The sequence below is a fragment of the Bacillus massiliglaciei genome, assembly GCF_900098925.1.
Classification (GTDB): domain Bacteria; phylum Bacillota; class Bacilli; order Bacillales; family DSM-1321; genus Peribacillus; species Peribacillus massiliglaciei.
Window position 1 is genome coordinate 448,969 of sequence record NZ_LT622360.1, and the last position, 57,671, is coordinate 506,639.

Consider the following 57,671-nt stretch of genomic DNA (forward strand, 5'->3'; position numbering starts at 1 on the left):
TGACCAGGTGCTTAAGACAGACCGCCCGTTTATTCAGTTTAAAAGCGATTCCAATTATTATCAGGAAATCCAGGATTGGTGGCATCGCCAATTCCAGACGACACCCAAAAATACGATAGTTGTCGATCAGATTGAGACATGCAAACAAATGGTTTTCAATGGCATAGGATATGCTATTTTGCCGGCAATCACTTTGCACGACAAAGATACAAATATTTTTAAAATTCCGTTAATGGATGAACAGAATCATTCAATTGAAAGAGATACATGGCTGTGCGGTTATGAATCAGCGTTTCAATTAAAACAGGTGAAGGCGTTCGAGGAAGTAGTCACAGAATATATTCTGGATCAAGGGATGCAGCAGCTTTAGTGCAATAATATGGTAATCCATTAAAAAAATTTATGTTACGGCTTGTGTTACAGGAAGTAGTTTGATAAATTTAGAACGTGCAACGTACATATCAAGGAGGTTCTACTATGAAACAAATGGATGCTAATGAAATTATTTCTTTTATCGCGAATAGTAAGAAATCAACACCTGTAAAGGTTTATATTAAAGGGGATTTAGAAGGAATCGATTTTGGTTCTGATTCAAAGACTTTTATTACCGGCAATACAGGCGTAATTTTCGGTGAGTGGGCTGATATTCAAACAGCGATTGAGGCAGCAGGCAGCAAGGTTGAGGACTTCGTGGTTGAAAGCGACCGCCGAAATTCTGCGATTCCATTGCTGGACACTAAAGGGATCAAAGCGCGTATCGAGCCTGGCGCAACAATCCGTGACCAAGTGGAAATTGGCGAGAATGCAGTCATCATGATGGGTGCGACGATTAACATTGGGTCTGTGATCGGTGAGGGTTCAATGATCGATATGAACGCAACTCTTGGCGGGCGCGCAACAGTCGGAAAAAATTCACATATTGGTGCGGGGTCTGTTCTTGCAGGAGTCATTGAGCCGCCTTCAGCTAAGCCTGTAGTTGTAGAAGATGATGTGCTGATCGGTGCGAATGTAGTTGTTCTTGAAGGTGTTACAATCGGAAAAGGATCTGTTGTCGGGGCCGGTGCAGTTGTAACAAAAGACATCCCGCCATACTCAGTGGCTACAGGGATTCCTGCCCGTGTTATTAAGCAAATTGATGAAAAAACAAAATCTAAAACAGAAATCATGCAAGAACTTCGTCAGCTTTAATGAACTGAGGCAGATCCTTAATACATCTTGAATAGTTTTGGTACAAGGCGTGGATGTCCAATCCACGCCTTGTGTAATAGGAGGTTATTTGTACATGTCTTCAATGAGTCCGTTTGTAGCCATTCGAAGAGAGCTCCATCAGATACCGGAGATTGGGTTCAAAGAATTTAAAACACAGGAATACTTATTGAACTATCTTAAAGGGTTAAATAGCGAACACATGGAAATTAAAACGTGGAGAACAGGCATTTTTGTGAAAATAGCCGGAAAGAATCCGCGCAGAATAATTGGATACCGGGCCGATATAGACGGTTTGCCGATTACAGAGGAGACAGGATTTGAATTTGCTTCCAGGCATGAAGGTTACATGCATGCGTGCGGACATGACTTCCATATGAGTATTGCGCTTGGTGTTTTAACATATTTTGCTCAAAACCCTTGTGACGACGATCTGCTGTTCATTTTCCAGCCTGCTGAAGAAGGACCGGGGGGAGCGGAGCCAATGCTTCAATCAGATATTATGAAGCAATGGATGCCTGACATGATCTTAGCTCTTCATATAGCTCCTGAATATCCGGCAGGGACTGTGGCCTTAAATGAGGGGCTTCTATTTGCGAATACATCTGAGCTTTTTATAGATCTGAAAGGCAAGGGCGGACACGCTGCCTATCCGCATGAAACAAATGATATGGTCATTGCGGCATGCTCACTGGTCAATCAGCTCCAGACAGTTGTAGCAAGAAATGTTAATCCGCTGGATTCGGCAGTTATTACAATTGGAAAAATCACAGGCGGAACGGTTCAAAATATCATTGCTGAAAATGCCCGTTTAGAAGGGACCATAAGGACTTTAAGCGCACAGTCCATGGCAAAGGTTAAATCAAGGATAGAAGCCCTTGTGAAGGGCGTTGAGACGGGTTATGAATGTCAGGCTCATATTGATTATGGGGCCATGTACTATCAAGTGGAAAATGACCGTGAATTGGCTGAAGAATTCATAGAGTATACGGAAAACTCATCACTCATGAATTTTCAGAGATGTTCTGAAGCAATGACCGGCGAAGATTTTGGTTATATGCTAAAAGAAATACCAGGTGTCATGTTCTGGCTGGGTGTGTCATCTGAATACGGGCTGCACCATTCCAAATTGAACCCTCAAGAAGAGGCGATTGATAAAGCAATCCGGCATCTTGTTGGCTATCTGCAGTTTAAAGGAAACCAGAACTGATGGAAGAGTGAGGATATAAAAAACTTGGTGTTTACTGCCATCTAAAGCAAAACTATAATAATGGTAGTTATATATACATTGGAAGCTTTGAAGTTGCCATTCTGGTAATTTGTTGGAGGTGTTTTTATGAAGAAACAATATGCAGTGATTGGGTTAGGACGGTTTGGGGGCAGTATTGTCCGCGCACTCGCAGAGGAAGACATGGAAGTCCTTGCTATTGATATGGATGAGGAAAGAGTGAATGAATTTGCTAAGATTGCCTCACACTCTGTAGTAGGAAATACAACAGATGAAAATGTTCTTAAAAGCATTGGAATTAGGAACTTTGATCATGTAATTGTAGCCATTGGAGAAAATATCCAGGCGAGTATCCTAACGACTTTGATATTGAAAGAGCAGGGAGTTCAAAATGTCACCGTTAAGGCTCAAAATGATTATCATGAGAGAGTTTTATTAAAAATTGGCGCTGATTATGTAGTCCATCCCGAAAGAGATATGGGAAGAAGAATTGCCCACAATATTTCATCAAATAATATTTTAGATTACCTTGAATTATCAGATGAACACTCAATTGTTGAAATTGTTGCAAGTGAAAAATTAAACGGGAACTCGATATTTGACCTGGATATCAGGGCTAAGTACGGATTAAATATTGTAGCGATTAAAAGGGGGACGAGCATTAACGTCTCACCGCAGGCAGATGATTTCATACGAACTGGGGATATATTAATTGTGATTGGCGCAGATACAGATATTAATCGATTTGAAAAGAAAATATTTCAATAAAAAAACGGGCATCTGCCCGTTTCAGGCTGTAGACAAACTCGTGAAAATCGAGTTTATCTACAGCCTTTTTTATATTAAAATGGAGGTAACAAATTTACTTGAGGTGACCAATATGCTTTCCAAATATTCTTCTACTCAAAGAAATCAAATTGAAATGATTGCGCTGGATGAACTTGTTCCTGCGAACCATTTGGTTCGCAAACTAGAAAAAGCGATCGATTTTTCATTTATTTATTCGTTAGTAGAGGATATGTATTCAGATGTAGGTCGTCCAAGTATTGACCCGGTAATTCTTATTAAAATGACATTTATTCAGTACATATTTGGTATCCGCTCCATGCGCAAAACGATTGAAGAAATCCAGACCAATATGGCTTATCGATGGTTTTTAGGATTCGGATTTCATGATAAAATCCCCCATTTTTCTACCTTCGGTAAAAACTACGAACGCAGATTCAAAGATACGGATTTGTTTGAACAGATTTTCTATCATATTATAAGCGAAGCTGCTAAGAAGAAGTTAATCAGTGCCGAACATATTTTTATTGACTCTACACACGTTAAAGCTAGTGCGAATAAACGAAAGTTTCAAAAGAAAGTTGTCCGTAAAGAAACAAAAGCATATGAACAACGTCTTCAAGAAGAAATCAATCAGGACCGAGAGGACCATGATAAGAATCCCTTCCCTCCAGATAAATTCGAAAAAAATGAAACGAAAGAAATCAAAGAAAGTACGACAGATCCTGAGAGTGGATATTATGTAAAAGATGAAAGAACGAAGCAGTTTGCTTATTCTTTTCACGCTGCTTCAGATAGGAATGGATTTGTATTAGGGACCATCGTAACTCCTGGTAATACGCATGATAGTCAGATACTTGAGCCTTTGGTTGAGAAAGTAATGGAAGAAGTTGGGAAGCCTGAAGCTGTTGCTGCTGATGCAGCCTATAAGACACCAGTAATTACAAATTATCTAATAGAAAATGACATCACGCCCGTTTTACCTTATACACGTCCGCGTACAAAAGAGGGATATTTTCGGAAACATGACTATGTTTACGATGAGTACCATGATTGCTATTTATGCCCGCAGGGCAATGTGTTGAACTACTCAACGACTACTAAGGAGGGGTATCGTCAGTATAAGTCTGATCCTAAAATATGTAAAGATTGTCCAGTGATCATGAATTGTACCCAAAGTAAGAACCACCAAAAGCTCATTCAGAGACACATATGGGAAGGGTACGTAGAAGAAGCAGATCATCTCCGACACCATCAAACCATAAAAGATATCTATGCCAAACGTAAAGAAACCATTGAGCGAGTCTTTGCGGATGCAAAAGAAAAGCATGGCATGCGTTGGACAACGTTAAGAGGTCTAAAAAAATTGTCCATGCAGGCGTTGCTTACTTTTGGTGCCATGAATTTAAAGAAGATGGCAAATTGGACTTGGGTCAATCCTCAAACCGGCTAATTATGGGGCTCGATGAGCCCTCAAAATTAAAAATACAACGATTAAATAGGAAAAATAACAGAAAGGCCTTCGGAAGGGATTCCTTCCGAAGGCCTTTTGTCGACAATCTGAAACGGGCATCTGCCCGTTTTTTTTTAGCATTTATCAGACTTCCATGATGATAGGAAGAATCATCGGGCGTCTTTTTGTTTTTTCATAAAGGAAAGGTGCTAATGTGTCTGTAATCTCATTTTTGATTTCTGACCATTGAGTCGTCTTACGCTCCATGACTTTATTTAAATGCTTAGTAATGAGAGATTGAGCATCATTGATTAAATCGCCGGATTCACGCATATATACAAATCCGCGAGAGATAATATCAGGTCCGGCAGCAATCTTGAATTCCTTCATATTAATGCTCACTACGACAACAACAAGTCCTTCCTCAGAAAGGATGCGGCGGTCGCGCAATACGATATTGCCTATGTCGCCGATTCCGCTTCCGTCGATGTAGACATTTCCAGAAGGAATCTTTCCGGAAACTTGGGCTGTATTTTCACTCAAAGCCAGTACATCTCCATTGTCCATAATGAAGCAGTTCTCTTCAGGGACTCCGCAGTCGATTGCATGTTGGGCATGAATCTTCTGCATCCGGTATTCACCATGAATCGGCATGAAAAATTTAGGTTTAATGAGACGAAGCATCAGTTTCTGTTCTTGCTGTCCGCCATGTCCTGATGTATGAATATCATTTAATGGACCGGAAATCACATCAGCTCCGGCGCGATACAATTGATTGATGGTTCTGGATACGCTGATTGTATTGCCTGGGATAGGGGATGAAGAAAAAACAACCGTATCTCCCGGGTTTATTTGGATTTGTCTGTGAGTGCCGTTAGCAATCCGTGAAAGAGCTGCCATAGGTTCGCCCTGACTTCCCGTACACAGGATGGTTACCTTGTTGGCAGGGAGTCTGTTCAGCTGCTGAGCATCGATAAATGTGTCCTTGGGAGCAACAATATAGCCTAAGTCCTGACCGATTGATATAGCTGCATCCATACTCCTTCCGAAAACAGCAATTTTCCTGCCATTGGCAACGGCAGCTTCTACAACTTGCTGAAGGCGATGGATATTTGACGCGAAGGTCGCGAAAATAATCCGTCCATCTACTTTGCGGAAGATATCTTGAATACTGTCACCTACGCGGCGTTCTGACATAGTGAAATTTTGGACTTCACTGTTTGTGCTGTCTGAAAGCAGGCAGAGAACGCCTTCTTTCCCGATTTCAGCCATTTTTGTCAGGTTAGCTGGTTCACCGACAGGCGTGAAGTCGAATTTAAAGTCACCTGTATGGACAACTTGGCCTGGAGGTGTCTTAACAACAATCCCGTAAGAATCGGGAATGCTGTGGGTCGTACGGAAGAAGTAAACAGACGTCTTACGGAATTTAATAACATCCTCTTCCTGAATTTCAACTAATCGGGTTTGGCGCAGCAGTCCATGTTCTTCAAGTTTGTTGCGCAGCAGTCCTAAGGCTAATTTTCCGCCATAGACAGGGATGTTTACTTTCCTTAACAAATAAGGGATTCCGCCAATATGGTCTTCATGTCCGTGAGTGATGAAAAGACCTTTGATTTTGTCCACATTTTTTTCTAAATAAGTGTAATCAGGTATAACATAATCAATCCCCAGAAGTTCGTCCTCTGGAAATTTAATCCCAGCGTCAATAAGGATGATTTCATCCTGGAATTGAACTGCGTATGTGTTTTTCCCGATTTCGCCTAATCCGCCCAATGCGAAAACGGCCGTTTGGTCATTTTTAACAAATTTCATATATTATCCTAACTCCAATACTTTATAATCTTCATTTAATTTTTCGTATTCTAGATACGCTCCGCTTACTTCAACTACCGATTCAACATTAAAAGATTTTGATTTTAATTTCTCCCTGACGTCACGAACGGATGTACCTTCTATAAACATCGATTTCGTATTTTCTCTAATCGGTACCTCTATTGCACTTACTTGATAGTATACCTTATAAATCATTTTTATCTCTCCTCACTTTTGATAGTGCTTTTTTCATTATATATAAAAAAAACATTTTTTTCATGTTTTACAACATCTTACAAATCGAGTTATGAGTGCCTTGCGAAGCAGCCTGACGGGGCTATCTGTCACCCGAAAAATCTCATTTTTAATCGTGGCTGCCAGAATAGCTGCTGTTCCTAAAGAACCGTCAAGGTAAATCCCGGTTTCATGTAGTTTTAAAAACGATAAAACAGGAATTTGGGGACTTATGTATGCAGATCGTGCTGGAATCTCTCTTTGCACTTTACAACATGGAAGAAGCCCTTCGCAAGTTTTTGAAGGGCAGAATGAAAAATATCGCGGATATATGGCTTACTTATAGACCGTCGGCTGGATTATGCCTCTTATGCGATAGTTTTTTTTCTTAACAGATCATTCCATTGTTTAAGCAGCTTTTTCCGCAGCTTTTTCAACATGATGATCACACTCCCTTACTATTATTGTATAGGAATATTAAATAAAGTAAATAAGTCTTTCTCCCACTTCGCAGCTTTTTTCAAAAATAGGTTCTTATTCCGCAAAATCTCCTCTATATGATAATCTTCCCATCAATATTGAGATATTGTGTGTTTGTTTTTCCCAGCCGTACTGAGACTTGACTTATTTCCTAGACAATTATTAAATGAGGGCATATGTAAATGTACAGGAAGAAAGGAAAGTGACTGCCCAATGGATAAAAAGATCGTCTTCTTTGATATTGATGGAACATTATTAGATCACGAAAAAAAGCTGCCGGATTCTACGAAAACAGCCATTCAAGAATTAAAAGAGAATGGGGTTTTTGTAGCCATTGCAACCGGAAGAGCCCCTTTTATGTTTGAACCGCTTCGCAAAGAACTGGGAATCGATACATATGTTAGCTTTAATGGACAATATGTTGTTTTTGAAAATGAAGTCATTTATCAGAATCCGATGGATTCAAACCAATTGCAAAAAATTAAAGAAGATGCATCAAAAACTGATGAAACTCCAATTGTTTTCATGAATGAGAAGACGATGAAATCAAGTGTGGACCATAGCCGTAGAATCGCAGAAGCACTGGGGAGCCTTAAGTTTCCCCACCCGGAATCTGATCACCGCTTCCATGAAACCCACCAAATATACCAAGCACTTCTATTTTGTACAAAGGAAGAAGAGGAGCGGTTTTTAGATAAGTATGAGAAATTCCAATTTATCCGCTGGCATGAATTTTCTACGGATGTTTTGCCAAAAGGAGGTTCTAAGGCGGAAGGAATTAAGAAAGTCATGGAGAGAATTGGCTTTGATATCGAAGATGTTTATGCTTTTGGAGATGGATTGAACGATATCGAAATGCTGAAGGAGGTTGGTCACGGTGTTGCTATGGGCAATGCCCACCAAGCTGTAAAGGACATAGCCGATTATGTCACGAAGGACGTAGCAGAAGATGGCATCCTTCATGGTTTAAAAGAGTTCGGACTTCTCTAATCCAGAAGGTCAAAGCCCCTCCGCAAAAAGCAGGAGGGGCTTTGACTATTATCGTTCAATCATGAAAGCATCTTTCGGCTGAAAAAAAGGATCTTGTTTGTTAATCCGATCATAAAAAAGAATTCCGTTTAAATGGTCAATCTCATGCTGGAAACAAATGCTTGCGAGACCCTTCAGCCTGATTTTTTCTATTGAGCCGTCTAGGTTAGTGCCCGAAACAGTAATTTCCGCATGCCGTGGGACATATCCTTCGATAGGCCTGTCTACTGACAGACAGCCTTCCCCGACTGATAAAAAGGATTTTTCTTCTGAATGTTCGATGATTTTAGGATTAAAAAGTGCGTAACTGCATACTCCGCCGTCTTTTTCTTTCAAATGAACGACTATCATTCTTTTCGAAAAGCCGATTTGGGGCGCAGCGAGTCCTATGCCGGGTCTGATCCCGAATGCTTTGGAAATTTCCGGGTCCTGGCTGCACTGAATATATTCCATCATACTTTGTAAAATGCTCCTGTCTTCTTCAGAAGGGGGCATCTTTACTTCTTTAGCAGTTTTTCTTAGAAGCGGGTTATCTTCTTTAATAATTTCCCATACTTTTAGCATCTTCAGCACCTCGAGCTTCTGGCGGCCATATTCACTTGTCTATTATATGTCTTATTTTATCAAATCCATATTTAAATAACCAGAAGCCGGGCTCCTGGCTTTATAAAAAAGGGGCCGGTACGCCCCTTGTCATAATCGAATTCTATATGGTATCTAAGATTTGAGGTAAACAGGGATAAAACGGAGAAAAATAGGGTAAAGAAAATTAGCTCTGCGGCTGCCTTGGTTTTTGATATGCTAGTAAAGCGAAGGGAGCGGAATTACCAGCAAAGACAAGCCCCGACAATAATCAATAAAATGAACAGAACAATGATCAGCGCAAAGCCGCAGCCAAAGCCGCCTGTTTGCCCTCCGCCATAACCATATCCATAAGCGGGTGCCGTGGCAACGGGATAACAAGAAGTAGGTGCCGTGGCAACAGGGTAACAGCAAGCATCTTCAAAACCGCCGTGATACATATGCAATACCTCCATTATTTTTTTGTTTCTGCCCTTTCAGGCTCTTATAGCCTATGCGCAAGAGGGCGATAGGTGTAGGCAGCGGCCCAGTTTAAGACAATCTAAAAAAAGATAGGCGGCCGGATAGAGAGCGGATTCTCTGACGAGCCGTTAAAAAGTAATTTTTTATAGGGGGAATTTTTTTGTTAAACGCTGTCAGGATTACCAGTCTATTTATTGTGTGTCTCATCTTTTTAAGCGGCTGTATGTTTGGGGCGTCACCGGAAGAAAAAATAGCAAAAACAATCAATAAGACGGCCGAAATTGAAACCGACTTGAATGCACAGCAAAAGGAACTGGCTGAATTTGAAGAAGAAGAAAATAAATATTATGAAAAAATAGTAAAAATGGGGATGAAGGAATTTGATGAAATAAAAAAAGTTTCGGATCAAGCCCTTGAAAATATTGATGACAGGGAAAAGAAAATCCAGGAAGAGCAAGATATTATGAATGACTCCAAAAAAGAGTTTGAAAAAGTCGGAGACCAAATTGAAAAAATAAAAGATGAGAAAATAAAAGACAAAGCAGAGACCATGCAGAAAGACATGCAGGAAAGATATCAGCTCCACCAAGAGCTTCAAAAAGCATATATAAAAGGACTGGAAGCAGACCGTAAATTATATGAGATATTCAAAAAGGAAAATTTAAAAATGGATGAGCTTAGAAAACAGGTGGATGCAAGCAATGAAATTTATAAAAAGATAAAGGGAAAAAATGATCAATTCAATAAAAAAACAGAAAGTTATAATAAAGGCAAAACAGAATTCTTTAAAGCCGCATCTATTGAGGAGAAGGGAAAAAAGAACGAATAAAAAATTAAACCGGATTCAGCACTGTCCACTCAAAGTGCTGGATCCGGTTTTTTTCTGTGCGGCGGATATAATCAATGGGTGTGTGTTATAAAACAGAAAGAATGCGAACTGGCAGGTATTGCGTCCCCTAATAAAATCTTCCAAAGAAAATATTTCAGTATTGAGCGTGCTCATAGTAATACAGGAAGAACATATGTAATGTAACAGTTTTGAAATCTGATTAAAGGAATTTTTAAAAATCTTAAGCATTTCTATCAAACGCTGTTGATGAATAAGTGTTTGACTTGTGTGAGTTTTTTCTTGTAAACTGAAATCAAGTTACATATTTGTATCATAATATTTGATTTTATTTATAATACAGGGTAAGGTAGTAAGTGGATTCAAACAATGGGGTTTGAAGGTTTTAAGGGATGGGAAAAATAGATTGATAAAAACCTGGACAAACTAAAAAGATGAAGATTTCTTTGATAATTTAAAGTAAACCTTTTATGGAAGGATGGTTAAGCATGGCTCAAAAAACCAAGCAGGCCAAGTTGGATATGACAAAACAACTGCAGACAGTAGAAGAACAATTCCAAGTATTTCAAATTCTTAATGAAGAGGGCAAGGTTGTGAATGAGGCGGCTATGCCTGAGATAACAGATGACCAGCTTCAGGAATTGATGAAGAGAATGGTATATACCCGAATTCTTGATCAGCGTTCCATTTCGCTTAACAGACAGGGACGTCTAGGTTTCTATGCACCGACAGCGGGACAGGAAGCTTCACAGATTGCTTCTCATTTTGCCTTGGAAAAGGAGGATTTTATTTTACCAGGCTACAGGGACGTTCCGCAGCTAATTTGGCACGGCTTGCCGCTTTCTAAAGCATTCCTTTTCTCACGCGGCCATTTCAAAGGAAACCAGATCCCTGAAGGGGTAAATATTCTTTCTCCTCAAATCATTATCGGCGCTCAGTACGTTCAGGCAGCAGGAGTTGCTTTAGGTATGAAAAAACGCGGTAAAAAGTCAGTTGCTATCACTTATACAGGTGACGGCGGTACTTCACAGGGTGACTTCTATGAAGGAATCAACTTTGCCGGTGCATTTAAAGCGCCTGCGATTTTTATCATCCAAAATAACCGCTTTGCTATTTCCACTCCAGTAGCTAAACAGTCTGCTGCAAGGACTTTGGCGCAAAAAGCTGTAGCGGCCGGTATTCCGGGGGTTGTAGTGGATGGAATGGATCCGCTGGCTGTTTATGCGGCGACAAAAGACGCAAGAGAACGGGCAGTTGCAGGCGAGGGTCCTACATTGATTGAAACGCTGACATACCGTTATGGCCCGCATACAATGGCCGGTGATGATCCGACACGTTACAGAACGACTGATTTAGATAATGAATGGGAAAAGAAAGACCCGCTCGTGCGTTTCCGTACATTCTTAGAGGCTAAAGGGCTTTGGAATGAGGAAATGGAAAATGAAACAATCGAAAAGGCGAAAGAAGAAATTAAAGAAGCAATCAAGGCTGCAGATGCTGAACCTAAGCAGAAGGTCACTGACTTGATGTCAATCATGTATGAAGAAATGCCTTTTACTTTAAAAGAACAATACGAAATATATAAAGAGAAGGAGTCGAAGTAAAAATGGCTCAAATGACAATGATACAAGCAATCACGGATGCATTGCGTACAGAATTAAAAAATGACGAGAATGTATTAGTTTTTGGGGAAGACGTTGGTGTAAACGGCGGGGTTTTCCGTGCCACAGAAGGACTTCATAAAGAATTCGGCGAGGACAGAGTGTTTGATACGCCTTTAGCAGAGTCCGGTATTGGCGGTCTTGCAATCGGATTGTCACTTCAGGGATTCAGGCCGGTTCCGGAAATCCAGTTCTTTGGTTTTGTTTTTGAAGTAATGGACTCAATTGCAGGTCAAATGGCGAGAATGCGCTACCGTTCTGGCGGAACGTATAATATGCCCGTTACGGTTCGTTCGCCATTCGGAGGCGGCGTACATACGCCGGAAATGCACTCTGACAGCTTGGAAGGTTTGATGACACAATCACCTGGATTGAAAGTCGTCGTTCCTTCTACACCATATGATGCAAAAGGATTGCTTATTTCATCTATCCGTGACAATGATCCGGTTATCTTCCTTGAGCATTTAAAACTATATCGTGCTTTCCGTGAAGAGGTGCCTGAAGAAGCATATACGATCCCTCTTGGAAAGGCGGATGTGAAGCGTGAAGGCAAAGACCTGTCTATTATCACGTATGGAGCAATGGTACATGAATCATTAAAAGCAGCGGATGAATTAGAGAAACAAGGCTATTCTGCAGAAGTCATCGATTTACGCACCATTCAGCCGCTCGATATTGAGACGATCATCGCTTCTGTTGAAAAGACAGGCAGAGCAATGGTTGTTCAAGAAGCACAGAAACAAGCCGGAATTGCTGCAAATGTGATTGCTGAAATTAACGAACGCGCGATTTTAAGTCTGGATGCTCCTGTTCTTAGGGTGGCGGCAGCAGATACAGTCTATCCTTTCTCTCAAGCAGAGCAGGTTTGGCTTCCTAATTACAAGGATATTATTGAAACAGCATTGAAAGTATTGAAATTCTGATTATCTTTTTCAGACAGGCTGAAAGTCATTAAAACAATTGACCAATTGATAGAAAATTCTAGATAAATGACTTTATTCAAGCCGTTAAGTATGATTTAATATAGGAGGTTGAATTCAGTGGCATTCCAATTTAGACTCCCTGATATCGGTGAGGGTATACGCGAAGGCGAAATAGTAAAATGGTTTGTTAAACCAGGAGATAAAGTTCAGGAAGATGACGTACTTTGCGAAGTGCAAAATGACAAGGCGGTTGTCGAAATTCCTTCCCCGGTTGAAGGAACGGTAGAAGAGGTCCTTGTTGAAGAAGGTACGGTAGCTGTAGTCGGAGATGTCCTAATTGTGTTAGATGCACCTGGTTATGAAAACCTTTCATTTAAGGGTGACCATGGCGAGGAAGCGGATACAAAGGGCGAGGAGAAAACGGAAGCACAAGTTCAATCCACTGCTGAAGCGGGACAGAATGTGAAAAAGGAAGAAGCTCCGAAACAAGAACAAGCAGGTGCAACAGGAGCCGGAACCCAGCCGAAAACGGACGCAGATCCTAACCGCCGCATCATTGCGATGCCGTCAGTCAGGAAATTTGCCCGGGAACAAGGCGTAGACATCAAACAGGTAATAGGTTCTGGAGATAATGGCAGAATCATGAAGAGCGATATTGAAGCGTTCATGAATGGAACTGCAGAATCTCAAGAAACTGAACAAACTGAACAAACAGCTTCTGCCGAACAGCAAAATACTGCTGATCAGAAGCAGCAGACAGCTATCCCGCAAGGTCAGTATCCTGAAACACGCGAGAAAGTCAGCGGCATTAGAAAAGCGATTGCTAAAGCAATGGTCAAATCTAAGCAGACGGCTCCGCATGTTACATTGATGGATGAAGTGGATGTAACACAGCTTGTTGCTCATAGAAAGAAATTTAAAGAAATAGCGGCAGAGAAGGGCATTAAGCTGACATTCCTTCCATATGTCGTAAAGGCGTTAACAAGTGCGCTGCGCGAATACCCAATGCTAAATACATCTCTGGACGATGAAGCAGGAGAACTTATTCATAAACACTATTACAATATCGGTATAGCAGCGGACACTGAAAAAGGCTTGCTTGTTCCTGTCGTGAAGGATGCCGATCGAAAATCAACCTTTGCTATTTCTAATGAGATTAATGAATTGGCGACTAAGGCCAGAGACGGGAAATTGTCACCTGATGAAATGAAGGGGGCTTCATGTACCATAACCAACATTGGTTCTGCTGGTGGACAATGGTTTACACCTGTCATTAACCATCCTGAGGTCGCAATCTTAGGAATAGGCCGTATTGCTGAAAAAGCGATTGTCCGTAACGGAGAAATCGTAGCTGCTCCAGTACTAGCTCTTTCTTTAAGCTTTGATCACCGTGTAATAGACGGAGCTACAGGACAGCATGCATTAAATCACATCAAAAGGTTACTGAACGACCCAGAATTATTGTTAATGGAGGCGTAAAAAATGGTAGTAGGGGATTTTCCGATTGAAACAGATACTTTAGTAATTGGTTCCGGCCCAGGGGGATATGTAGCTGCGATTCGCGCTGCACAGCTTGGACAAAAAGTAACAGTTGTGGAAAAAGGTTCGGTTGGCGGAGTTTGCTTAAATGTTGGATGTATTCCTTCAAAAGCCCTAATTACTGCAGGTCATCGTTTTCATGAGGCACAGCACTCTGATGACATGGGGATTACTGCTGAAAATGTGAAACTTGATTTTTCTAAAGTACAGGAGTTCAAATCATCTGTCGTGAAAAAACTGACAGGCGGTGTGAGCGGTCTTTTAAAAGGAAACAAAGTAGAAGTTGTTTCAGGTGAAGCGTATTTCGTGGATGAGAACAATGTACGTGTTATGACAGAAACTTCTTCTCAAACATATACGTTCAAAAATGCTATTATTGCAACTGGATCATCACCGATTGAATTGCCTACTTTTAAATATTCAAAGCGTGTCATCAATTCAACTGGAGCGCTTTCTCTTGAGGAAGTTCCTTCTTCCATGGTTGTAATCGGCGGCGGAGTTATCGGTGTTGAACTAGGCGGCGCTTATGCAAACATGGGTACAAAATTAACAATCCTTGAAGGATTGGATGATATTCTTTCCGGCGGATATGAGAAACAAATGACCAGCCTTGTTAAGAAAAACCTAAAAGCTAAAGGTGCAGAGATCATTACAAAAGCCAAGGCTAAAGGTGTGGAAGAAACAGAAAATGGTGTTGTTGTAACATATGAAGCAAATGGAAAAGAAGAAAAAGTTGAAGCGGATTACGTTCTTGTAACGGTTGGCCGCCGTCCGAACACAGCTGAAATCGGACTAGAGCAAGTCGGCATTAAAATGACTGAACGCGGTTTAGTGGAGATTGACGCACAATGCCGTACAAATATCAAAAACATTTATGCTATTGGCGATATCGTCGCTGGTCCTCAATTGGCACACAAGGCGTCTTATGAAGCTAAAATTGCTGCAGAAGCCATTGCCGGACATCCATCTGAGATTGATTATCTGGGAATTCCAGCGGTTGTGTTCTCTGAACCTGAGTTAGCGACGGTAGGATATACTGAGAAATCAGCAAAAGACGAAGGTCTGGATATTAAAGCATCTAAGTTTCCATTTGCAGCGAATGGACGTGCCCTTTCATTGAATAATGCTGACGGTTTTATGAAACTGATCACACGTAAAGAAGACGGCTTAGTTATCGGTGCACAAATTGCCGGACCTAATGCTTCAGACATGATCGCTGAACTTGGTCTTGCGATTGAAGCAGGTATGACTGCGGAAGATATTGCTATGACAATTCACGCGCATCCTTCTTTAGGTGAAATTACAATGGAAGCTGCAGAAGTGGCTCTTGGAACACCTATTCACATTATTAAATAATTCAGCATACCCAAAAAAGCACATTATCTCAAGGATAATGTGCTTTTTTTCTTGTGGAATTTTCACTTGGATATATTTAGGTTTTTAACAGCATCATAAGGGATATAGGAAATAAGATAGTCTAAAAAAGCTCAGTATTAAAAGTAATCCAAAAGATTCAAAACAGGAGGTGGAAGGGTGAAGTATATATATTTCTTGTTAATATGCATTGGCCTGTTATTGGCAGGCTGTGCTGCAGAAAAAACGAGTACTGAACATGAAAAGGCAGTAAAGGAAGAAAGTCATACAGAGAAAGACAAAACGGCAGAGAAGCAGCTTGAGGAAGAACCCAAATACCGGATAAATGAGAACAATTGGTCAGTTGAACCTATTGCAGATGCCAATCCAAAAGTAATCCTGCTGACATTTGATGATGCCCCTGATAAATATGCTGTACAAATTGCCAAAACTTTAAAAGAGTTACATGTTAAGGCAATATTCTTTGTTAACGGTCACTTTCTTGAAACTAAAAAAAATCAGGAAATGCTAAAAGAAATTCACCAATTAGGTTTTCCAATCGGCAATCATACATATAACCATGTGAACTTGAAAGAACTGTCTGAAGAGGAACAAAAAAAGGAAATCGTTCAGCTGAATGATCAAGTGGAAGAATTAATCGGCGAACGTCCTAAATTCTTTCGCGCTCCATTTGGAGGCAATACGGACTTCTCCAAGAAAACGGCTAAAGATGAAAAGATGCTCATCATGAACTGGACATATGGGTATGATTGGGAAAAGCAATATCAGAATAAAGAAGCTCTGACAAAAATAATGACAGACAATCCTTATTTGACGAATGGTGCCAACTTATTAATGCATGACAGAAAATGGACAAGTGAAGCAATTGCTGATATTGTAAAACAATTGCAAAAAAAAGGATATACGATAGTGGATCCTTCACTTATTAAGACGCCTTAAAGAAAACAGTCCGAAGCAAAGGATCATATGCTTCTGGCTGTTTTCTTTCTTTTTTATTGAATGGATCTTTCTTCTGTCAATGCTTCTTCTTATCAAGAACACTTGCCAGAATGATTTTAATAAATACAGCATAACTCTTTATAATAGAAGTCTATTTAGTTGAAGTGAAAAAGGTGGAGAGGCTTTTGTATACATCTTATTTCTTTTTTGTAAGATACAAGAAAAAAGGGACTGCGGCTGTTTATTTAAAAACGGTGCAGTCCCTTTATTATGTTAGAGGGGTGAGGGGATATGGTTATTTTGAAGGGGAGTGACTTGACACTTTCTGAGCTGAAACTGGTTCTGTATCAAAAGGCAGCAGTTTCAGCCTCAAAGGATTCATTAATAGGCGTTATGCAAAGCAGAAGAGCAGTAGAGAACATTGTAACGGAAAAAAAGATTGTTTACGGCATTACCACAGGCTTTGGGAAGTTCAGTGATGTTTGGATTGAGTCTGAATATGTCAAGGAGCTTCAATATAATTTGGTTGCTTCTCATGCGTGCGGGACCGGTGGGCCTTTGCCGGAACAGGTTTCAAGAGCAATGCTTCTGCTGCGGGCAAATGCACTTCTCAAGGGTTGTTCCGGTGTCAGACCGGAAGTAATTGAACAGCTGATTACGCTTCTTAATCATGAGGTTCATCCTGTTATTCCAGAACAAGGGTCTCTTGGCGCCAGCGGAGACCTTGCTCCCCTTTCGCATTTAGCTCTCGTTCTTATCGGCCGAGGAGAAGTTTTTTACAAACATCAAAGGATGGAAACTAAGACCGCCTTTTTGGCAGAGGGGATACTTCCAATAGAGCTGGAAGCGAAAGAAGGCCTTGCGTTGATAAATGGAACTCAAGCTATGACAGCTATAGGGGCAGTGGCTTACCTTGAAGCAGAAAAACTTGGGTATTTGGCAGAAATGGCAGCAGCCCTGAGCATTCAAGGTCTGCAGGGAATTACGGATGCTTTTAATGAACAAATTCATCTTGCCAGAGGGTATAAGGAACAGCTGGAGGTAGCTCTCAGAATGAGAAGCTGGCTTGAGGGAAGCAGGCTCACAACGAGACAGGGAGATTTGAGAGTGCAGGATGCTTATTCACTCAGATGTATTCCGCAAGTACTTGGAGCCTCCTGGCAGGTTTTCAATTATGTAAAAGACAAATTGGAAACGGAGTTTAACGCGGCAACCGATAATCCGCTCATTTTTGATGAAGGAAAGACTGTTATCTCAGGAGGGAACTTTCATGGTCAGCCCATTGCCTTTGCTATGGATTTTCTGAAAATAGGTGCAGCTGAACTCGCAAATATTTCAGAGCGAAGAATCGAGCGGATGGTTAATCCGCAATTGAGCGACCTGCCTCCTTTCTTAAGCCCTGAACCTGGACTTCAGTCGGGCGTGATGATACTGCAGTACTGTGCAGCTTCACTTGTCTCAGAAAATAAAACATTGGCTCATCCAGCAAGTGTTGATTCCATTCCTTCTTCAGCTAATCAGGAAGATCATGTAAGCATGGGGACCATTGCAGCCAGGCATGCTTATCAAATTATTCAAAATGTAAAAAAGGTTCTCGCCATAGAGCTCATCGTTGCATTGCAGGCGGCAGAATACCGAGGAGTTCTTGGTCTTTCAAATAAAACGCATTCCATATACAAAGAGTTACGTACCATCATTCCCAGTATTACAAAAGACCGAAGTTTCTCTTGGGATATAGATACATGTGTCAGTTGGGTGGATTCCTGTTCAGCAGAAAAATTCATGCCTTTATAAAGGAGGATAACAGAAAGATGAGAAAAATGCCTGAATATAAAGGAGAAAAACTCCATGCGAAGGGATGGGTGCAGGAAGCCGCTATCCGTATGCTTTTAAATAATCTGGATGCAGAGGTAGCAGAAAACAGAATTTGAACAACGGCTGAAGGGTGATACCTATATGGAAATTATGAAAAAAGGAGGAGGAATTTACCAAACAGCCAAAATGGTGAAAGAAGCGTCTCCGGAAGAATTATTCAGTCTGGGGTACAGCCGGCTGAATGAATTTTTGCTTCAGGGAGTGACGACGATTGAGGCAAAAAGCGGTTATGGCCTTGACTGGGAAACGGAAAAAAAACAACTAGAAACAGTCAGGCGCCTCAATGAAGATCACTGTATCGATATTGTTTCCACGTTCATGGGAGCTCATGCGATTCCTGAACACTATAAACAAATCCCTGATCTCTATGTAGATCTCATTATAAATGAAATGATTCCTATAGTCTCAAAGGAGAAACTTGCTGAATTTAATGACGTATTTTGTGAAAAAGGCGTATTCACGCCAGAGCAGGCACAGCGGATACTGACAGCAGGGAAGAAATGGGGGCTTTCCGCAAAAATTCATGCAGATGAAATCGAGTCCTGCCAGGGGGCTGAACTGGCTGCTGAAGTTGGAGCCATATCAGCAGACCATCTGCTTAAAGCTTCTGAAGAAGGAATGAAAAGGATGGCAGAAGCAGGAGTTGTTGCTGTTTTGCTCCCCGACACTGCCTATTTCTTAAAGAAAGACTTTGCCAATGCCCGCAAAATGCTTTATTTAGGGGTGCCTGTAGCTTTGGCTACTGATTTTAATCCGGGATCCTCCCCTACGGTTTCTCTCTCTTTTATCATGAATCTTGCCTGCATGAAAATGAACATGACTGCGATGGAAGCCTCGGCGGCAGCAACTATCAATGCCGCACATGCGATAAACAGAGGAAAAGAAATTGGAAGTATCGAAAAAGGAAAAAAGGCTGACCTTGTCATCCATCGGGTCGATCGGTTAATTAAACTGCATTATTATTATGGCATGAATCATACTGGGACTGTTATTAAGGAAGGAAAAATTGTAGTCGATGAGGGGAAGGTTATTCACTAAATCTGTTTTGCTCAGCGGCTAATTGTGATCATAGTAAAAAACGGTTTCGCACTACTCCTGCGGAAACCGTTTTTTCATTTCTTTTAGAGATTCAGCAAACTTTCAGCCGCTGCTTTATTATAAGAAGAAGGCGGCCAGGCACTTAAATCAAAAGGATAATCAGAACCTGCCACAATTCTATCTTTTCCTACAGATTCAGTGAGATATCGTAAAGCATTTTCGTTCCAAAGTACATTATCGTACCAGAATTTCCTAAGGTAATAGGATGGATGCTCATTTAGAGATACTGATATATTTGACCAGCTTTGAAAACCTTTATTCAGTCTGCCAATTTGATAGGGCAAGAAACCGCCTCCATGTGCAAGCAGAATTTTAACATGCGGAAAGCGGTCTAAAAGGCCGCTTAATAATATATCTGCGGCGCAGATTGTCGTTTCCCACGGAACACCAATCAGATTCGGGAGCATCCTCCTTTTTAGGCGTGAATCCTCTGCCAGCAGAGGATGAATAAATATAATGGCCCCTTGGTTATTTGCCTCTTCCCACAAAGGTATGAAAACATCGTCAGTAAGCATATTTGAAACTGTTCCTGGCCCAATTATTACGCCTTTCAGCCCTAACTTCATACATCGCACAAGTTCTTCTGCAGCTTGAATAGAATCATTCAACGGAACTGTTCCTAAAGCCATTAATCTATCAGGGTAGGTTTTAATTAACCTGGCTAAACTCATGTTATATAAAGAAGCTAATTCTGATGTAATACTTATTTCTGATCCATAAAGAAAGAGCTGCGGAATAGGGGAAAGAAGGGATTTTGTTACTTTTGCCTGTTCTTGTTCTTCTAAATAAAGACCGATATTTAGAAATGAATCTTTCAGTTCGAAGCTCCATTTCTGGTTGATAAGGAGAAATTCAGTATCGCGGTCAGGCTTTGATTCCCTTACAGCATCTACATTTTTTTTATTTTGTTCGAGCCATTCCATAACTTCTTCAGGTATAAAATGTGTATGAAAGTCAATCATAATCTCTCTCCTTTATTATCGTTTCCAGTATCCCAAGGATTCTGATATTTCCAACGCAGTTTTTTTCACTTTACGTATTAGATATTCGTTTGAAGGGTTCATTCTATGTACAGGTCCTACTACACTGAGTGCGTATACAACTTTGCCAGTATAATCTTTAATCGGAGCAGCGAGAGAGCAGACACCAACTCTGAGTTCTTCTTTACTTACACTGTATCCTTGCTCTTTTACCGATTGAAGAAATTCTTTGAAAGGTTTTTGAGAGGTAACAGTCTTTGGAGTATAGGCCTCAAGTCCTTTATCAATATAAGAATCTATGAAATCCTGTGACTGGTGCGCTAAGAGGATCTTACCAGAACTTGTACAGTGCAAAGGGTTCCGCCTTCCGATATGGGATAAGATTTGAACAGGCTGTTTACAGTCAATACGGTTAAGGTAAACAATGTTATCATCTTCTAAAACTGCAATGTGAGCGGTTTCATTTATCTCGTTTACTAACTCTTTTAATATAAGAGCTGATTCCCTTGTCACCTCTAAATGGGAGGTGATGATGGTATTTAAATTAAGGATCGACAGCCCTAGTCTGTACCTTTGGGTTTCAGAATCTTTTGTTACGAAGCCTTCACTAGCTAACGTTGCCAATAATCGGCTGACAGTACTTTTCCCCAGCTTAAGATCTTTTGCCAGTTCTGTAACCTTTTTCTCCGGATTATCAATGGAGAAGCTTTGTAGGACCCGTAAAGCATTTTTGACAGAAGAAAGTAAATAAGCATCCTGGGACTCGATTTTCATAAAAGATTCACTCCTTTCATGTTGTCGCTTATAAAAGAACAACATTCTTTTATGGTATACCGAAAAGTGTAACATGGAAAAAAATAAGAGAGAAGAAAAATTAAAAAAATTCAGATTTTTATTTTTGTGTTCCATATAAAGGAACGGAGGTGTTGTATAAGGGAGATTCATATTTTACGATGTTTTTGAAAAGAAAAATCCCCAGACTAGGAGGAATTATTATGACATCGCAAACAGTATTAGAAAAAACAGTTAAAGCTTTTGATTGCAAGCATTTTATAAACGGTCAGTACCTGCCTTCCGATAATGGGAAAAGTTTTAATAATATTAACCCAGCTACAAAAGAAGTTCTTGGTACAGTCGCTGAGGGCGGTAAAGCGGAGATAAATCTCGCTGTCAGTGCTGCAAGAAGGGCACTGAACGGACCGTGGAAGAGAATGACCTCAGATGAGAGGATAAAAGTAATCAGAAGGATTGGCGATATCATTTTGGAAAGGCAGGAGGAATTAGCCCGTCTTGAATCACTTGATACAGGTAAGCCGCTTTCTTTATCCAATTCATTGGATATTCCCCGTTCTGCTTTTAATTTCCATTTCTTCGCTGATTATTTAAGAGGCATTGGAACAGAGGCATATCAAACAGATAATTTGGCCATTAACTATGCAGTCCGCAGGCCAGTAGGAGTAATTGGTCTTATCAATCCTTGGAATTTACCATTATTGCTATTAACATGGAAGCTTGCCCCGTGCTTGGCAGCAGGAAATACAGCCGTTATTAAGCCTGCTGAACTGACGCCAATGACGGCTACACTCCTTGGAGAAATCTGTAAGGAGGCTGGAGTGCCGGATGGCGTTGTTAATATAGTTCACGGTTTCGGACCGGACTCTGCTGGTTCAGCTTTATCTGAGCACACAGATGTAGATGCGATATCTTTTACAGGAGAAACGACCACAGGAAAGGTAATTATGAAAGCGGCATCATCTACACTGAAAAAACTTTCCTATGAATTAGGCGGTAAAAATCCAAACATTATTTTTGATGATGCAGATTTAGATGAAGTAATTGAAACGACGATTAAGTCGAGTTTTGCCAACCAAGGACAGGTTTGTATGTGCGGATCACGTATTTATGTTGAACGGTCAGTTTATGATGAATTCTTGCAAAAATTTGCAGCCAAAACAGAGCAGCTGGTTGTAGGAGATCCATTTGATCCAAATACAAATGTAGGCTCACTTGTATCTGAGGAACATTTTGAACGGGTTAAAAGTTATATCGATTTGGCTGTGGAAGAAGGCGGCACTATTTTGACAGGAGGCAAAACACCAGAAGGGCTGGAAGGAGGTTATTTTCTGGAACCCACAATTATTACTGGACTTGACAGGTCTTGCAGGGTTGTCCGCGAAGAGATTTTTGGACCGGTAGTTACCGTAATTCCATTTGATCAGGAGGAAGAGGTAATTGCCCAGGCTAATGATACGGATTATGGCTTAAGTGCATCTATCTGGACAAACGATCTCCGTCGGGCGCATAGGGTTGCTGGTGAAATTGAAGCCGGGATCATTTGGGTTAATTCATGGTTCCTTCGTGATTTAAGGACACCATTTGGAGGAATGAAACAAAGCGGGATCGGAAGAGAGGGCGGAGCCCATAGCTTTGAGTTCTACAGTGAATTATCTAATATCTGCATAAAACTTTAAGGAGGATGACTATGGAAACAGCTGCTATTCAAATTGAAAAAATGGCCGAGCATCTTCAAGAAGCAGAAGCCAAAGGTCAAGGGACGGTCCCCTTGACTGAGCTTCACCCTGATCTTACTCCTGAAGATGCCTACCAGGTTCAATTGCTTACTATTCAAAAAAAGACTTCTGCAGGTCAAACAATAACTGGTAAAAAAATTGGATTAACTTCAGCTGCAATGCAGGAAATGCTTGGTGTCAGCCAGCCTGACTACGGCCATCTGCTAGATAGTATGGTCATTGAAAATGGGGGCGTTATCAAACAAAAACAAGTTATACAGCCAAAAATAGAGGCTGAAATAGCTTTTGTTTTAAAAAACGATTTATACGGACCTGGCGTAACTGCTTTGGATGTAATGACTGCAACTGACTATATTGTGCCTGCACTCGAAATTGTGGACAGCAGAATAGCCGAGTGGAAGATTACACTGTCCGACACTATAGCAGACAATGCTTCTTCCGGCCTGTATGTACTCGGAGAAAAGAAGACTATTCCAGCAGGACTGGATATCTCGCAAATAGGAATGGCTTTTTATAAAAATGGCGAACTGGTCAATACAGGAGTCGGTGCTGCTGCTTTAGGAAATCCGGCAGCTTGTGTTGCATGGCTGGCCAATAAACTTTCAGGATTCGGGATAGGACTGAAAGCGGGAGAAGTGATATTGTCCGGTGCCTTATCTGCTGCTGTTTCTGGAACAGCCGGGGATGAATTTACAGCAAGGTTTGCACATTTGGGAGAAGTGTCGGTAAGGTTTGATCTATAAAAAGGAGGCGTGGGAACGTGAGCAAAGTAAAGGTGGCTATTTTAGGGTCAGGAAATATCGGTACAGATTTAATGATGAAAATTGAACGCTCAAATGAGCTCGAATTGACAACTATGATTGGAATAGACCCTGAATCTGACGGCTTGCTGCGGGCAAAGGAAAAGGGATATGAAATCGTTTCTAATGGAATTGAAGGATTTTTGGAAGAACCAAGCCGGGCAGATATTGTTTTCGATGCAACTTCTGCCAAAGCTCATGTCCGGCATGCCAAGCTATTAAGAGATGCTGGGAAATTAGTATTGGACTTAACACCTGCAGCTGTAGGAGAACTTGTTGTCCCTTCAGTAAATCTGGAAGAGCATATTAACAAAACCAATATAAATTTAATAACCTGCGGCGGGCAGGCAACGATACCGATTGTTCATGCCGTCAATAGGGTTCTGCCAGTGGAATATGCTGAAATTGTTGCTACGATATCCAGTAAAAGTGCAGGGCCAGGGACACGGGCTAATATAGATGAATTCACTGAAACTACTTCTAAAGGGATTGAAGCGGTGGGCGGTGCCCAAAAAGGAAAAGCGATTATTATTTTAAATCCTGCAGAGCCACCGATTTTAATGAAAGATACCGTTCATATTTTAGCAGCGGAAAGTGTTGGTAAAGAAGATGAGGTTTTAACTTCCATCTATAATATGGTGAAAGAGGTACAGAGTTATGTTCCTGGATATAGGCTGAGAACAGACCCTGTAATAGACGGAAAGAGGATTTCGATATTTATTGAAGTGGAAGGAGCTGGGGATTATCTGCCTAAATATTCCGGTAACCTGGATATTATGACCGCAGCAGCGGTAAAAGTGGCAGAAGTATTTGCTAAAGAAAAATTATCGAAACAAACAGTATAGGAGGGGAAAACATGGAAACTGGGAGAGATGTTTTGTTAACCGAGGTTGCCTTGAGGGACGGCAGTCATGCGATTGCCCATCAATATACAATTGAACAAGTTAAGGCTGTTGCAAAAGGATTGGACGAAGCGGGAGTCCCTTACATTGAAGTGGCCCATGGAGATGGTCTGTCGGGTTCATCTTTACAATATGGTCTCTCTAAAACGGATGAATGGGAATTAATTGAAACTGCTGTTTCAGCCTGCACTAATTCTAAGATAGCGGTATTGCTTCTTCCTGGGATTGGAACAGTGAAAGATCTAAAGAGAGCGGCTGGGTTGGGGGTCAGGATGGCACGTATTGCGACACATGTGACAGAAGCGGATGTTTCGGCCCAGCATATTAATATGGCTAAAGATTTAGGATTAGAAACAGTTGGTTTTTTAATGATGTCCCATATGGCTCCAGTAAGCAAATTAATTGAGCAGGCAAAATTAATGGAGAGTTATGGTGCAGATGTAGTATATGTGGTCGATTCTGCAGGTTCCCTTCTTCCTCATCAAGTGAAAGAAAGAATTGCTGCCTTAAAAGAAAACCTGGGGGTTGAAATTGGATTTCATGCTCATAATAATTTATCACTTGCAATGGCCAATTCTCTGGCTGCTATTGAAAGCGGTGCCACTCGAATTGACGGAAGTATCCGCTGCCTGGGTGCTGGAGCAGGGAATACCCAAACTGAAGTATTGGTGGCGGTTCTTGCCCGGCTTGGAATGAAAACAGGAGTCGATTTATATAAAATGACTGACTTATCCGAGAATGTGATCGCTCCAATCTTACAGGCACCGCAGGAAATCACAAAAGACAGCTTAATGTTAGGATATGCAGGGGTCTATTCGAGTTTTCTGCTCCATGCTCAGAGAACAGCAAAGAAATATCATGTAGATTCAAGAGATATTTTGGTTGAGCTTGGAAAACGCAATGTAGTAGGGGGACAGGAAGATATGATTATAGATGTTGCTGCAGAGATAGCAGAAAAGGCAAATCGGACTGTGGAAGCAAAATAACCAATCCAGTGATATCCTTGATAAGGAGAGTGTTTCAATTGATCGAAACAAAATATAAAGAAACTGCAGAATTTTTGCAGGCAGCGGAAATGGACAAAAAAGAAGTAACGAGAATAACGATGGATCTGCCGGATTTGACAGTTGAGAAAGCCTATCAAATACAGGAGGAGCTAGTTTCGATAAAACTAAAACAGGGTCATCGAATTATTGGTCCCAAAATGGGTTTGACCAGTGAAGCAAAAATGAAACAAATGAATGTAGAAGACCCCATATACGGATATGTATTTGATTATATGGATATTAGCGATGATGGAACAATTTCTCTTAAAGAACTTATCCATCCTAAAGTGGAAGCCGAGATTGCTTTTATTATCGGAAAAGATCTTGAAGGTCCGGGTATTACTGCTCAAGATGTTCTTTCAGCCACTGAGTATGTAATTCCAGCCCTGGAGATTATCGACAGCCGTTATGAAAATTTTCAGTTTACATTGCCGGATGTAATTGCAGACAACGCCTCTTCATCAAGAGTGATCTTTGGGAATCAATTAACAAAGCCTGAAAGACATGAACTTGAACTTGTAGGTGTCACGTTATCCATTAATGGGGAAATAAAAGATTCTGGCGCCGGAGCGGCTGTTTTGGGACACCCTGCAAATTCGGTTGCAATGCTCGCCAATATGCTTTCCAGAAAAGGAAAGAAAGTTTCAGCTGGAGAAATAATTCTTACCGGCGGAGTAACAGGTGCCGTTCTGCTTTCAGAAGGAGATCATATAACAGCCAAATTTGATGGACTTGGAGATATTTCATTTAGGGTAACCGAATAGGGGGATATCATGCCAATTGTAAATATTCAAATACTTGAGGGCAGACCTCAGGAAAAAATTGAGGCTGTTATCAAAAATGTAACCGATGTCATTTCTCAAACATTAGATGCTCCTAAAGAAAATGTAAGAGTTATTGTGACTGAAATTCCTAAAACCCATTGGGGTGCAGGCGGAGTTTCTATGAAGGCAAATGGCAGGTGAAAGTTCAAAATAAAAGGGAGGAAGAAGAAATGACAATTGAGTTAGGAATGCTAGTACCGCATACACCTCGAATGTGCCACGAAGAAAAAGCCCCGGATTTTCAAAAGGAAATTATTCAAGGTATGCACAAAACAAGGTCTGTCATAGAACAAATCAGACCTGATGCAATTGTCATCGTATCTTGCCACTGGCTTTCTAGTTTTCATCATTTTGTTGAAGCTACTCCTGATCATAAAGGTGTTTTAACTGCTTTTGAATGTCCCGAATTGATATCAGATGTCCATTATCATTTTCCAGGGGATACGGAATTAGCACGTGAATTAATAGCTGCGGGGCAGAGTGCCGGTCTGCAAGTAGTGGAAGTCAACGATCCCACTTATAACTGGGATTATGGAACGATTGTACCGTTACGATATCTCATTCCAAACGAAGATATTCCAGTTATTGATCTTTCTGTAACTTGGGCGGCGAATTTAGAAGAAACCTTTAAGTGGGGGAGGGTAATAGGAGAAGTTTTTCAAGAAAGTGAGAAAAAGGTGGTCTTTATCAGTTCAGGCGCCTTAGCGCACAACCTTGTCCGAAACCCTCAAGCGATGCCTACCATTACAGAGCAAGCAATGGACAAACAATTTATAGAATATTTAAACAATAACGAATTAAACAAAGCGTATGAGATGCTCCCTCAGTATTCAAAAAATGCAGGAGTAGAAGCCGGCGGCCGTCACCTTGCAATGCTGCTGGGAGTTCTAAAAGGACAATATAGAAGCAAATACTATGGTTATGGGCAATCATCCGGGAGCGGGAATGTTGTCATGACATTTAAGCCTGTACATTCGCCATTACCATCAAAAACACTGGCGTGATTGCTTTAATTATCAACAAGCACTTCTTCATGTCCGAATGGCCGGGGCTTTTTGGAATTTCCAAAAATCGCGGCCATTTTATAGCTTAATAGCTGTACTTTTTTTAACTGTTTCAGAAATGCTGAATGTGCAACTAAAAGGTCTCTGTTATCCAAATTTGATCATTAAACAAATTAGGGAACTTCAAGGCTTTTATATCGGAGATGAAAGCAGGCGTTGTTTCCTGGAAAGAGAGATCGAAATAACGTTCTTTACAACTTATTAAAAAGTTTTCGAAAGAGCACAAAAATTTATAATGATTCCATATAGGAGAATAACGATATTGTAGAAGAAACAAGTGAAACGTAAACTGGGATGAGACACAAGAAAAATATAGAAGTTATTGTATGCGCTTACAATATGTCGCGATAACTTTATAATTGGGAGGGAAAGAATTGAAAAAAATTAATGCGCTTGAAGTTGTGGCTGCCAGTAAATTTAATCGTTTTCATTTGTTTATTTTCCTTTGGTGTTTCTATGCAATTGGTTTCGATGGCTATGAAATCGTTATGTTTGGCGTTGGACTTCCTTGGATGATGGATGAATGGAGTTTAACCTCCATCCAGGTTGGGGCAATGGGCAGTTATTCCTTGATTGGAATGATGCTTGGTGCATTGATATTTGGACCGCTGGCTGATAAATTGGGCCGAAAGAATATACTCGCCATTTGCATGATTTTATTTAGTTTGTTTACACTCGGAGCAGGCTTGGCACCAAATCCTATATTCTTTACAGTAATGCGCTTTATCTCTGGATTAGGGATGGGAGGGCTGATGCCCAATGTTATTTCTTTAATGACTGAATATTCTCCTAAGAGAAATAGGGCAATTATTGTAGCAACCATGTATTGCGGTTATTCTTTGGGAGGTGTAGTCGCGTCATTAGTAGGAATGTATATTATTCCGTCCACGGATTGGAGAGTATTATACTGGATAGGCATCCTTCCGCTTTTAACTTTACCGTTCTTCATGATGAAATTTCCTGAATCTCTTTCCTATTACTTATCAAGAGGGCAAATTGATAACATCACTGATGTACTTAAAAAAGTCGATCCTGACGGTAATTTCAGTAAAACCGATGATTATCAAATTGAAGAAATGAAAGAGTCATCAAAAGGCTTCCCTGTAAAAAAACTTTTTACAAACAAAAGGACTGTCAGCACCCTGGCCATCTGGCTCGCCGTTTTTAGCTGTTTGCTGATGGTATATGGGCTGAATACTTGGCTTCCTAAAATGATGCAGCAATCCGGATATGGGTTAACATCCAGTCTGTCTTTCAATATGACACTGTGTATTGGACAAATCTTTGGCTCAGTTATAGGCGGATACTATGCAGAAAAAATTGGACATCGGCGTGTACTTGTTATTCTCTTTGGAATTGGAATATTCTGTTTTGCCGGATTAAGTTTAACTTCAAATGTTATTCTTCTATATCTGTTAATCTTAATAGGAGGAGCTTGTACTGTAGGAACAATGAATTTAGCAAATCCATATATTTCAGAATATTATCCGCGTGAGGTTCGTGCAACTGGAATGGGATGGGCTCTTGGAATAGGAAGAATCGGAGCCATTCTTGCCCCGACCTTATTTGCCATGGTATTAGCTACTGGCATAGATTCACAAACAGCTTTTGTGTTTTTTGCAATTCCTAGTCTAATCGCTGCTTTAGCTTTGCTTTTAATCCAGGAAAAGCATGCAAGCTTCGATACAGTGGAAGATGTATCCTTAGAAGAGGATAGTGTGCTGCATTCGATACAAAAGGAAGTAATCAAATAGTCTTTTAAACAGGGATCATGGATAACACATGATTCCTGCTTTTTTATAAATATGCTATACTTTTTTTCTTGAATTTATAAATGTGTTATATTATTATTTATATAAAGCGGTTACATTATGAGGAACAAACATATTATATGGAAAAGGAGTGGAATAAATGGGGACTATTATTTGTCAAAGCTGTAATGATACCATTGAGCATTTTGAAGATGAGAAGGTAACTGTTCTGTATTCACACTGCTGCCATCAATGTAACTCAGAAAATCAAAATAACAACTAATTCATACGATAGCAAAGGATGCCTATTTCATACAGGCATCCTTTTTTATGAGTTAATATTCTGATGCAGCTTCTTTTGTGATTTTTGGCCATTGAATGGGAAGCCCAATGTAATTTTCGGCGATGCTTTGGATCCCCGCTTCTGAAGAAGTAAAATAATCTAGTTCTGCCAATTGAATCTTTCTTTCAAATGGTGTATGTGACCGATCTCGATGTAAAAGTGATGTCATAAAGGAGGAAAATCTCTCTGCTTTCCAAACACGCTTAAGGCAAATATCGGTATATTGATTAAGTAAATCTTCATCTTGTTCATAGTAATAAGCAGTAAGTGCTTTAGAGAGCACATGTATATCAGAAATGGCGAGATTCATTCCTTTTGCACCAGTGGGAGGAACGATATGAGCTGAATCTCCAGCAAGAAACAAACGGCCATAATGCATAGGTTCACATACAAAACTTCGCATTTGTACAATATTTTTTTGGAGAATGGGCCCTTCAATCAATTTCCAGCCATCATTAGATTCGACTCTCTTCTGCAGTTCGTTCCAAATCCTTTTATCCGGCCATTCAGAAATATGTTCTTCCGGGTCAACTTGAAGGTACATTCTTTGAATCTGATCCGTTCGTGTACTAATTAGTGCGAAGCCTTGTTCATGACTGGCATAAATAAGCTCTGGAGAAGAAGGCGGTGCTGCTGCGAGTATTCCGAGCCAAGAAAAGGGAAAGACCTTTTCATATTCTTGTCTGATATTTTGGGGGATGGATGGCCGGCTTGGCCCATGAAAACCGTCACAACCTGCAATAAAGTCACAATGGATTTCTGTTGGGGAAGAATCTTCCGATGATTGAAAGCGAATAATTGGTTCAGTAGTTTCCAGTTGATGCAAACTTACATTGTCTGCATTAAAATAGATGGGTCTGCCTGTTTTATATCTAGTCTCAATAAGATCTTTGATTACTTCATGCTGTGGATATACTGTTACATTCTTACAGCCTGTTAAGGCATGAAGATCGATACGATGGCCAACGCCATTAAATCTAAGTTCAATACCTTGGTGAACATGTCCTTCCTTTTTACATCTTTCTCCGACTCCGGCAGCCATCATTAAATCCACTGTCCCTTGTTCAAGAACTCCTGCGCGTATCGTTCCCTCAATTTGATTTCGTGATCTTTTTTCCACGATAATTGATTCAATTCCTTGGAGGTGTAAAAGGTGTGCCAACATTAAGCCTGCCGGACCAGCTCCAATTATCCCTACTTGTGTATGCATTTTTCCCCTCCTAGCAAATAAATTAAGCGCTTACAAAAAAGGCGGTATTATCTTACATCCCTATTATAATCCAAACTTGTTCTGCAAGAAATAACTTGATTCTTTTATATGGAACAAGCGGTCATAAAAAATAAGAACCCGTTCGGATTTTCTGAACGGGTTCTTTTCAGCATTTATTTTATAACACGAAGGAACTTAATTTCCGGATCTTCTGGACCTTGGACGGGCAGGCCGACTTCAAGGTTCTTTTGGATATAGGTGATATTTTCCTCGGTGATTCTTTCTCCCGGTATGAAAATCGGGATACCAGGAGGATAGACCATGATAAATTCTGCGCTGATTCTGCCTGCTGTTTCTTCAATCGGAACGACTTCCGTTTCTGCATAGAACGCTTCTCTTGGTGACAGTGCCAATTCAGGAGCCTCAGGGAGCAGGACAGTAATTTCTTGCTCGGTGTAGCCCTCTTTTTGGAAAAGGTCTGCCAGATCCTGAAGAGCGTGAATTAATATATCTGCCTCTTTCTTTGTATCTCCTGGAGTAATAAGGCAAAGGATATTGTACAGGTCAGAAAGTTCGACTTCAATCGAATATTTCTCACGAAGCCATCTTTCCACGTCGTAACCAGTGATTCCTAATCCTTTAACGGAGATGATTAATTTCGTCGGGTCATAATCGAAAGCTGCTTTAGATCCTAATATTTCTTCACCGACACAATACAGATACGGAATTTCATTAATGGCTTTCCTCATGTAATTGGCAAGACTTATAGCCTGTTCTGCCATTGCATGTCCTTTCATGGCAAGCTGTTTCCTGGCAGTGTCCAGAGAGGCAAGAAGGATATAAGACGTAGAAGTAGTTGTTAGCATACTCAGAATGGATTGTACTCTGTTAACAGAGACAAGGCCTTCTTTGACATTTAAAATTGAGCTCTGCGTCATAGAACCGCCTAGCTTATGGACGCTTGTAGCAGCCATATCAGCACCAGCCTGCATGGCGGACATTGGAAGTTCATCATGAAAATGAATATGAACACCGTGTGCTTCGTCAACCAAAACAGGCATCCTGTAAGAATGAGTGATTTCAACAATTCTTTTGAGGTCGGCAGCAATCCCAAAATAAGTCGGGTTGATGACAAGCAAACCTTTAGCATCAGGATGAAGAGCCAGTGTTTTTTCTACTTGTTCTACAGAAATCCCGTGTGAAATCCCCAGTGTTTTGTCGATTTCTGGATTAATAAAAATGGGAACAGCACCGGAAAAAACAATAGCAGACATAACGGATTTATGAACATTCCTCGGTACGATGATTTTGTCTCCAGGCCCGCAAACCGTCATAACCATCGTCATAATGGCACCGCTTGTACCTTGTACAGAGAAAAATGTATGGTCAGCTCCGAATGCCTCAGCAGCCAAATCCTGTGCCTGTTTAATGATACCTTTCGGCTGATGAAGATCATCTAATGGAGCAATATTGATCAAGTCAATGGATAATGCATTATCGCCAATAAATTGGCGGAATTCAGGATCCATTCCGGTTCCCTTTTTATGGCCGGGAATATGGAATTGGATAGGTGCTTTTTTAGCATGCTCTAGTAAGCCCGTAAATAAGGGAGTTTCATTTTGTGACAATTCTTTTTGGCCCCTTTACTGAATAATAACTTTATAATAAAACAAAGAGAATTATAGCATGTTCTCTATAGTGTTGCCTAGCTGGACTTTACATACTCCGGGAAGGGAGCACTAGTGATTGATGAGGCAAGGAATATTTGCCATAATGACAGAGAGGGATTAGGGATAAGGGGGGAAGGGTTTTGAACTGGAAAACTCGAGTTACGGAACTGTTAGGGATTCAATATCCAATTGTACAGGGCGGCCTGGCCTATTTAGCATATTCTGATCTTGCAGCTGCAGTATCGAACGCTGGAGGCCTGGGTCAGGTGACCGCGATGTCCCTGGAAACACCGGAAAAACTGGTCGATGAAATACGCAGGACAAAGTCTTTGACAGACCGGCCGTTTGGCGTTAATTTTGCGATTGGCCAGCACGGCCGGCCATATGAGCATTTCTTAGAAGCGGCTTTAAATGAAGGGATTGCTGCAGTATCTGTTACTGGAGGAAATCCAGCTCCTTTTCTTGACTTTGTAAAAGGTTATCCTGTAAAAAAACTTGTACTTGTTGCCGCAAAAAGACAGGCCGTCAAAGCAGAAGAGCTAGGGGCTGATGCTGTTATGGTTGTGGGGCAGGAGGGCGGAGGACATTTAGGAAGAGAGGATATAGGAACTTCTGTCCTTGTTCCTCAAGTAGTGGATTCTGTAAAAATACCAGTTATTGCTTCCGGTGGAATCGGTGACGGCCGGGGCCTGATGGCTGCCATGGCCTTGGGAGCAGAAGGTATTGAGATGGGGACAAGATTTATTGCTGTAAGAGAATGTTTAGATGCCCATCCGTTATATAAAGAAGCGCTTGTAAATGGAACGGAAAGTGATACCGTCGTTATTAAGCGATCAATTGGCGCTCCTGCACGCGTGATTCAGAATAGCTGGACGGAGAAGATTTTAGAGATTGAAAAGGAACAGGGCGGGTATGAAAAGATAAAAGATTACATAAGCGGTACAGCCAATCAGCGTTATATTCATCAAGGTGAAATAGATAATGGTTTTGGCTGGGCCGGCCAGGTAATGGGTCTCATTCATGATATACCGTCTGCTTCGGAACTATTCAGCAAGATTATAGGAGAGGCGGAGGAAATCAGGAGAAAATGGGCAGACTGAAAGTATAAGACCTGTAGAAAAGAGGGGCTGTAATGGAATATCAATATCCAATGGACTTTGAGTGGTCAACTGAAGAAATTGTAGATGTCATTCATTTTTTTGAAGCTGTTGAAAAAGCATACGAAAGCAAAATACAAAAAGAAGAACTAATGAAAGCTTATAGGAGATTTAAAGAAATTGTCCCCGGCAAAGCAGATGAAAAAAATTATACAGATGAATTTCAGAAGAGTAGCGGCTATTCAGCCTATCAGGTTATCAAAGCTGCCAAGAATGCAGAAGACGGTGCCTGGATCCAGCTGAAAAAATAACAACAAGAAAATTCGGATAATTGGGTTGACAAAAGTTCAAAAGAGGATTAGTATAACAAGTAAGATTTTAATGAATAAAGGCATTGACGAAGAAAAGTAACTTTATGCTGTTCTCAAGAGAGCCGGTGGGTGGTGCGAACTGGCGGACAAAGTAAAGTGAATGGCCTTCCGAGCTCCAAACCGAAACTTTTAAGGAGTAGGCTTTGGCGAAAAGTCCCATCGTTACAAGGGAAAGGTGTTCAATTTGGATACCGTAAAGTGAGCTGTTTTAGCTAATAAAGGTGGTACCACGGGTTCCTCGTCCTTTGGATGAGGGCCCTTTTTGCGTTTTTTTAATAGGGCCTTATAAAACAAATGCAGCTTTTATCATTTTCAGTGAAGCCTAAATAGAAATGGGGAACAGGTAAGGATCCTTGCAGAAAACGTTCTGTTAGGGTTAGAACAGTAAAGTTTATGAGAAGCTTCTAATAATTGGTAACTGAATATTCAAAATCTTTGATTAAGAGTAGTAGCTTTTTTAGATGCGTGACAGAGAGCTGGGATGGTGGAAACCGGCATGCTATAAAAAGGTGAATGGACTTATGAGTGATTTCTTGAAACAGCAGTAGGGAAATCCGGTGATTCGCCGTTATCTGAATCTTAAAGATTGTTTATCTTTAAGGAAAGTGGGAAAATTCATTTTTCCAAACGAGGTGGCACCGCGGTCAAAATCGTCCTCTGCAGGCAGTTATTATGCATGCAGGGGATTTTTTTATTACCAAAATGGGGGTATAAGCACATGAATCAGACAAAAATGCCGAAGAAAATTCACTTTTCGATAGAAACAATTGAGGGAGATATTCATACACCGATTGCCATATTCCAGAAAATTGCCGGTGAGAAAAAGTTTCTTCTGGAAAGCTCCCATTCTCATCATGATAAAGGACGTTATTCCTATATTGGGAACCATCCATACTTGGAAGTTGCGGCTTATGGATCCGAAATTGTCATTCAGGACCATGTGATTGATACGGCTGAAAGAAAGAATATGAACATTGTAGACTTTCTGAAATCAGAGCTGTGTGTGGAAGTGGATGAATTGCCTGAGAAACTTCCATTCAACGGCGGAGCCATTGGGTACTTTGGATATGATGTCATACGGCAGCATGAAAATATAGGAACGGTCCCTGCTGATGAACTGGGTATGCCGGATGCACATTTCTTATTTTTTAAGCAGCTCTTCGTGTTTGATCATTTAAAGCAAAAAATCCATTTGATCACAGCGGAGGAAAATAAAGAAGAGAGCTTTGCGGAAATGAAAAAATTAGCTGAGAGGCCGCTGATCCATGAAGACCTTGAGTTTGAGCCGCTGAATTATCATTCGAATTTTACGAAGGAAGAATTTGTAGAAATGGTAGAGAAAGCGAAAGAAGCAATCATAGACGGCGAAGTATTCCAAATTGTGCTTTCTCAACGATTCCAGGCAGCGTATAAGGGCGACCCTTTCCAGGCATATCGCCGACTGAGGCTGGCCAATCCATCTCCTTACATGTTTTATATTGAATTCGGTAATGTGACCGTTCTGGGATCTTCACCGGAAAGTTTAATAAGCGTATCGGACGGAGTTGTTCACGTTAATCCGATTGCCGGAACAAGGCCGAGAGGAAAGACAGTGGAGGAGGACTTAGGCTATGAAAAAAGTCTGCTTAAAGATGAAAAGGAATTAGCAGAGCACAGGATGCTGGTGGACCTGGGCCGAAATGATTTAGGAAGAGTGTGTGAAATAGGCTCAATTAAGCTGACGGAAGAAATGAAGATTGAACGATATCAGCATGTTATGCACATTGCCTCTAAAATCAGCGGACAACTGAAAGAAGGGGTAAATGGGTTGGATGCCTTAGCAGTTTGCCTGCCGGCAGGGACAGTATCGGGTGCTCCGAAAATCAGAGCGATGGAATTAATCAATGAACTGGAAAACAGCAAAAGAGGCCTGTATTCCGGTTCCATCGGGTACATTGGTTTTGGCGGCCGGCTTGATATGGCCTTGGCTATCCGCACGATGATCATTAAAGACGGAAAAGCAACCGTGCAGGCGGGAGCAGGAATTGTTTACGATTCTAATCCTGAAAAGGAATATGAAGAAACGCAAAATAAAGCAAAAGCGCTGATGGAGGTTCATAAAAAATGATATTGCTCATCGATAATTATGATTCATTCACCTATAATCTGTATCAATATTTAGGAGAAGTCGAAAAAGATATTCTTGTAAAACGAAATGATGAAATTTCACTGGGAGAAATAGAGAGTCTGAATCCAGATTCTATTATTATTTCACCAGGGCCCGGAAGGCCGGAGAATGCTGGAATCAGTGTAGATATGATTAAACGGTTTTATAAGGAAAAGCCAATTCTCGGTATTTGTCTGGGGCACCAGGCGATAGGTACAGCGTTTGGAGCCGAAGTAGTCGGGGCTCAGAATATTATGCATGGCAAAACCTCTATCGTCAAACATGACGGTTCAGATCTGTTTAAAAATCAGGAAGAAGCTTTTCCTGTGATGCGGTATCATTCACTTGTGATTCAGAAAGGGAGTCTGCCGGAGGAGCTGAAGGCTGCCGCCTATTCTGATGACGATGGTGAAATTATGGCGATACGCCACAGTACATTTCCACTGTATGGCTTGCAGTTTCATCCGGAATCAATCGGAACACTGACAGGAAAAGAATTGCTGCACAGATTTCAAAGAATCGCTTTGGACTTTCACAAAGAACGGATGAAGGAAATTACTCAATAAAATTCAAACATGGAGGAATGAGTTTTGAAGAGATATTTAGAGAAGTTAGCAGAGCGTCGTAATTTGACAGAAGAAGAGATGAGCATAGCGGCAAAGTCCTTGTTTGAAAATGAAATCAATGACAGTGAGATTGCAGCCTTTATGGTTGCATTAAAATCAAAAGGTGAAACAGCAGGAGAAATTGCGGGAATCGTCAACACGATGCGGAGTTTTTCAATGTCTGTTGAAATAGATGGCGATAATGTCATGGATAATTGCGGTACAGGCGGAGATGGTTCCCAAAGTTTTAATATCAGTACAACATCCGCTTTTGTTTTGGCCGGGGGAGGGCTGAAGGTTGCCAAGCATGGTAACCGGAGCATTTCCAGCAAAACTGGGAGTGCGGATGTGCTGGAAACGCTGGGTGTCGATTTGAATATGGACTCTGCTCAAATGGAAAAAGCATTAAATGAGATTGGCATCGCCTTTTTGTTTGCACCGTCTGTCCATCCGAAAATTGCGAGAATCATGAAGGTCAGGAAAGAATTAAAGATCCCGACTGTATTTAACCTGATTGGTCCATTGACGAACCCTGTTGATTTGAAAACGCAGCTTCTTGGAATAAACCGAAGAGATATGCTGCCGCTTTTTGCAGAAGTCTTAAGAAAATTGGGCAGAAAAAGGGCTGTAATCGTAAATGGAGCAGGAGGGATGGATGAAGCCAGTCTCCAAGGAGAAAATTCCCTGGTTCTGCTGAATGAAGGGAACATAACGTCTTTCACACTGACTCCGGAAGAAGCAGGGCTGACTCGATTTGATAACGAGAAAATCAAGGGAGGTAATGCGAAGGAAAATGCGGAAATCCTGCTTAGAATTTTAAAGGGAGAAAAGGGTCCATACAGAGATACGGTATTGCTTAATGCTGGGCTGGGTTTTTTCGCTCATGGGACGGCATCAAGCATTCCTGAAGGCGTAAACTTGGCCAGAAAAAGTATTGACAGCGGTGCAGCATTAAACAAGCTGGAATCTTTAATCACGCTGGGAAATCGGAATAAGGCGGTTTTATAAATGGAAAACATTTTAACTCAAATTATTAATAAGAAGAAAGTGGAAATCGAACATTTAAAAAAGAATAAACTGACGGCGGAATCAGTCAGCAATGGTCCTTCGCTTGTTGAAAAACTGAGAAAGGCCAGCCGCCTGGAGATTATCTCTGAAATAAAAAGGGCTTCCCCGTCAAAAGGAAATATTAATCTTGATGTAAACCCTGTGCAGCAGGCAATGGAATATGAAAGAAATGGGGCTGCTGCGATTTCGGTGCTAACGGATGAGAGTTTTTTTAAAGGGACGTTCAAGGATCTGCATGATGTAAGTGAAGCTGTATCTATTCCAAGGCTTTGCAAGGACTTCATTATTAACGAAGTTCAAATTGATTATGCAAGACATCATGGAGCAACTGTTATTCTTTTGATAGTAGCAGCGCTTCCGGCCAATCGGTTAGAACAGTTGTATCGTTATGCGAAAAGTTTAGGACTTGATGTGTTGACTGAAGTTCACGATGAATTTGAATTGGAAACTGCTTTAACATTAGAGGCTGAACTGATCGGTATAAATAATCGGGATTTGAAAACATTTGAGGTGCATCTTTCAGTAACAGAGAGACTGGCCAAGAATATTGATTTAAGCCGGCATATCCTTGTAAGTGAAAGTGGTATCAAGACGAGAGAAGACGCGATAAGAGTGAAAGAGGCCGGTGCAAAAGCAATTCTTGTCGGTGAAACTTTAATGCGTGCCAATAATGTTTCACAAATGGTCAAAGCGCTGCAGGTAACCTGATGGAGGCGGAAAACATGTTAGTGAAGATATGCGGCATACAAACAGCGGAAGCCGGCCGGTTAGCGGCTGAAGCAGGAGCAGATCTGCTTGGGTTCATTTTTGCTGACAGCAGCAGAAGAATAGAGCCTGAGGATGCTGCCTCGATTATAAACCAACTGCCAGGGGGGACAAAGACAGTAGGCGTCTTTATGAATCAGGAATATGAAGAGGTTATCCGAACTGCTGCTGAGGCAGGCGTTGATTTCATACAGCTTCATGGCTCGGAACCTGAAGAATTTGCGAGGGAGCTGCCTTATCCGGTTATTAAAGCATGGTCCATCCGGACTTTAGAGGATTTAAAAGCCGCTGCCGATTATCCCGCAGAATTTCATCTATTGGATCTGCCAAAAGAAAAACAGGCTGGATCCCGAAAAACACTTGACTGGGTAATCCTGAAAGACTCCGGTCTCCTCCCTGAGAAAATTTTGCTGGCCGGCGGCTTAACTCCGGAAAATGTCGGAAAAGCCATCCAGTCAGTATCCCCGGCCGGAGTGGATGTAGCAAGCGGGGTAGAGACAGAGGGAAAAAAGGATCCAAAAAAAATACGAGATTTCATTAAAATGGCAAAAAAACCAATAAGAGAGGACGAGGCATAATGGGAGTATATACACAGCCTGATCAGAACGGACATTATGGAATATACGGGGGTAAATTCATACCTGAAACATTGGTGGCTGCCATTCAAGAGCTTGAGCAAGTCTATCATGATGCTAAACTGGATCCGGCTTTTCAAACAGAGCTGGATTACTATCTGGAGCAATATGTTGGCAGGGAAACGCCCCTTTATTTTGCCGAAAATCTGACGAAAGCTGCAGGAGGAGCCAAAATATATTTAAAAAGGGAAGATTTAAATCATACGGGCGCACACAAAATTAATAATACAATCGGCCAGGCACTGCTGACGAAAAGAATGGGAAAGAAGAAGGTAATTGCAGAAACTGGAGCGGGTCAGCATGGTGTAGCAACAGCGACAGTCTGTGCCTTGCTGAACTTGGAATGCATCATTTTTATGGGCGCTGAAGATATCAGAAGGCAAAAGCTAAATGTCTTCCGAATGGAATTGCTGGGAGCCAAAGTGGTATCTGTTGAACAGGGAAGCGGAACATTGAAGGATGCAGTGAACGAAGCCTTAAGATTTTGGGTGGCCAACGTTGATGATACTCATTATATTATGGGGTCGGTTTTAGGACCGCATCCTTTCCCGGTGATTGTCCGTGATTTTCAGAGTGTCATAGGTACAGAGACACGAAGGCAAATCCAAGAAGCAGAAGGCGGGCTCCCTGATGCAGTTGTGGCATGTATAGGGGGAGGAAGCAACGCAATGGGGATGTTTTATCCGTTTATTGAAGACGCAGCAGTCCGTCTTTATGGAGTAGAAGCAGCAGGACACGGACTGGATACCGGCCTTCATGCATCTAGTCTTACGAAAGGGAAGCCGGGGGTGCTTCATGGATCATTTATGTACGTTCTGCAAAATGAAGACGGTCAGATACAGGAAGCGCATTCTATTTCTGCCGGTCTTGATTACCCTGGTGTAGGTCCTGAACACAGTTATCTTAAAGATATCAATCGGGTTCAGTATCATTCCGTGACCGATCAGGAAGCTTTGGAGGCTTTAACAATGCTGTGCAGGCAGGAAGGGATCATCCCTGCATTGGAAAGCTCTCACGCTGTAGCTTTTGCTATGAAGCTTGCTAAAGAAATGAGCAAAGATGAGAGCTTGGTTATTTGTCTGTCCGGAAGAGGGGACAAGGATGTAGAAACCGTTCAATCTAAACTAGGAGGAGCAGAACATGGAGAATAACCGAATTGCGCAGGCACTTAGGGCAGAAAAAGAAAGAGGAGAAAAAGCGTTTATCCCGTATATCATGGCCGGTGACGGCGGACTGGAACGGCTGAAAGAAGATTTATTGTTTTTTCAAAAGAATGGGGCAACGGCAATCGAACTTGGAATACCTTTTTCTGACCCCGTTGCAGACGGCCCCGTGATTCAGCTTGCTGGTATAAGGGCATTAGAAGAAGGAGTGACTTTAAATAACATTTTGCTGGAGCTGGAGCGGATATCCTCTGAAGTAACTATTCCGGTGATTTTGATGGGCTATACTAATTCCATTTTAGCCTATGGGATCGAGCGCTTTGCTGAGAATGCTGTAAAGGCTGGCGTAGCCGGGTGTATTATTCCTGATCTGCCTCCTGAAGAGGAAGTGATTTTTAGTCCGATAAAATCCGCCGGGATCACTCTGATCAGATTGATTACGTTGACTTCTTCAGAAGAAAGGGTCAAAGCCATTACAAAAGAGGCGGAAGGATTTATTTATGCTGTTACTGTAAAAGGAATTACAGGTGCCAGAAAAAGCTTTGGGAAAGAGGTCGGCGAATATCTTAAGACAGCCCGTGAATTAAGCCCTGTTCCTGTGCTGGCCGGTTTTGGGATTTCTACGCCAGAGCATGTACGGGAGACAACGGCTTATTGCGACGGCGTGATTGTGGGCAGTAAAATTATTCAATGCCTGCAAGAAGGAAGAAAACAGGAGATTATTGATCTCATTCAATCCGCTAAAATTGCTGTAACAAAATGAACTCAGCAAATAGGACGAGAAGAAAACAGGCTGCCCGTATATTAGACCGGACAGCCTGTTTAATAATAGAAATGATTCGGTTTATCTCAAAGAATACAGGGGTATTAAATGGTCAAATGTATCTTGAATAGTTTTCAAAAATTCCTGTTCAGACATTTTGGTGACCAAATCTCTAGGGAGCTTCACACCGCAAAGAATTTCAGCTTTTTTGACACTTTGCAGTCTTTGGAACAAAGCTTTGAGCTCTTCTTTAGATAGAACTTCATGAGGGATAACTTCTGGTTTGGTATGATCTTTTGACCAAACAAAATGAGATGGAATCTCTTTGTAGAGCCGGTCAAGATTATCTTCCAGTTCCTTTCCAATCTCAGCTTTGTTAGGCGCCTCATAAATTACGGCAAACCAAATGAAAGCATGGGTGCCCCAAAGGCCAATTTGAAAATGCGGAAGCATTTTATATCCGCGGCTGTTTGCTGCAAAAGCAACCCAGGTATCGTTTGGAGGATTGATGGTTCTTCTGGCATGTTTGGCTACATGAGCATGTAGCTCATCACCTGTCTGAATGGACAGTTTTGGAGTGAATTGTTCCGCGAGTCCTTCAAGTTTTGGGCGGATATTTTCTTTCAAGGCTTCCATGCGGGCATCCAGTCCGTCTATTTGGAAAACATCAAAATCTTTTTCTGTAAATTTCAGCATAGTCATTAAATCTCTCCTACAGCATAGTTTGTTTATATTTTAGCACAGGTGGGAAGTAAGTAAAAAATCATCCGTCTACTTACTATGAAATTTTTCTATATAGTCATAAGTATAATTTTGTTGCTATTTATGTTCGAACATCATATGATAGGAGAAACATAAATAAATTCTGAAAATTATGTGAATTAACGAAGGGAGAATGTTAATTATGAAACAAGTCATGAACCAAGCGTTAAAGGCTAAAGAAGTCGAAAAACATCGTGCTGCGGTCTTGAGAATGGAAATGGACTATGAATTAGCAACTCTTTTTGAAGCGATTGGTGAAGATAATGAAAATAAAAAAACACAATGTAAGAAAAAACTTGAAAAAATCCGTGTGGAATTACTTAAATTGAAAGCATTGTAAATGAATGATGTTTTTTAATAAGGGAGATATACAAAAGCATGTATAAGCGGGATGATTTGGAAGCATATAATAAGTAGGCGGACACTTTATGTATCATCACGAAGTGTCCGCCTTTTATTTTTAAACGGAATATGTCAAAATAAAGGTAAATTATTTGTTTATTTGTACCAACTATTTGATTGCTTGTCACAGTAAAGGGCGGGGTTAAACGATGATACCGATAAAGGAAATGGAAAGTTCAGCAAAACAATGGATTAGGGAAGCGGGACAAAGAATTATTGCGTCTTTCACGACTAAGATTAATATTCAGGCAAAATCTAATCCCAATGATCTAGTGACGAATATTGATAAGGAAACTGAAGAATTCTTTATTGGGAAAATCAAAGAAAGATATCCTGGCCACAGGATATTAGGAGAAGAGGGAATGGGGGATGAAGTCAGGGACCTGAAAGGGGTAGTCTGGATCATTGATCCTATTGATGGAACCTTGAATTTTATCCATCAACAAAGGAATTTTGCTATTTCAATCGGTGTTTTTGAAGATGGAATAGGGAAATTTGGCATGGTGTATGATGTTGTGCTGGATGAACTTTATCATGCTGTTAAAGGAGAAGGGGTCTTTCTAAATGATGTGCCACTTTCTAAACTGACGGATGGCAAGCTGGAAGAGTCCATTGTTTCATTGAATGCAAGCTGGGTTACGGAAAACAAAAGGATTGATCACCAAGTGCTTGCCCCTCTCGTCCACGATGTCCGGGGGATGAGATCTTATGGTTCCGCGGCATTAGAACTCGCTTATGTCGCTGCGGGCCGCCTTGATGTCTATATAACCATGCGACTGGCCCCATGGGATTTTGCCGGAGGGGTACTGTTAGTGGAAGAGGCAGGCGGAGAAGTCAGCAATGTGTACGGCGAGGAACTAGATTTTATTGATGGAGGCTCTCTGTTTGTTTCAAGGCCAGGCCTTCATGAAGTGATTCTTAATCGATATATGAACAAATAAAAAAGGCCGCAGACGGCCTTTTTTATTTAAACCAATGAAAATCAAAAAACTTATAGTTTTCCTGATTCCCGCAGTTTTTTCTTTCTCGTAAACCCAAATCCCATTATAAAAATAATTAAAGCGACTGCAGCCAGAGCTCCAATCCAGCTTTTCACAGCAATAAAAACGCCGATTGAGCCGATTGCGATAGTGGCTAAGACAGCCAATAATAGAAAATCCCATTTGATATTCATTATTTTCACCCCTAATAATGCTATTGTACCTAATTTTATTATTTGATTCCAGTATGTTTGTGATATAATATATAAGTTAATGCTAAAGATACGTTTATACAATTTTATATAGGAGTGAATCTTTTGAAATTAAGAGAAAATATTAGAAATATAGCCATTATCGCCCACGTTGACCACGGGAAAACAACATTGGTTGACCAATTATTGAAACAGTCAGGTACCTTCCGTGAAAACGAACATGTGGAAGAGCGTGCTATGGACTCTAACGATATAGAAAGAGAACGCGGTATTACTATTCTTGCGAAAAATACAGCAGTTCAATATCAAGACACACGCATCAACATTCTGGATACTCCTGGACATGCCGATTTCGGCGGTGAAGTAGAGCGAATCATGAAAATGGTTGACGGCGTAGTTTTGGTTGTCGACGCTTATGAGGGCTGCATGCCTCAAACTCGTTTTGTACTAAAAAAAGCGTTGGAACAAAAACTTGCTCCAATTGTAGTAGTAAACAAGATTGATAAAGATTCAGCCCGTCCGGAAGAGGTTGTGGATGAAGTAATTGACCTATTCATTGAATTGGGTGCAGATGATGATCAGCTGGACTTCCCAGTTATTTTCGCTTCAGGTATTGCAGGTACTTCAAGTAAAGATCCAGATCCGGCTAAACAGGAAGAAAACATGGTTCCATTGTTTGAAACTATCATTGAAACAGTACCGGCTCCTGTTGATAACAGTGAAGAATCTCTTCAATTCCAAGTGGCACTGCTTGATTATAATGATTATGTCGGCCGTATTGGTATCGGACGTGTCTTCCGCGGAACTATGAAAGTTGGCCAGCAAGTATCCCTTATGAAACTTGATGGATCGGTTAAACAATTCCGTGTCACAAAAATCTTTGGCTTTATTGGTTTGAAAAAAGTTGAAATCGAAGAAGCGTACCCAGGAGACCTAATTGCTGTTTCCGGTATGGAAGATATCAACGTAGGTGAAACAGTCTGCCCGACAGAACACCAAGAGGCATTGCCGGTCCTTCGTATTGATGAACCAACATTGCAAATGACATTCCTTGTCAACAACAGTCCATTTGCGGGACGTGAAGGTAAGTATGTGACTGCTCGTAAAATCGAAGAACGTCTTCGTCTTCAATTGCAGACAGATGTAAGCTTAAGAGTTGATAATACAGATTCTCCAGATGTTTGGACAGTTTCCGGACGCGGTGAATTGCATCTATCTATTCTTATTGAAAACATGCGCCGTGAAGGATATGAGCTTCAAGTGTCGAAACCTGAAGTTATCGTCCGTGAAATTGACGGGGTACGCTGTGAGCCGGTTGAGCGCGTCCAGATCGATGTGCCTGAAGAACATACTGGAGGCATTATGGAATCAATCGGTGCCCGTAAAGGTGAACTTCTTGATATGATTAATAACGGCAGCGGACAAGTCCGTCTGATCTTTAATGTTCCAGCACGCGGATTAATCGGATATTCTACAGAATTTCTAACTCTTACACGCGGTTATGGTATCATGAACCATTCTTTTGACAGCTATCAGCCAATGCAGTCCGGACAGGTTGGCGGCAGACGTCAAGGTGTTCTTGTATCGATGGAAACAGGAAAAAGCACACAATATGGTATTATGGGAGTAGAGGATCGCGGAGTTATTTTTGTAGAGCCCGGCACTGAAATTTATGAAGGTATGATTGTCGGCGAACATAATCGTGAAAACGATCTGACTGTTAATATTGTTAAAGCAAAACAGATGACAAATATGCGTTCAGCAAACAAAGACCAAACCACATCCATGAAAAAGCCAAGGATTTTATCTTTAGAAGAAGCATTGGAATACTTGAATGACGATGAATATTGCGAAGTTACACCAGAATCTATCCGTTTACGGAAAAAGGTCCTCAACAAGAACGAACGTGAAAAAGCAGCTAAAAAGAAAAAATACGCTGAATCAAATTAATGAGTAACGTCTGAGGAGGAATGAGATTGGGTATCCAAGAGCGACTGTCATTTTTTGCAGCATTATTCAGGGTAGATGAAAATCCAGAAGCGGGAATGTGGTATTTGTATATAACGGTTTTCGTATTATGTATAATCGTATACCAACTAGGTTTTGCTAAAAAACTGCCTTTGCTTAAAAATGTTGTGATTTATGCTGTAATGGCTTTTGGATGCACCTTTCTTTGTTTCTTAGCAGTCTTTTTGCCAATGGCAGAGGCGCTGCTGATAGCAGCCGCCGTTCTCGGCATATACCGGCTTCGGCTTCGGCAATCGAAGAAAGAAGGCCGGGAAGGTATGACTTCAAGACAGCCATAATAATTTACAGGCGATATAGATAAAAAAACCGTACAAATGTACGGTTTTTTTATGTTCAATAGCTATTCTTTTTAAATTACCATTCCTCTTCTTTTGCTGCTGTTCTATACAGTCGGAATTTACCCGTTTCGATTCGGGCCTTCGTTCTTTCTTCGATGCGCTGATGGCATTTTTGACACATATATGTATGGATGGGACGATTGCGAAGTTTTTTTGCTTCAGGGCAATCATCGGCGATTGATTCAATTTCATCACAAATGACACATTTTACTCTCATTTATTAAACCCTCGCTTTCATAATCCATTTTAGTATACCATGTTTGATGACAGCCATGAAGGATGAAAAGCAGTATTAAAATATAGAGCGGTTTTTTACCTTTCTTTGCCTGAAAAGGAGGGCGGTGCGCTGTTTTTCACTCCTCACCATTTTCTAACATATAGGGTATATATACATTGGAGTAAATTTCATGCTTTTTATTTTGTTAAGCTAAACTAACAAAATTTTTAATAGTGTTCAAATGTTCTTCTATCTTTATTTGCAGAAACATATATTTTATCATCAGTCTCGTCCGCTACATAAGCTGCAAGGTGAGGGCTTATGATAGGGCTTTTTCGACAATTAGCAGGCAGGAGGCGTCTTATTGGGCAAAATCTATGTGTTAGATACGAATGTATTATTACAGGACCCATATGCGATATTCCAATTTGAAGAAAATGAAGTAGTCATTCCAGCTGTTGTGTTAGAAGAACTGGATTCGAAAAAAAGGTATATGGACGAAATTGGAAGAAATGCCAGGCAAGTATCCAAGCTGATTGATGGTTTCAGGGAAAAGGGGAAACTATATGAAAAAGTTCCTCTGCATAATGGAGGGACACTGCGGATTGAGCTGAATCACAGATCGTTTCATAAGCTGCAGGAAATTTTTGTGGAAAAGACCAATGATAATCGGATACTTGCCGTTGCTAAAAATTTATCATTAGAAGAAGAAACAAAAGAAGCAGGAAAAACGGTCATTTTAGTCAGCAAGGATACGCTGGTTCGAGTAAAGGCAGATGCAATCGGTTTAGAAGCAGAGGACTTTTTGAATGATCGGGTTGTCGAACTGGACCATATCTATACGGGGTTTAAAGAAGAATTTCTGCCGATTGACAGTCTTAACAAATTTTATTTAAATGGATACATGCCGCTTCAGGACAAGGGCGGAGAAACTGGCCATTATCCTAATCAATTTCTCCTCATGAAGGATGAGCTTGGCGGTTCCTCTTCAGCAGTTGGAATTATTGATCATGAACGTAAAAATGTGAAAAAGCTGAGGTATGATGGGGAGCATGTCTGGGGAATAAAACCGAGAAATGTACAGCAGACAATGGCGCTTGAGGCATTACTTCGAATGGATATCCCTCTGGTTACGCTTATAGGGCAGGCTGGAACGGGGAAAACCCTTCTTGCCCTTGCCGCCGGATTAATGCAGACAGAAGATTTAGGCTTTTATAAAAAGCTGCTGGTGGCAAGGCCGATTGTTCCTGTCGGTAAAGATATTGGCTATTTGCCAGGGGAAAAAGAGGAGAAACTGAGGCCGTGGATGCAGCCGATATTTGATAATTTAGAATATTTATTTAATACGAAAAAGCCCGGTGAATTAGATGCCATTCTTGCCGGTATGAGTTCTATAGAAGTGGAAGCCCTGACATATATCCGCGGAAGAAGCATACCGGATCAATTCATTATCATAGACGAGGCACAGAACCTTACAAAGCATGAAGTGAAGACGATTCTTACACGGGTAGGAGATCGGAGTAAGATTGTTTTAATGGGGGATCCTGAACAAATTGATCATCCATATCTTGATGAATATAATAACGGTCTGACGTATGTTGTAGAGGTTTTTAAACAGGAAAAAATGGCTGCACATGTCAAACTGATCAAGGGAGAGCGGTCTGGTATTGCTCAGCTATCAGCTAAATTGCTTTAAAAAAAACGGCAAGAGAAGTTCTTGCCGTCGTCATTTTACTTAACAGTGAATGAGCGAACATTCGTGATGGGGCTGTCCAAATTTGAACCGTTTCCAAAATAAATATGCATTGGACCGCCTTCCTCAGGTTTCAGCGGTTTTCCGTCTTTTGAGAAACCAATAAAGAAGTTTTCTGCTTCTTCCATTGAAAAAGTGGATTCCTTGCCATCAGCAAGTACAATCACTTCAGAGGTTCCTTTCAAAGGTTCTGCGTTTTTTAAGAAAGGCTTAAAAGGAATCCCAAATGTTCCCGTCATCAATTTAACTTTCTCAAATTTCCGTTCGGTTTTCAGAGTCGGCGGAAGGATCGCCCCTTCAGCAATTTCCTTCTGCCAAAACTTAGCAGCTTTCATTGTATAGTTTTCAAGTTCGTCCTTTTCGTCTGTACGCTTATCGCGAAAATATTCATCAATTTCAACTTTCCTGTCATCAAAAATCCAAACGCCCGGATCGAGAGTGATTGGGTATTGCACTTTGCCGTTGATAAACACGATGGAGGAGTCCACATATAACATTCCCTTCTTTTCTTATTCAGTCTTCATTATAAGCAAACTTAATGGAAAAGTCATATTGAGAAGGTCCCCGAGTTTGGGCAAAAAAGACTATTCTTATTTTGTCCGCTGATCTTCTTGCTTTTTTGCCAAACTAAAGGTAAAATTTATAGATAAGATTTAATCGCTCTGAGCGGGGGGATTTTCATGGCATCTGAAATGCTTGTCAATCATCGTGAAAAAGCTTTTGCTTTATTAAAAGCAGATGCTGACAAGATTCTAAAATTGATAAAAGTACAAATGGATAACTTGACTATGCCTCAATGTCCTCTATATGAAGAGGTTCTGGATACTCAAATGTTCGGCTTATCACGTGAAATAGATTTTGCCGTTCGTTTAGGCCTGGTTGACGAAACAGAAGGAAAATCGCTTTTGGAAACGTTAGAGAGGGAATTATCTGCTCTTCACGAGGCTTCCTTAAGAAAATAAATATCCTGCTAAAAAAAACCCAGACAATATAATTGTTTGGGTTTCAGCCTGTAGACAAACTCGAAATTTCGGGTTTGCCTACAGGCTTTTTTCTTTTAAAATAATAGTAATAGTTTTTGAAATAGTGTTAGTTGATTTTCGTTTCGGCGGACGCTTTCCGCGGGCGTGGCCCAATCCTCCTCGTCGCTTTGCTCCTGCGGGGTATCGGCCTTCACGCTTTTCCCGCAGGAGTCGCCGCCTGCACTACAATCAACTCCTTTCTAAATAAATGTCTGAGGTGAATGGATATGATGACAAAAAATCAAATAAGTGAACGTGATCAAATGGAAATGATTACAATAGAGCAACTTGTACCACAGGATCATTTGGTCAGAAAGCTTGAATCAGCTATTGATTTTTCTTTCATCTATCCACTAGTTGAATCACTGTATTCAACACTAGGTCGACCTAGTGTTGATCCAGTCGTATTAATTAAAATGACATTTGTTCAATATGTATTTGGAATTCGTTCAATGCGTCAAACAATAAGAGAAATTGAAACAAATATGGCGTATCGTTGGTTTTTAGGGTTTGGATTTCATTCAGAAGTACCGCACTTTTCTACCTTCGGTAAAAATTATGAACGTCGTTTCCAAGATACGGATATCTTCGAACAGATTTTCTATCGAATTCTTAAAGAAATTGCAGATAAAGGACTACTAAGTGCTGACCATGTCTTCATCGATTCAACACATGTTAAAGCAAGTGCGAATAAACGTAAATTCGAAAAGAAGATAGTTCGTAAAGAGACTCGGGCATATGAAGCTAAACTTCAAGAAGAATTGAATCAGGATCGAGTTGATCATGGGAAGAAACCTTTCCCATCAGATAAATTTGAAAAAGAAGAAGTTAAGGAGATTAAAGAGAGCACAACAGATCCTGAAAGTGGCTATTATGTAAAAGATGAAAGAACGAAACAGTTTGCTTATTCATTCCATGCGGCTGCGGACCGGTATGGGTTTATACTTGGGGCGGTTGTGACACCTGGAAATGTTCATGATAGTCATATGCTTCAGCCACTTGTTGAAAAGGTTATGGAAAAAGTGAAGAAGCCACTTGCTGTTGCTGCCGATGCTGCTTATAAAACTCCTGCGATTACTAAATTCTTATTTGAACATGAGATTCAACCAGTACTTCCTTATACAAGACCCAAAACGAAAGATGGGTTTTTACGCAAGCACGATTATGTATATGACGAGTACTATGATTGCTACCTATGTCCGGAAGGACAGGTTCTAAAATATTCAACTACCACCAAAGAAGGCAAACGCCAATACAAGTCGAACCCAGTTCAATGTGCCAATTGTCCTTTACTCGCTCAATGTACAAATAGTAAGGAACACAGAAAAATGATTGAACGTCATATTTGGGCGCAGTATGTGGAGGAAGCAGATCATCTTCGTCATCAAAACGATATCAAACAAATATATGCAAGACGCAAAGAAACGATTGAACGTGTCTTTGCGGATGCGAAAGAAAAGCATGGTATGCGATGGACAACCCTTCGAGGGATTAAAAAATTGTCCATGCAGGCGATGCTTACTTTTGCTGCTATGAATTTAAAGAAGCTTGCCAATTGGACATGGCAAGCTTCGGCTATGGTCTAAAATAGAATACTCGAAGAGCATTTTGCTTAAAATCAGACCATAAAATACCTAAGAAAATCTCAAAAAGACAAAAGGCCTTCAGAATGAGACCATTCTGAAGGCCTTTTGTCGACAATCTGAAACCCAGACAATATAATTGTTTGGGTTTTTTTACTTTGCTCAGTTTGAATCGTGCAGTGAAAAATAGAAAGAAAAAAATCATCAATATTTGAATTTTTTTGTTGAATAAAGTAAATTTTCGTATTATTGTTATACTATTATTGAAAATATTTATAATTCATTTTTTAATGATTATTCAAAAAAATAAGGATCAGTAAACGTTGAAATATATGTATAGAGGAAAGCGCTTACTGAAAAATGAGGCGCAGGTAATTATTTAATATATAAGGGTTGCTTTATAGCAGGGCTAAACCATTTATATTAAAATAATAAAATGGTTCAATTTATAACCGTTCAATTGTGTTAGAGAATTAAAAAGCTTAAAAAATAGGCTTTTTTTCTATATATCCATTAAATACATAAAAGTAGGTGTTAAATATGGAGAGACGAATTGAGAAAGTGCTGGCGGCAAACCGAGGAGAAATTGCTATCAGGATTTTCCGGGCATGTACAGAATTAAATATCCAAACAGTGGCGATTTATTCGAAGGAGGATTTCGGATCTTATCACCGCTATAAGGCGGATGAAGCGTATTTAGTCGGAGAAGGGAAAAAACCGATTGATGCCTATTTAGATATTGAAGGAATCATTGAAATTGCAAAAATGAGCGGTGTCGATGCGATTCACCCAGGATATGGTTTTCTTTCTGAAAACATTGAATTTGCAAAGCGTTGTGAAGAAGAAGGGATTATTTTTATAGGCCCTGAAAGCAGGCACCTTGATATGTTCGGGGATAAGGTCAAAGCAAGAACACAGGCTGAGCTTGCTAAAATCCCTGTAATTCCAGGCAGTGACGGGCCTGTTTCAGATGTGAATGAAGTATCAGATTTTGGCCGGAAATATGGCTACCCAATCATCATTAAAGCGTCTCTCGGAGGCGGCGGCCGCGGAATGCGGATTGTGCATGATGAAAATGAAGTTTCTGAAGCTTATAAGCGTGCCAAGTCAGAGGCAAAAGCGGCATTTGGCAATGATGAAGTCTATGTGGAACGTTTCATTCAAAATCCAAAACATATAGAAGTTCAAATTTTAGGTGACAAATACGGAAACATCGTTCATTTATATGAAAGAGACTGTTCTGTTCAAAGGAGACATCAGAAGGTTGTTGAAGTTGCCCCATCTGTTTCGCTCAGTGATGAACTAAGAGAAAAAATCTGCAATGCAGCAGTTGACCTTATGAAAAATGTTGACTATGTGAATGCGGGGACGGTTGAATTTCTTGTATCCGGAGACGAATTTTATTTTATTGAAGTCAATCCAAGGGTACAAGTTGAACATACAATTACTGAAATGATTACCGGAATAGATATCGTTCAGTCGCAGATTCAAATCGCCAGGGGACATAACCTGCATGATGATGTTGTCGCAATTCCAGCTCAGGAGGACATCCAGACTATCGGGTATGCCATCCAATCACGAATCACAACTGAAGATCCATTAAATAATTTCATGCCTGATACTGGAAAGATCATGGCATACCGTTCAAGCGGCGGCTTTGGCGTAAGGCTTGATGCTGGTAATGGTTTTCAAGGTGCAGTCATTACGCCTTATTATGATTCTCTTCTTGTTAAACTGTCGACACAGGCTCTTACATTTGAGCAGGCAGCAATAAAAATGCTTCGGAATTTAAAAGAATTCCGAATCAGAGGCATTAAGACGAACATCCCATTCTTAGAGAATGTCGTTCAGCATGAAAAGTTTTTAAATGGAAAATATGATACATCTTTTATTGATACGACTCCTGAGTTATTCAACTTTCCGGTGCGCAAAGACAGAGGAACTAAACTGCTTTCCTATATTGGGAATGTGACAGTTAATGGTTTCCCAGGTATTGAAAAAAAGAAAAAACCCGTTTTTGAATCAGTGGCTGTTCCTGAAACGAAGGGCCTGGAGTACATAAAAGGGACCAAGGATATCCTTAATGAACAAGGGGCAGACGGACTTGTAAACTGGATTAAAGATCAAAAGGAAGTATTGATAACAGATACGACATTCCGAGATGCCCATCAGTCTCTGTTGGCTACAAGGGTGCGGACAAAGGATCTTCTGGAAATTGCAGAACCTACAGCTAAGCTCACTCCAGATTTATTCTCGATGGAAATGTGGGGAGGCGCCACTTTTGATGTGGCCTACCGTTTCTTGAAGGAAGACCCTTGGGAAAGGCTTATTGCACTGCGGGAAAAAGTTCCGAATGTTTTATTTCAAATGCTGCTGAGAGCATCCAATGCAGTCGGTTATAAAAATTATCCTGACAATGTTATTCGTGAATTTGTTGAAAAGTCTGCCCAAACTGGCATTGATGTTTTCCGGATTTTCGACAGCCTGAACTGGGTGAAAAGTATGGAAGTGGCGATAGATGCAGTTCGCCAAGCAGGTAAAATTGCAGAAGCGTCCATTTGCTATACAGGTGATATTTTCGATCCAAACAGAAGCAAATATAATATCGATTATTATAAAACAATGGCTAAAGACCTTGAAAATGCCGGTGCTCATATTCTAGCCATAAAAGATATGGCTGGACTGCTAAAGCCCGAATCAGCTTACCGTTTAATTTCAGAACTGAAGGATACGGTTTCTCTTCCAATTCATCTTCATACGCATGATACAAGCGGAAATGGCGTTTTTATGTATGCAAAGGCAATTGAAGCTGGTGTGGATATTGTTGATACGGCAATCGGATCAATGGCAGGTTTGACATCTCAGCCAAGCACACAGACTCTCATGTATGCTTTGGGAGGATCAAACAGAGAGCCTAAACTTGATATTGACCATTTAGAAGAACTTTCTCAATATTGGGAAGGAATCCGTCATTATTATCGAGACTTTGAAAGCGGTATGGTGTCTCCTCATACTGAGGTTTATAAGCATGAGATGCCAGGCGGACAGTACAGCAATTTACAGCAGCAGGCAAAAGCTGTCGGACTGGGAGACAGATGGAACGAAGTAAAACGCATGTACCAGCGTGTGAATGATATGTTTGGCGACATTGTTAAGGTTACCCCTTCATCTAAAGTGGTAGGGGATATGGCACTGTTTATGGTCCAGAATAATCTTTCAGAAGAAGACGTATTGAATAAAGGCAAATCTATTGATTTCCCTGATTCAGTTATCGAATTATTCGAAGGATATCTAGGACAGCCTGTCGGTGGATTTCCTAAGGAACTTCAGGATGTTATTTTAAAAGGCAGAAAACCAATTACAGTGCGTCCGGGCGAATTGCTTGAAGAAGTAAATTTTGATGCCCTGAGGGAGGAACTGTTCCAAGAAATCGGCAGACCGGTAACGGATTTTGATGTACTTGCCTATGCCCTTTATCCGAAAGTTTTCTTGGATTATGCTAAGACGTGCGACCAATTTGGAGATGTTTCGAATTTAGATACAGCTACCTTTTTATATGGAATGCGCCTAGGGGAAGAAATCGAGGTTGAGATCGAAAAAGGGAAGACGTTGATTGTTAAGCTTGTATCCATTGGACAGCCGCTGGCAGATGGAACCCGGTTAATCTATTTTGAATTAAACGGACAATCCAGGGAAGTTGTGATTAAAGATGAAAATGTGAAAACTTCTGTCCAGTCAAAAATTAAAGCAGATTCGAAAAATAAAGAGCACATCGGTGCAACGATGCCGGGGACTGTTATTAAAGTAGTGGTGGATAAAGGAGATCAAGTTAAGCAGGGCGATCATCTTATTATTACAGAAGCGATGAAGATGGAAACGACTGTACAAGCTCCATTTTCCGGAACCATTAAAGATATCTATGTAAACGATGGAGAAGCAATCAGCACAGGTGATTTATTAATTGAACTTACAAAATAACGGACCATTGAGAAGCTGTCTGATTTTAAGACAGCTTCTTCGGGTAAAAAAAGTATTGAGGAATACGCTCGATACTTTTTTTATTTTCCTAGTAAAGAAGAATGAAGCGGATTTCTGCAGATGCACCTTTCCCTTGAAAAGAAAAGACGTCACAATTTGAACTGCACCCCAATTGTTAGACACATCTAACAATTGGAGGTGCAGTTTTTTATATGGCTAAATTTACAGCACGACAGAAAACACAAGCTGTACAGAGGTATTTAGGAGGAATAGAGGGGCAAAAAACTATAGCTAAGTCCATTGGTGTTCACCAATCAGTATTACTTAATTGGATTCATCAGTATAATCATCATGGAGTGCGTGCATTTGAAAAACGCTATACAACTTATACGGCAGAAGATAAACTGAAAGTACTTGAATATATGAATGAACAAGGGACGTCAATCCGTGAAACCGCTGCGTTATTCAATATTTCTTCTCCTTCTACCATCAGTCAGTGGCGAAGCCAATATGAAGCAGGAGGAGTAGACGCCCTTATAACAAAGAAAAAGGGGCGTCCATCTATGGGGAAAGAAAATAAGAAACCATTTGAAGAAGGGTCGTTAGAGGCTTTAAAGGCAGAAAATGAACGGTTACGTGTGGAGAATGCCTATTTAAAAAAGTTGAGAGCCTTAGTTCAGGAAAAAGAGGAATTAGCACGCAAGAAAAAGCGAAAGTAGTACACGAACTAAGGGCAGAATGTAACTTAAAGCTACTTCTATCTGTCGCAAATATCGCAAGGAGCACTTATTATTATTGGATAAACGCCTTTCGGCGTCAGGATAAATACGCAGAGATCAAGCCTGTCATTGAAGAAATCTTTCATTCACATAGAGGAAGGTATGGATATCGACGAATTACTTTAGAATTGCGTAATCGGGGGATTAAGGTGAACCATAAAACAGTGCTTCGGTTAATGAATAAGCTGGGGTTAAAATGTATGGTAAGGATGAAGAAATATCGTTCTTACAAAGGCAAGGTGGGAAAGGTTGCGCCTAATCTACTCCAAAGGGATTTTAAGGCCACCAAGCCTCATGAAAAATGGGTGACGGACGTGACGGAATTCCATTTATATGGTGAAAAATTGTACCTATCTCCCATCCTTGATTTATTTAATGGAGAAATCATCGCCTACCAAATAGAGTCACGTCCTACCTATTCGTTAGTCCACAAGATGTTGGACCAAGCCATCAAGCATTTAGAATCAGGAGATACACCCATTCTCCATTCAGATCAAGGTTGGCATTATCAAATGAAATCCTATTCCCAATCCTTGAAGACACATGGCATTACACAAAGTATGTCCCGAAAGGGAAATTGTCTCGATAACGCCGTTATAGAAAATTTCTTTGGGCTACTAAAATCTGAATTACTTTATTTACAAGAGTTCGACAGCATGGAGCATTTCAAACAAGAACTAGAGGAGTATATCCATTATTACAATCACCAACGTATTAAAACGAAATTAAAAGGCATGAGCCCGGGTGATTACCGAGTTCATGCCCTCAAGGTTGCCTAACTAAATAAAGTGTCTAACTTTTTGGGTTCACTTCAAATTATGACGTCTTTTCTTTTATATGTATATTTTTTTGTACGGGCAGAGGGGCATCAGCCTGTTCTTTGCTTTCAGAAGGAACAGGCTGTGTCTTCTGATCTGCAAGATCGACAGCATTCTTGCGGCTTCTTGAACTGAGTAGGACCATGTAGCTCATTACCCCGAAAAAACAAGCAATAAAGAGAGCATGGGACAAAGCAATAAGAAGATTCAGTCTGGAAAAAATAATAGATGCTCCTGCAGCAACTTGAAGAGTCACTAAACTTAGCGCAGCTAACCAGCCGCCAATTATTACCTTTTTCTGACGATAACGCCTAACAGCTAAATAGGCAGCATAGGCAACCCACAGAAAGAGTATGCCGGCAATTGCCCGATGTCCCATTTGCACCCATTCGTAAAAATTTCCCGGTAGAAGTGAGCCGTTTTTTGTACAGGCGGGCCAATCTTTGCAGACAAGACTTGCATTGGTGTGGCGGACTAAAGCTCCTGTATACACGACGATAAAACAATAGATTAGTATGCCGTTGATATGGAACTTCATTCTTTTATCTACAACGAGTTTATCGGCTTCAAATTTTTTATCAATTTCAAAAATTAATAAGGTCAATAAAAATACGGCTGAGAATGAAATAAGTGAAATTCCGAAGTGGAGGGCAAGAATGAAATCAGACTGTGACCAGATCACTGCAGCTGCTCCAATAAGTCCCTGCAGAACTAAAAACGCAAAAGAAGTAATAGAAAGAAAAGCTGTTTCACGGACCTGGCCAATTTTTCTCCAAGACCATATGGAGAGGATAAGCACCATGATGCCTACTGATCCGGAAACGAGACGGTGGGCTAATTCTATAACTAATGCTAAAGTGATATCCTGAGGAACCAGTTCTCCGTTACATAGAGGCCAAGATCTCCCGCACCCCATACCAGAATCAGTTTTGGTTACCAGTGATCCACCAATCAGCACGAAAAGCATGCCAACAGTTGTTAAGACAGCAAACCATTTGAGAGACGACGGAACTTTGATAATTTTCACCTTCTTTATTCATAAGTTTCTTGAATAACTTAGCTGGAAAAGAGGCGGAATTAATTTTCAGTATATTCTTGATTTTCTCTCTCGATAGTACACAAAACAGGAAGGATTTACAAGCAAACTCTTTCTTTTTTTGGAAATATTAAGGTAAACAGTTGAAACTTGGTAAATACTTTGATAGAAATAAAGAGAATCGATTGTTTATTTTTACTATATAATTCTTGTATGGAAATAATAAGCGAATCTTAAGATTTTCTCATTCTTTATCTGATTATCAATCAGATACAAAATGGCTGAAAAATATTCTATAAAATTCCCAAAAAATATCTTAATTGTGTTTTAATGGATTATAAAAGATCCATACTTTTCGAAAAATTTGTGTTTTTAACAATTTAACTTGGATAGAAAGGATCAGAAGAGCAGTAATTCTCTATTCAGGTTCTTCAGAGGAGGAAATGGATTTATGCCGAATTTTCGGGCAATAACGGAGGCGACTGAAAGTGAGAGAACCCT

54 protein-coding genes, 2 pseudogenes and 2 other annotated features (2 of these 58 only partly in view) are annotated in these 57,671 nt (G+C 40.7%); of the genes and pseudogenes, 43 read left to right on the plus strand and 13 right to left on the minus strand.

The annotated features are described in order from the left end of the window. The 5 genes from BQ4305_RS18735 to BQ4305_RS18755 all read left to right on the plus strand — a co-directional run. A protein-coding gene (locus BQ4305_RS18735) for a LysR family transcriptional regulator (protein ID WP_110929251.1) crosses the window boundary here: on the plus strand, positions 1 to 370 show its 3' end. 521 nt of this gene lie to the left of the window's left edge; the window shows 370 of its 891 coding nt (coding positions 522-891); the start codon falls outside the window, past its left edge; it ends in the stop codon at positions 368 to 370. A 107-nt stretch (positions 371 to 477) separates the two neighbouring features. After that, positions 478 to 1,188, plus strand: coding sequence for a 2,3,4,5-tetrahydropyridine-2,6-dicarboxylate N-acetyltransferase (gene dapD / locus BQ4305_RS18740; RefSeq protein ID WP_110929252.1), 711 nt, complete (start codon positions 478 to 480; stop codon positions 1,186 to 1,188). A 94-nt stretch (positions 1,189 to 1,282) separates the two neighbouring features. Next, on the plus strand, positions 1,283 to 2,416 hold the full coding sequence (locus BQ4305_RS18745) for an N-acetyldiaminopimelate deacetylase (protein WP_110929253.1): 1,134 nt from the start codon (positions 1,283 to 1,285) through the stop codon (positions 2,414 to 2,416). 126 nt (positions 2,417 to 2,542) lie between these two features. Further along, a complete protein-coding gene (locus BQ4305_RS18750; RefSeq protein ID WP_110929254.1) occupies positions 2,543 to 3,202 on the plus strand; it encodes a potassium channel family protein in 660 nt (219 codons plus the stop codon). A gap of 112 nt (positions 3,203 to 3,314) precedes the next feature. Continuing rightward, entirely contained in the window at positions 3,315 to 4,673 is a 1,359-nt protein-coding gene (locus BQ4305_RS18755; RefSeq protein WP_110927520.1) for an IS1182 family transposase, read from the plus strand. A gap of 144 nt (positions 4,674 to 4,817) precedes the next feature. On the opposite strand, the gene rnjA is transcribed toward BQ4305_RS18755, so the two are convergent. Continuing rightward, positions 4,818 to 6,485, minus strand: coding sequence for a ribonuclease J1 (gene rnjA, locus BQ4305_RS18760; RefSeq protein ID WP_110929255.1), 1,668 nt, complete (start codon positions 6,483 to 6,485; stop codon positions 4,818 to 4,820). 3 nt (positions 6,486 to 6,488) lie between these two features. Continuing rightward, complete coding sequence (locus tag BQ4305_RS18765; protein WP_110929256.1) at positions 6,489 to 6,701, minus strand: DNA-dependent RNA polymerase subunit epsilon; 213 nt, start codon at positions 6,699 to 6,701, stop codon at positions 6,489 to 6,491. 711 nt (positions 6,702 to 7,412) lie between these two features. Between BQ4305_RS18765 and BQ4305_RS18770 the strand changes: the two genes are divergently transcribed. Further along, positions 7,413 to 8,189, plus strand: a complete 777-nt coding sequence (locus BQ4305_RS18770) for a Cof-type HAD-IIB family hydrolase (RefSeq protein WP_110929257.1) — start codon at positions 7,413 to 7,415, stop codon at positions 8,187 to 8,189. A gap of 48 nt (positions 8,190 to 8,237) precedes the next feature. Here the strand turns inward: BQ4305_RS18770 and def are convergent, their stop codons facing one another. Together def and BQ4305_RS22320 are read right to left on the minus strand one after the other, a co-directional pair. After that, a complete protein-coding gene (gene def / locus BQ4305_RS18775) occupies positions 8,238 to 8,792 on the minus strand; it encodes a peptide deformylase (protein WP_110929258.1) in 555 nt (184 codons plus the stop codon). 260 nt (positions 8,793 to 9,052) lie between these two features. After that, positions 9,053 to 9,250, minus strand: a complete 198-nt coding sequence (locus BQ4305_RS22320) for a YjcZ family sporulation protein (protein ID WP_110929259.1) — start codon at positions 9,248 to 9,250, stop codon at positions 9,053 to 9,055. Positions 9,251 to 9,432: 182 nt separating this feature from the next. Between BQ4305_RS22320 and BQ4305_RS18785 the strand changes: the two genes are divergently transcribed. The 9 genes and pseudogenes from BQ4305_RS18785 to hutI form a co-directional block, all read left to right on the plus strand. Further along, entirely contained in the window at positions 9,433 to 10,101 is a 669-nt protein-coding gene (locus BQ4305_RS18785) for a YkyA family protein (protein ID WP_110929260.1), read from the plus strand. Positions 10,102 to 10,607: 506 nt separating this feature from the next. Beyond that, positions 10,608 to 11,723 carry a pyruvate dehydrogenase (acetyl-transferring) E1 component subunit alpha gene (gene pdhA / locus BQ4305_RS18790; RefSeq protein ID WP_110929261.1) on the plus strand — a complete coding sequence of 372 codons (1,116 nt, stop codon included), beginning with the start codon at positions 10,608 to 10,610 and terminating at the stop codon, positions 11,721 to 11,723. Between the two features lie 2 nt (positions 11,724 to 11,725). Further along, positions 11,726 to 12,703: an alpha-ketoacid dehydrogenase subunit beta gene (locus BQ4305_RS18795; protein ID WP_110929262.1), complete on the plus strand. Its 978-nt coding sequence runs from the start codon at positions 11,726 to 11,728 to the stop codon at positions 12,701 to 12,703. A 117-nt stretch (positions 12,704 to 12,820) separates the two neighbouring features. After that, the gene (locus BQ4305_RS18800; protein ID WP_110929263.1) at positions 12,821 to 14,182 is read left to right on the plus strand and encodes a dihydrolipoamide acetyltransferase family protein; all 1,362 of its coding nucleotides are present in this window, start codon (positions 12,821 to 12,823) and stop codon (positions 14,180 to 14,182) included. A 3-nt stretch (positions 14,183 to 14,185) separates the two neighbouring features. Further along, positions 14,186 to 15,598 (plus strand): dihydrolipoyl dehydrogenase, encoded by a 1,413-nt coding sequence (lpdA, locus tag BQ4305_RS18805; RefSeq protein ID WP_110929264.1) that lies wholly within the window; start codon positions 14,186 to 14,188, stop codon positions 15,596 to 15,598. Between the two features lie 177 nt (positions 15,599 to 15,775). Further along, positions 15,776 to 16,555 (plus strand): polysaccharide deacetylase family protein, encoded by a 780-nt coding sequence (locus BQ4305_RS18810; protein ID WP_110929265.1) that lies wholly within the window; start codon positions 15,776 to 15,778, stop codon positions 16,553 to 16,555. A 291-nt stretch (positions 16,556 to 16,846) separates the two neighbouring features. After that, on the plus strand, positions 16,847 to 18,349 hold the full coding sequence (hutH, locus tag BQ4305_RS18815) for a histidine ammonia-lyase (RefSeq protein ID WP_110929266.1): 1,503 nt from the start codon (positions 16,847 to 16,849) through the stop codon (positions 18,347 to 18,349). A 17-nt stretch (positions 18,350 to 18,366) separates the two neighbouring features. Then, positions 18,367 to 18,474, plus strand: a pseudogene (locus tag BQ4305_RS18820) (hypothetical protein); the annotation flags it as partial. Next, positions 18,470 to 19,468 (plus strand): annotated as a pseudogene (gene hutI, locus BQ4305_RS18825) (imidazolonepropionase); the annotation flags it as partial. The pseudogenes BQ4305_RS18820 and hutI, both read left to right, overlap by 5 nt. 83 nt (positions 19,469 to 19,551) lie before the next feature. Here the strand turns inward: hutI and BQ4305_RS18830 are convergent. Both BQ4305_RS18830 and BQ4305_RS18835 read right to left on the minus strand, forming a co-directional pair. Continuing rightward, a complete protein-coding gene (locus BQ4305_RS18830) occupies positions 19,552 to 20,490 on the minus strand; it encodes an amidohydrolase family protein (RefSeq protein WP_110929268.1) in 939 nt (312 codons plus the stop codon). 15 nt (positions 20,491 to 20,505) lie between these two features. Beyond that, entirely contained in the window at positions 20,506 to 21,282 is a 777-nt protein-coding gene (locus tag BQ4305_RS18835) for an IclR family transcriptional regulator (protein WP_110929269.1), read from the minus strand. A gap of 221 nt (positions 21,283 to 21,503) precedes the next feature. Between BQ4305_RS18835 and BQ4305_RS18840 the strand changes: the two genes are divergently transcribed. The 9 genes from BQ4305_RS18840 to BQ4305_RS18880 all read left to right on the plus strand — a co-directional run bounded on the left by BQ4305_RS18840 (position 21,504) and on the right by BQ4305_RS18880 (position 29,709). Then, a complete protein-coding gene (locus tag BQ4305_RS18840) occupies positions 21,504 to 22,979 on the plus strand; it encodes an aldehyde dehydrogenase (protein ID WP_110929270.1) in 1,476 nt (491 codons plus the stop codon). 11 nt (positions 22,980 to 22,990) lie between these two features. Next, positions 22,991 to 23,782 (plus strand): 2-keto-4-pentenoate hydratase, encoded by a 792-nt coding sequence (locus tag BQ4305_RS18845; protein ID WP_110929271.1) that lies wholly within the window; start codon positions 22,991 to 22,993, stop codon positions 23,780 to 23,782. A 17-nt stretch (positions 23,783 to 23,799) separates the two neighbouring features. Continuing rightward, positions 23,800 to 24,684, plus strand: coding sequence for an acetaldehyde dehydrogenase (acetylating) (locus tag BQ4305_RS18850; RefSeq protein ID WP_110929272.1), 885 nt, complete (start codon positions 23,800 to 23,802; stop codon positions 24,682 to 24,684). Positions 24,685 to 24,695: 11 nt separating this feature from the next. After that, positions 24,696 to 25,727 (plus strand): 4-hydroxy-2-oxovalerate aldolase, encoded by a 1,032-nt coding sequence (gene dmpG / locus BQ4305_RS18855; RefSeq protein ID WP_110929273.1) that lies wholly within the window; start codon positions 24,696 to 24,698, stop codon positions 25,725 to 25,727. An 89-nt stretch (positions 25,728 to 25,816) separates the two neighbouring features. Then, positions 25,817 to 26,551 carry a 2-keto-4-pentenoate hydratase gene (locus BQ4305_RS18860; RefSeq protein WP_110929694.1) on the plus strand — a complete coding sequence of 245 codons (735 nt, stop codon included), beginning with the start codon at positions 25,817 to 25,819 and terminating at the stop codon, positions 26,549 to 26,551. Positions 26,552 to 26,560: 9 nt separating this feature from the next. Beyond that, positions 26,561 to 26,752, plus strand: coding sequence for a 4-oxalocrotonate tautomerase (locus BQ4305_RS18865; protein ID WP_110929274.1), 192 nt, complete (start codon positions 26,561 to 26,563; stop codon positions 26,750 to 26,752). A 29-nt stretch (positions 26,753 to 26,781) separates the two neighbouring features. Beyond that, the gene (locus BQ4305_RS18870; RefSeq protein ID WP_110929695.1) at positions 26,782 to 27,615 is read left to right on the plus strand and encodes a DODA-type extradiol aromatic ring-opening family dioxygenase; all 834 of its coding nucleotides are present in this window, start codon (positions 26,782 to 26,784) and stop codon (positions 27,613 to 27,615) included. Between the two features lie 434 nt (positions 27,616 to 28,049). Continuing rightward, positions 28,050 to 29,429, plus strand: a complete 1,380-nt coding sequence (locus tag BQ4305_RS18875; RefSeq protein ID WP_110929275.1) for an MFS transporter — start codon at positions 28,050 to 28,052, stop codon at positions 29,427 to 29,429. A 157-nt stretch (positions 29,430 to 29,586) separates the two neighbouring features. Next, positions 29,587 to 29,709 (plus strand): GapA-binding peptide SR1P, encoded by a 123-nt coding sequence (locus tag BQ4305_RS18880; RefSeq protein ID WP_110929276.1) that lies wholly within the window; start codon positions 29,587 to 29,589, stop codon positions 29,707 to 29,709. A 52-nt stretch (positions 29,710 to 29,761) separates the two neighbouring features. Here BQ4305_RS18880 and BQ4305_RS18885 read toward each other — a convergent pair whose 3' ends face one another. Both BQ4305_RS18885 and BQ4305_RS18890 read right to left on the minus strand, forming a co-directional pair. Beyond that, positions 29,762 to 30,979, minus strand: a complete 1,218-nt coding sequence (locus tag BQ4305_RS18885) for a 4-hydroxybenzoate 3-monooxygenase (RefSeq protein WP_110929277.1) — start codon at positions 30,977 to 30,979, stop codon at positions 29,762 to 29,764. Positions 30,980 to 31,152: 173 nt separating this feature from the next. Further along, complete coding sequence (locus BQ4305_RS18890; RefSeq protein WP_110929278.1) at positions 31,153 to 32,607, minus strand: aminotransferase class I/II-fold pyridoxal phosphate-dependent enzyme; 1,455 nt, start codon at positions 32,605 to 32,607, stop codon at positions 31,153 to 31,155. A gap of 182 nt (positions 32,608 to 32,789) precedes the next feature. Here BQ4305_RS18890 and BQ4305_RS18895 point away from each other — a divergent pair, with 182 nt between their 5' ends. From BQ4305_RS18895 to trpA, 9 genes are all read left to right on the plus strand, one after another. Continuing rightward, positions 32,790 to 33,749, plus strand: coding sequence for an NAD(P)H-dependent flavin oxidoreductase (locus BQ4305_RS18895; RefSeq protein ID WP_110929279.1), 960 nt, complete (start codon positions 32,790 to 32,792; stop codon positions 33,747 to 33,749). Between the two features lie 32 nt (positions 33,750 to 33,781). Continuing rightward, entirely contained in the window at positions 33,782 to 34,057 is a 276-nt protein-coding gene (locus BQ4305_RS18900) for a UPF0223 family protein (RefSeq protein WP_110929280.1), read from the plus strand. 74 nt (positions 34,058 to 34,131) lie between these two features. Further along, positions 34,132 to 34,366 (plus strand) — a binding site (T-box leader). A 177-nt stretch (positions 34,367 to 34,543) separates the two neighbouring features. Next, positions 34,544 to 34,778, plus strand: a binding site (T-box leader). A gap of 57 nt (positions 34,779 to 34,835) precedes the next feature. Next, positions 34,836 to 36,224: an anthranilate synthase component I gene (gene trpE / locus BQ4305_RS18905; RefSeq protein ID WP_110929281.1), complete on the plus strand. Its 1,389-nt coding sequence runs from the start codon at positions 34,836 to 34,838 to the stop codon at positions 36,222 to 36,224. Next, positions 36,221 to 36,829, plus strand: coding sequence for an anthranilate synthase component II (locus BQ4305_RS18910; protein ID WP_110929282.1), 609 nt, complete (start codon positions 36,221 to 36,223; stop codon positions 36,827 to 36,829). The genes trpE and BQ4305_RS18910 overlap by 4 nt, the downstream gene beginning before the upstream one ends. Positions 36,830 to 36,853: 24 nt before the next feature. Beyond that, positions 36,854 to 37,876, plus strand: coding sequence for an anthranilate phosphoribosyltransferase (gene trpD / locus BQ4305_RS18915; RefSeq protein ID WP_110929283.1), 1,023 nt, complete (start codon positions 36,854 to 36,856; stop codon positions 37,874 to 37,876). Beyond that, on the plus strand, positions 37,877 to 38,644 hold the full coding sequence (trpC, locus tag BQ4305_RS21695) for an indole-3-glycerol phosphate synthase TrpC (RefSeq protein ID WP_199880761.1): 768 nt from the start codon (positions 37,877 to 37,879) through the stop codon (positions 38,642 to 38,644). 14 nt (positions 38,645 to 38,658) lie between these two features. Next, the gene (locus BQ4305_RS21700; protein WP_199880762.1) at positions 38,659 to 39,279 is read left to right on the plus strand and encodes a phosphoribosylanthranilate isomerase; all 621 of its coding nucleotides are present in this window, start codon (positions 38,659 to 38,661) and stop codon (positions 39,277 to 39,279) included. Further along, complete coding sequence (gene trpB, locus BQ4305_RS18925) at positions 39,279 to 40,487, plus strand: tryptophan synthase subunit beta (protein ID WP_110929284.1); 1,209 nt, start codon at positions 39,279 to 39,281, stop codon at positions 40,485 to 40,487. The genes BQ4305_RS21700 and trpB overlap by 1 nt, the downstream gene beginning before the upstream one ends. Beyond that, positions 40,477 to 41,262 (plus strand): tryptophan synthase subunit alpha, encoded by a 786-nt coding sequence (gene trpA / locus BQ4305_RS18930; protein WP_110929285.1) that lies wholly within the window; start codon positions 40,477 to 40,479, stop codon positions 41,260 to 41,262. The genes trpB and trpA overlap by 11 nt, the downstream gene beginning before the upstream one ends. 81 nt (positions 41,263 to 41,343) lie before the next feature. Here the strand turns inward: trpA and BQ4305_RS18935 are convergent, their stop codons facing one another. Continuing rightward, positions 41,344 to 41,964: a YktB family protein gene (locus tag BQ4305_RS18935; protein ID WP_110929286.1), complete on the minus strand. Its 621-nt coding sequence runs from the start codon at positions 41,962 to 41,964 to the stop codon at positions 41,344 to 41,346. A 202-nt stretch (positions 41,965 to 42,166) separates the two neighbouring features. Here BQ4305_RS18935 and BQ4305_RS18940 point away from each other — a divergent pair, with 202 nt between their 5' ends. Beyond that, the gene (locus BQ4305_RS18940) at positions 42,167 to 42,364 is read left to right on the plus strand and encodes a hypothetical protein (protein WP_110929287.1); all 198 of its coding nucleotides are present in this window, start codon (positions 42,167 to 42,169) and stop codon (positions 42,362 to 42,364) included. Positions 42,365 to 42,575: 211 nt separating this feature from the next. Then, on the plus strand, positions 42,576 to 43,367 hold the full coding sequence (locus BQ4305_RS18945; RefSeq protein WP_110929288.1) for an inositol monophosphatase family protein: 792 nt from the start codon (positions 42,576 to 42,578) through the stop codon (positions 43,365 to 43,367). A gap of 50 nt (positions 43,368 to 43,417) precedes the next feature. Here BQ4305_RS18945 and BQ4305_RS18950 read toward each other — a convergent pair whose 3' ends face one another. Then, on the minus strand, positions 43,418 to 43,600 hold the full coding sequence (locus BQ4305_RS18950) for a YlaF family protein (protein WP_324611604.1): 183 nt from the start codon (positions 43,598 to 43,600) through the stop codon (positions 43,418 to 43,420). Positions 43,601 to 43,723: 123 nt separating this feature from the next. On the opposite strand from BQ4305_RS18950, the gene typA reads away from it, so the two are divergent. Continuing rightward, on the plus strand, positions 43,724 to 45,568 hold the full coding sequence (gene typA, locus BQ4305_RS18955) for a translational GTPase TypA (protein ID WP_110929289.1): 1,845 nt from the start codon (positions 43,724 to 43,726) through the stop codon (positions 45,566 to 45,568). A 26-nt stretch (positions 45,569 to 45,594) separates the two neighbouring features. Beyond that, positions 45,595 to 45,924 (plus strand): YlaH-like family protein, encoded by a 330-nt coding sequence (locus BQ4305_RS18960; protein ID WP_110929290.1) that lies wholly within the window; start codon positions 45,595 to 45,597, stop codon positions 45,922 to 45,924. A gap of 76 nt (positions 45,925 to 46,000) precedes the next feature. On the opposite strand, the gene BQ4305_RS18965 is transcribed toward BQ4305_RS18960, so the two are convergent. After that, positions 46,001 to 46,201, minus strand: coding sequence for a YlaI family protein (locus tag BQ4305_RS18965; RefSeq protein WP_110929291.1), 201 nt, complete (start codon positions 46,199 to 46,201; stop codon positions 46,001 to 46,003). 364 nt (positions 46,202 to 46,565) lie between these two features. Here BQ4305_RS18965 and BQ4305_RS18970 point away from each other — a divergent pair, with 364 nt between their 5' ends. Further along, complete coding sequence (locus tag BQ4305_RS18970; RefSeq protein WP_110929292.1) at positions 46,566 to 47,897, plus strand: PhoH family protein; 1,332 nt, start codon at positions 46,566 to 46,568, stop codon at positions 47,895 to 47,897. A gap of 35 nt (positions 47,898 to 47,932) precedes the next feature. Here BQ4305_RS18970 and BQ4305_RS18975 read toward each other — a convergent pair whose 3' ends face one another. Next, the gene (locus tag BQ4305_RS18975) at positions 47,933 to 48,451 is read right to left on the minus strand and encodes a molybdopterin-binding protein (protein WP_110929293.1); all 519 of its coding nucleotides are present in this window, start codon (positions 48,449 to 48,451) and stop codon (positions 47,933 to 47,935) included. A gap of 183 nt (positions 48,452 to 48,634) precedes the next feature. Here BQ4305_RS18975 and BQ4305_RS18980 point away from each other — a divergent pair, with 183 nt between their 5' ends. The 4 genes from BQ4305_RS18980 (at position 48,635) to BQ4305_RS18995 (ending at position 56,095) form a co-directional block, all read left to right on the plus strand. Further along, positions 48,635 to 48,916, plus strand: a complete 282-nt coding sequence (locus tag BQ4305_RS18980) for an Fpa/YlaN family protein (protein ID WP_110929294.1) — start codon at positions 48,635 to 48,637, stop codon at positions 48,914 to 48,916. Between the two features lie 287 nt (positions 48,917 to 49,203). Continuing rightward, positions 49,204 to 50,562, plus strand: coding sequence for an IS1182 family transposase (locus BQ4305_RS18985; protein ID WP_110926488.1), 1,359 nt, complete (start codon positions 49,204 to 49,206; stop codon positions 50,560 to 50,562). A gap of 537 nt (positions 50,563 to 51,099) precedes the next feature. Continuing rightward, positions 51,100 to 54,537 carry a pyruvate carboxylase gene (gene pyc / locus BQ4305_RS18990; protein WP_110929295.1) on the plus strand — a complete coding sequence of 1,146 codons (3,438 nt, stop codon included), beginning with the start codon at positions 51,100 to 51,102 and terminating at the stop codon, positions 54,535 to 54,537. Between the two features lie 212 nt (positions 54,538 to 54,749). Beyond that, positions 54,750 to 56,095, plus strand: a protein-coding gene (locus BQ4305_RS18995; RefSeq protein ID WP_110929296.1) for an IS3 family transposase whose coding sequence is annotated in 2 segments (ribosomal slippage) — positions 54,750 to 55,191 and positions 55,191 to 56,095 — 1,347 coding nt in all. Because the reading frame shifts where the segments join, the coding sequence is not laid out codon by codon here. Between the two features lie 37 nt (positions 56,096 to 56,132). Here the strand turns inward: BQ4305_RS18995 and BQ4305_RS19000 are convergent. Further along, positions 56,133 to 57,161, minus strand: coding sequence for a COX15/CtaA family protein (locus BQ4305_RS19000; protein ID WP_324611605.1), 1,029 nt, complete (start codon positions 57,159 to 57,161; stop codon positions 56,133 to 56,135). A gap of 460 nt (positions 57,162 to 57,621) precedes the next feature. On the opposite strand from BQ4305_RS19000, the gene cyoE reads away from it, so the two are divergent. Then, positions 57,622 to 57,671 carry the start of a heme o synthase gene (gene cyoE, locus BQ4305_RS19005; RefSeq protein ID WP_110929297.1) on the plus strand. 880 nt of this gene lie beyond the right edge of the window, so the window shows 50 of its 930 coding nt (coding positions 1-50); it begins with the start codon at positions 57,622 to 57,624; the stop codon falls past the right edge of the window.

Coding starts and splice junctions, on each gene's coding strand:
- trpA (WP_110929285.1), top strand. CDS start 40,477: ATGGAGAATAACCGAATTGCGCAGGCACTTAGGGCAGAAAAAGAAAGA.
- BQ4305_RS18910 (WP_110929282.1), top strand. CDS start 36,221: ATGATATTGCTCATCGATAATTATGATTCATTCACCTATAATCTGTAT.
- BQ4305_RS18765 (WP_110929256.1), bottom strand. CDS start 6,701: ATGATTTATAAGGTATACTATCAAGTAAGTGCAATAGAGGTACCGATT.
- def (WP_110929258.1), bottom strand. CDS start 8,792: ATGCTAAAAGTATGGGAAATTATTAAAGAAGATAACCCGCTTCTAAGA.
- BQ4305_RS18840 (WP_110929270.1), top strand. CDS start 21,504: ATGACATCGCAAACAGTATTAGAAAAAACAGTTAAAGCTTTTGATTGC.
- BQ4305_RS18750 (WP_110929254.1), top strand. CDS start 2,543: ATGAAGAAACAATATGCAGTGATTGGGTTAGGACGGTTTGGGGGCAGT.
- BQ4305_RS18830 (WP_110929268.1), bottom strand. CDS start 20,490: ATGATTGACTTTCATACACATTTTATACCTGAAGAAGTTATGGAATGG.
- BQ4305_RS18975 (WP_110929293.1), bottom strand. CDS start 48,451: ATGTTATATGTGGACTCCTCCATCGTGTTTATCAACGGCAAAGTGCAA.
- BQ4305_RS21700 (WP_199880762.1), top strand. CDS start 38,659: ATGTTAGTGAAGATATGCGGCATACAAACAGCGGAAGCCGGCCGGTTA.
- BQ4305_RS18980 (WP_110929294.1), top strand. CDS start 48,635: ATGGCATCTGAAATGCTTGTCAATCATCGTGAAAAAGCTTTTGCTTTA.
- BQ4305_RS18965 (WP_110929291.1), bottom strand. CDS start 46,201: ATGAGAGTAAAATGTGTCATTTGTGATGAAATTGAATCAATCGCCGAT.
- BQ4305_RS18870 (WP_110929695.1), top strand. CDS start 26,782: ATGACAATTGAGTTAGGAATGCTAGTACCGCATACACCTCGAATGTGC.
- rnjA (WP_110929255.1), bottom strand. CDS start 6,485: ATGAAATTTGTTAAAAATGACCAAACGGCCGTTTTCGCATTGGGCGGA.
- BQ4305_RS18935 (WP_110929286.1), bottom strand. CDS start 41,964: ATGACTATGCTGAAATTTACAGAAAAAGATTTTGATGTTTTCCAAATA.
- BQ4305_RS18755 (WP_110927520.1), top strand. CDS start 3,315: ATGCTTTCCAAATATTCTTCTACTCAAAGAAATCAAATTGAAATGATT.
- BQ4305_RS18835 (WP_110929269.1), bottom strand. CDS start 21,282: ATGAAAATCGAGTCCCAGGATGCTTATTTACTTTCTTCTGTCAAAAAT.
- BQ4305_RS18770 (WP_110929257.1), top strand. CDS start 7,413: ATGGATAAAAAGATCGTCTTCTTTGATATTGATGGAACATTATTAGAT.
- BQ4305_RS18945 (WP_110929288.1), top strand. CDS start 42,576: ATGATACCGATAAAGGAAATGGAAAGTTCAGCAAAACAATGGATTAGG.
- BQ4305_RS18885 (WP_110929277.1), bottom strand. CDS start 30,979: ATGCATACACAAGTAGGGATAATTGGAGCTGGTCCGGCAGGCTTAATG.
- dapD (WP_110929252.1), top strand. CDS start 478: ATGAAACAAATGGATGCTAATGAAATTATTTCTTTTATCGCGAATAGT.
- BQ4305_RS18865 (WP_110929274.1), top strand. CDS start 26,561: ATGCCAATTGTAAATATTCAAATACTTGAGGGCAGACCTCAGGAAAAA.
- hutH (WP_110929266.1), top strand. CDS start 16,847: ATGGTTATTTTGAAGGGGAGTGACTTGACACTTTCTGAGCTGAAACTG.
- pdhA (WP_110929261.1), top strand. CDS start 10,608: ATGGCTCAAAAAACCAAGCAGGCCAAGTTGGATATGACAAAACAACTG.
- BQ4305_RS22320 (WP_110929259.1), bottom strand. CDS start 9,250: ATGTATCACGGCGGTTTTGAAGATGCTTGCTGTTACCCTGTTGCCACG.
- BQ4305_RS18940 (WP_110929287.1), top strand. CDS start 42,167: ATGAAACAAGTCATGAACCAAGCGTTAAAGGCTAAAGAAGTCGAAAAA.
- BQ4305_RS18985 (WP_110926488.1), top strand. CDS start 49,204: ATGATGACAAAAAATCAAATAAGTGAACGTGATCAAATGGAAATGATT.
- dmpG (WP_110929273.1), top strand. CDS start 24,696: ATGGAAACTGGGAGAGATGTTTTGTTAACCGAGGTTGCCTTGAGGGAC.
- BQ4305_RS18880 (WP_110929276.1), top strand. CDS start 29,587: ATGGGGACTATTATTTGTCAAAGCTGTAATGATACCATTGAGCATTTT.
- BQ4305_RS18950 (WP_324611604.1), bottom strand. CDS start 43,600: ATGAATATCAAATGGGATTTTCTATTATTGGCTGTCTTAGCCACTATC.
- BQ4305_RS18745 (WP_110929253.1), top strand. CDS start 1,283: ATGTCTTCAATGAGTCCGTTTGTAGCCATTCGAAGAGAGCTCCATCAG.
- lpdA (WP_110929264.1), top strand. CDS start 14,186: ATGGTAGTAGGGGATTTTCCGATTGAAACAGATACTTTAGTAATTGGT.
- pyc (WP_110929295.1), top strand. CDS start 51,100: ATGGAGAGACGAATTGAGAAAGTGCTGGCGGCAAACCGAGGAGAAATT.
- trpB (WP_110929284.1), top strand. CDS start 39,279: ATGGGAGTATATACACAGCCTGATCAGAACGGACATTATGGAATATAC.
- BQ4305_RS18795 (WP_110929262.1), top strand. CDS start 11,726: ATGGCTCAAATGACAATGATACAAGCAATCACGGATGCATTGCGTACA.
- BQ4305_RS18845 (WP_110929271.1), top strand. CDS start 22,991: ATGGAAACAGCTGCTATTCAAATTGAAAAAATGGCCGAGCATCTTCAA.
- BQ4305_RS18900 (WP_110929280.1), top strand. CDS start 33,782: ATGGAATATCAATATCCAATGGACTTTGAGTGGTCAACTGAAGAAATT.
- BQ4305_RS18860 (WP_110929694.1), top strand. CDS start 25,817: ATGGACAAAAAAGAAGTAACGAGAATAACGATGGATCTGCCGGATTTG.
- trpC (WP_199880761.1), top strand. CDS start 37,877: ATGGAAAACATTTTAACTCAAATTATTAATAAGAAGAAAGTGGAAATC.
- trpE (WP_110929281.1), top strand. CDS start 34,836: ATGAATCAGACAAAAATGCCGAAGAAAATTCACTTTTCGATAGAAACA.